Raw genomic sequence first — 55,368 nt, 5'->3', positions numbered from 1 at the left:
CCGGTCGGTGGTGGCCACCAGTTTGCGGGCGAAGGCGATGCGCTCGGATTCATACGTGTCGAGCAGGTTGGCCGTGGCGCCACCACTCAATACTGCTGCCAGTTTCCAGGCCAGGTTGATGGCATCGCCGATTCCGGTGTTCATGCCCTGACCACCCGCCGGGCTATGCACATGCGCGGCGTCCCCCAAAAGAAACGCACGACCGCTGCGAAAGTGATCCGCTACGCGATGATGCACCCGGTAGGTCGAGAACCAGTTCACCTGATCGATCTGCACTTTCATATGTTCGATGGCCCGGCTGCTGACGTCTTCAAACCGCAGGGTTTCAACCCTGTCGGCGCGTTCGTCGCGCACGGTGCCGATCAAGCGGGCGCGACCTTCACCGGCCAACGGAAACACCGCGAGAAAGTCCGCTTCATCGAGGTCTACGTGCAGTTCGCCATTGAACGTTGGTCCACGGGCTTGCACATCGGCGACATAGAAAATCTGCTGGTAGGTACCGCCGGGAAAACCGGTGTCGAGGGTCTTGCGCACGATTGATCGGGCGCCATCACAACCGGCCAGGTAACACGCCTGGCAGACTTCCTGCTGGCCATCGGGCAAGCGCAACCTGACGCTGATGCCATCGCCGGTATCTTCGAAACTCTCAAGTTGAGTGTTGCGCTCCACCTCGATGCCGAATTTTTCAAGGCGTTCGATCAGCAACCGTTCGTGCTCGTCTTGGGGGAATATCTCGAGAAAGGCGTAAGGCGTCAGGCCCTCGCCGATGCGCGTCAGCGGCAAGCGCGCCACGGGCTCGCCCTTGACCCAGAAATTCGCCGCGCCGACGCGATGGCCGTTACCAACCACCGCATCGCTGAGGTCGAGCTGACGGTACAGCTCCAGCGTCCGCGCCTGCACGGCCAGCGCCCGCGACGTGGTGCCCGGCGCTGACGTCTTGTCGAGAATCCGCACCCGAATCCCCAGTTTGCTCAGCCACAGCGCCAGTACCAGCCCGGTCGGGCCGGCACCGACGATCAGTACATCGCTCCGGTTCATGAGCCTGTCCTCTTCGGTGTGAGGTTCAAGTATGGTTCAGCCCGGCGGGTTGGTCAGGTCGCGTATACCCAATGGGAACGGGCAAGAACGGCAGCAGTCATAGCCTGCACCATGCCATTGGTCGTATGGTGAACCCCGCTCGATGGATTTGATGGAGCAACATGCAAACCAATCGATTGATCATGAGTCTCGCGGCGCTGCTGGTGCTGGCCGGCTGTGCCACCCAGCGCCCGCAGGAGCCGCCTGCGCGCAAGCCTGCCGAGGTCAAGGCCGAGATCGTGCGCCTGCTGCCGGCAAAAGCGGTCGATCGTCAGGGCTGGGCCACGGATATCTACGCAGCGTTTGCCGCGCAAAACATCTACCCATCGACACAGAACCTGTGTTCGGTGCTCGCGGTCACCGAGCAGGAGTCTACCTTTCAGGTCGATCCGCCTGTGCCGGGGCTGGGCAAGATCGCTCGCGACGAGATCGACCGCCGTGCCGCCAGCGCGCACATCCCCAGCCTGCTGGTGAGCGGTGCGCTGCAGGTCCGTTCATCCAACGGCAAAAGCTACAGCGAGCGACTGAATGCGGCGCGCAGCGAACAAGAACTCAGCGCGATCTTCGACGACTTCATTGGCATGGTGCCTATGGGGCGGACTCTGTTCGGCGGGTTCAACCCGGTACACACCGCGGGTCCGATGCAGGTCAGCATCGATTTCGCCGAGCAACACGCGAAGGAGTATCCGTACCCGGTGAACAGCACGATCCGTCATGAAGTGTTCACTCGTCGTGGTGGCATGTATTTCGGCATCGCCCATTTGCTTGGGTATCCGGTGAGCTACAAACAGCCGCTGTATCGCTTTGCCGATTTCAACGCCGGCTGGTACGCCAGCCGCAATGCGGCGTTTCAGAACGCGGTGAGTCGCGCTTCTGGCATCCCACTGGAGCTGGATGGCGATCTGGTGCGCTACGACGCGATCATGCCGGGCACCACGGAGTTGGCGGTGCGTACCCTGGGCAAGCAATTGGGCATGCGCAATACGACCATTCGGGATCAATTGGAGGAGGGCAAGAACCTAGGGTTTGAGGACACTCAACTCTATGCGCGGGTTTTCGAGCTCGCCGAGAAGGCTGAAGGTCGACCGTTGCCGCGTGCGGTGTTGCCGGGGATTGAGCTGCAAAGCCCTAAAATCACTCGCAAGCTGACGACGGCGTGGTTTGCCAAGCGGGTCGATGAGCGTTACCAGCGCTGCATGGAGCGTGCGGGCAAGTGACTGACCACTGAAAAACAGGCATAAAAAACCCGGCGGATGAGGCCGGGTTTTCATTGAGTCCTGCAGTGAAACTACGCATTTATGCAGCGCGGCTTTCGATCAGACGATCCGAGCCACCTTCGGCGACGCGGTTCTCGATCAGACGGTCGGAACCGCCTTCGGCAACACGTTTTTCGATCAAGCGGTCTGAACCACCTTCAGCGACGCGATTCTCGATCAGACGATCCGAGCCACCTTCGGCGACGCGTTTTTCGATCAGACGGTCGGAACCACCTTCGGCAACACGATTCTCGATCAGACGATCCGAGCCACCTTCGGCAACACGTTTTTCGATCAGACGGTCGGAACCACCTTCAGCAACGCGGTTTTCGATCAGACGATCCGAACCACCCTCAGCCACACGGCTTTCAATCAGACGATCCGAGCCGCCTTCAGCGACAACCGGGTGAGCCGAAGTAGCGGCGAAAGCGTTAACTGCAAAAACCGAGAAAGCGATGCTGAGGAAGAGTTGGCGTTTCATGGTGGTGTGCTCCAGGGGGTGTATTTGTTGGGTATGGAGCAGATGTTACGCCGCGGATTTTTTATGAGAACTTCATTGAGATGATGGTGACCATCGACGGCAATGATAGGACCAGCGGTGTCCCCTGCGTGGGCGTGATGGTTCAGTCGTCGGGTTGCCTCGGTAGGCGCGAAAGGCGCTTCTACACTGGTTAGCTGGCACATGCCTTTGCCAGACCCAGGGTCAAGGCAGCCAACGCCATGATTAGCTAAAAGGCAGGGAACGAGCCGGCAAACCGTGCCTCTACTGACTGTAACCTTGTCCCGCCAGGAGGCCGCACCATGTACCAGCTCTACGGACACCAGAACTCCGGCGCCGCCGCGATCGAGGCTGCTCTCGAGCTCTGTGAAATTCCTTATCGCTTCATCGACGTCGAGTCGTCACCGGAGGCCGCCAAAGCCCTGGAAAAACTCAATCCGCTCAAGCAGATTCCGACGCTGCAACTGCCTGACGGCAGCATTCTCACCGAAAGCGCGGCGATCCTGATTCACCTGGGGCTGGCGTTTCCCCAGTCGAACCTGTTGTCGAGGGACCCGACCGAACGTGATCAGGCGATCCGTGGCCTGGCGTACATCGTCAGCAATTGCTACGCGGCCATCGGCATCATCGATTACCCCGAGCGCTGGCTGATCGAGGCAGATGCAGCGTCCAGGGAAAATCTCATGGGTGGCGCCCGCCGTCGGTTGCACTGGAGTTGGGAAGTGTTTGCCGATCAGTTTTCCGGCGAGTTGTATCTGGACGACGAGACGCCTGGCGCACTGGATGTGCTGGCGGCGGTGGTGACGCGGTGGGCGGGCAGCCGGGAACATCTACGCCATGCCCGACCGGGCTTCTACGCATGGCTGATGCGAATCGACCGGCACCCGACGTTGGCACCGGTCTTTGCCCGGCATTGGCCGAACTGACGAACACCAATAATCAAACGTGGGAGCGAACAGGTTCGCTCCCACAGCCTGTACGGTGTTTTTTCAATCAGTCGCCGCGAATGTACTGCTCCAGCTGGCGGATCAGTTCAGCCTGTTCGGCAATGGCTTCCTTGACCAGGTCGCCGATCGACAGCAAACCGATTAGCACGCCGTTTTCCACTACCGGCAAGTGCCGCAGGCGTTTGTCGGACATGATGCCCATGCAGGTTTCAACGGTTTGGTGGGTGTCCACGGTGATCACCGGCGACACCATGATGTCTTCGACCGGTGTGCCCACCGAAGAGCGGCCCTTGAGCACGAGTTTGCGCGCATAGTCACGCTCGCTGATGATGCCCACGACTTCGCCATTTTTTACCACAGGCAATGCGCCGACGTTTTTCGCGGCCATGACCATCAGCGCTTCCAGGACCATTTGATGCGGCGCAATGGTGTGGACTTCGTGATTCTGTTCAGCCTTTAACTTCAGCAGTTGGGCGACGGTTTTCATGGCGGTTTCTCAGGTGTTGTCGTTGTCCTTGAAGAATCGTAGACCCAAGCGCTGAGGGCAAGGCAGAAAACGGCAGATAACGCTCAAAAAACGCCATTCAGCGGTTTTTCTTTGGAAAACCGGCAGTGTTCCATCGTTATTCACCCATCCATGGGCTGGACTCAATCCTGTGTTAGCGGACCTGCATCCGCCTCGCAGAGAAGGCTATCAACCGCAATGACGCGTAGAATCGCCTCCTGAATCAAATCTTGAGGTTGCAGTGGTGGATTTACAGCAGGGCTTCGTCCTGACCCGGCATTGGCGCGATACACCGGCCGGTACGCAAGTCGAGTTCTGGCTGGCGACCGATGCCGGCCCCCGGCGAATTCGCCTGCCTCACCAGCCGTCGGTAGCGTTCATTCCGGCGGTCCAGCGCGAGCAGGCTGAAACGGTGTTGCGCGGCGAAAAAAATGTCGAGCTGAAGCCGCTGGCCCTTCTGGATTTCGAGCACCGCCCGGTGCTCGGCCTGTATTGCCAGCAGCACGGTCAGTTGATGCGCCTGGAAACCGCGTTGCGCAAAGCAGGCGTCGAGATGTTCGAAGCCGATGTGCGGCCACCGGAACGCTACATGATGGAGCGTTTCATCACGGCGCCTGTGCTGTTCGGTGGCACGCCAGACGCCGAGGGTCTGCTGCTCGACGCACAAATGAAGCCCGACCCCGGCTACCGACCGACACTCAGGCTGGTGTCCCTCGACATCGAAACCACCGCCCAGGGCGAGTTGTATTCCATCGCCCTGGAAGGCTGCGGCGAGCGTCAGGTCTACATGCTCGGTCCGCCCAACGGCGACGACAGCGAGGTGGATTTCCAGCTTGAATACTGCGACTCGCGAACCCTGCTGCTGAAAAAACTCAACGAATGGTTCGCCCGGCATGATCCCGACGCGATCATCGGCTGGAACGTCGTGCAGTTCGACTTGCGTGTGCTGCACCAACACGCCCGGCAGTTGGGCGTACCGCTGAAACTGGGGCGTGGCGGTGAAGAAATGCAATGGCGCGAACACGGCAGTCGCAACCATTACTTCGCCGCTGCCGCCGGACGGTTGATCATCGACGGCATCGAATCGTTGCGTTCGGCGACCTGGAGCTTCCCCTCGTTCAGTCTGGAAAACGTCGCGCAAACCCTGCTCGGCGAGGGCAAGGCGATCAGCACGCCGTACCAGCGCATGGATGAAATCAACCGCATGTTCGCCGAAGACAAGCCAGCCCTGGCCAAATACAACCTCAAGGACTGCGAACTGGTGACGCGGATTTTCGCCAAGACCGAACTGCTGACCTTTCTGCTGGAGCGTGCCAGCGTCACCGGTTTGCCGGCCGATCGCAGCGGTGGCTCAGTCGCGGCGTTCACTCATTTATACATGCCGCTGATGCACCGTCAGGGCTTCGTCGCGCCCAACCTCGGGACCAAGCCCGCGCAGGCCAGCCCCGGCGGATTCGTCATGGACTCGCAACCGGGCCTGTATGAATCGGTGCTGGTGCTCGACTACAAAAGCCTCTATCCGTCGATCATCCGCACTTTCCTGATCGACCCGGTGGGGCTGATCGAAGGCTTGCAGCACCCTGACGACAGCGAGTCCGTGCCGGGCTTTCGCGGCGCGCGATTTTCCAGAACCCGGCATTGCCTGCCCGCCATCGTCGCGCGGGTAGCCGAAGGTCGCGAGACCGCCAAGCGCGAGCACAATGCGCCGCTGTCGCAAGCCTTGAAAATCATCATGAACGCCTTCTACGGCGTGCTAGGCTCCAGCGGTTGCCGTTTCTTCGACACGCGACTGGCGTCGTCCATCACCTTGCGCGGTCACGAGATCATGCTGCGCACCCGCCAGTTGATCGAAGCCCAGGGCCACACGGTGATCTACGGCGACACCGACTCGACGTTCGTCTGGCTGCGTCGTGCCCACGGCCAGGAAGAGGCTGCGCAGATCGGCCGTGCGCTGGTGGACCATGTCAACCAATGGTGGCGCGAGCATGTGCAGCAGGAATACGGGCTGCAAAGCGCCCTGGAGTTGCAATTCGAGACTCATTACACGCGCTTTTTGATGCCGACCATTCGTGGAGCCGAGGAGGGCAGCAAGAAGCGTTACGCCGGGCTGGTCATCCGTGCCGATGGCACTGACGAAATGGTCTACAAGGGCCTGGAAACCGTACGTACCGACTGGTCACCGCTGGCCCGGCAGTTCCAGCAGGAGTTGTACTCGCGGATCTTCCATCGCCTGCCTTATCAGGATTACGTGCGCGATTATGTGCGCAAGACCCTGTCCGGCGAATTCGACGAGCGCCTGATCTACCGCAAACGCCTGCGTCGCACCCTCGATGACTATGAGCGCAATGTGCCGCCCCACGTCCGTGCGGCGCGCATCGCCGACGACTACAACGACCGGCAGGGGCGTCCCCGGCAATACCAGAACGGCGGCTGGATCAACTACGTGATCACCGTTGCCGGGCCCGAACCGCTGGAGATCCGCAGTGCCCCGATTGACTACGACCATTACGTCACCCGCCAACTGCAACCGGTGGCGGATGCGATCCTGCCCTTTGTCGACGACGACTTCTCAACCCTGGTGGGTGGGCAAATGGGCCTGTTTTAGGTCCAGTAGCGACACCGTCCAGGCATCCGGTACTCCATGAAAGTACTGATCCAGCGCCTGATGGAACACGCTGCCCTTGGGTGAAAACTGGGCAAACAGCGTCATCGAGGAATGGAATTTCAGGTTGTCGGGATGACCGAAAATCTCGGTGATCGAGCGATTTTTAATGTTCAGGACCAATTGTGTACAGGTTCGCAGGCGCGTTCCCAGCTGTGGGTGTTCAAGGTAGGCAAGTGCCTCTTCGCGAGAGCGGATTGCGAAATGCCGCGACATCTCGCTGCCGCCCAGTCCGGCTAACTGCGGGAAGATGAACCACATCCAGTGACGACGTTTTTGACCGTTGCGCAGTTCCTCCTGGACCCGTTCAAACACGGGGTCCTGAGCCTGGACGAACCGTGGCAAATTAAAAGCATCGAGCTGATCGGTGCTTCTCATGCAGAAGTCCTCTGACAACACCGCGATGGCTTAGACCATGGCCAATCGCTGTTTGCGTTTTGGCGCGTGAAACGCTTGGTCCAGCGCCTTCAAATCCTCATCGTCGAGCCGCAGTTGCGCGGCCTGCGCATTCAGTTGCACATGTTCGGTTCTGACCGCTTTGGGGATGGCGATCACATCAGGCGTTCGCAGTATCCATGCCAGTGCAATCTGGGCGGTGCTAACACCGTGACGGGCGGCAATCTGTTTGAGCGCCGGATGGGCCAGCAGTTGTCCGCCCTGGCCGATAGGACAGTACGCCATCACGGGTTGATGATGCTGGTGGCACCAGGGCAGCAGATCAAATTCGATACCGCGCTCTTCCAGGTTGTAGAGCACTTGATTGGTCGCGCAGGCGGGTGAGGCCAGCTCTTGAAGGTCATCCACGTCGAAATTGGACACTCCCCAACGACCGATCTTGCCTTCTTCACGCAGGCGTTCGAAGGCTTCGACGGTTTCCTCAAGCGGATACTGGCCGCGCCAGTGCAGCAGGTACAGATCGATATAGTCGGTATTCAAACGTCGCAAGCTGCGTTCGCAGGCCTGGGGGATGCCTTTGCGGCTGGCGTTGTGCGGGTAGACCTTGCTGACCAGAAAGACCTTGTCGCGCATTCCCTCGATGGCTTCACCCACGACTTTTTCCGCGCCACCTTCGCCGTACATTTCAGCGGTGTCGATCAGGGTCATGCCCAACTCGATGCCCAGGCGCAAAGCGGCGACCTCCCTGGTGTGTTGCGAGGGATCTTCTCCCATGTGCCAAGTGCCTTGGCCGATGACCGGTACGTTGACGCCGGCCAATTCGAGGGTACGCATGAAAATCTCCTTATTTTGAATCGAAGCATACTCTTTGATTGGCAGCAAAATTGCCCGGTGGTTCCGCTCCTGAAATCAAAAGATCGCAGCCTCGTTGTACTCGACACGCCCTACAGAGTGCGCAAAACCCTGTAGGAACTGTCGAGTGCAACGAGGCTGCGATCTCTTGTTGTTTATTTGGCCGAGTTATTTGACCGAAAACTTCAGCACGGTGTTTTGGGTATAGGCCTTGCCCGGGTCGAGTCGTGTGGACGGGAAGTTCGGCTGGTTCGGCGAGTCCGGGTAATGCTGGGTCTCCAGGGTAAACGCGCCCCAATGCGCATAGACCTTGTCGGCCTTGCCCTTGACCGTACCGTCGAGGAAGTTGCTGGTGTAGAACTGCACGCCCGGCTCCGTGGTGTAAAGCTGCAAGCGCCGGCCCGATTGCTGATCGCTGACATCGGCGGCGAGTTGGCTGACGTCGCCCTTGGCGTCCAGCGCCCAGTTGAAATCGAAACCACCCTGTTTCGGTTCGGCGAATTTCAACTGCGGGTGATCAGCCTTGATGTTTTTGCCAATGGCAGTTGGCTGGGTGAAGTCCATCGGCGTGCCACTGACCGGAGCCAGTTCGCCGGTGGGAATCAGCTTGCCGTTGACCGGTGTGTAATGAGCCGCATGCAGCGTCACGAGTTGTTTGAGTACATCACCGTTGCCGGCGCCGGCAAGGTTGAAGTAGCTGTGGTTCGTCAGGTTCAGCACCGTCGGTTTATCGGTCGAGGCTTTGTAATCGATGCGCAGCTCATTGTTCTCGGTGAGGCTGTAAGTGACCTCGGTTTTGAGGGTGCCGGGGAAACCCATTTCTCCGTCGGCCGACACATAGGTCAGGGTCACACCCACCGAATCCTTGCCTTTGCTCGGTTGGGCTTTCCACACATGCTTGTCGAAACCCTGCGGGCCGCCGTGCAGCGAGTTTGAGCCATCGTTGAGTGGCACCTGATAGCGCTTGCCGTCCAGTTCGAAAGCCCCGTTGGCCAGGCGATTGCCAAATCGGCCGATGGTCGCGCCAAAGTACGCCGTACCGCCCTGATAGCCCTGAACGTCATCGAATCCCAGCACCACATCGTCGAACTTGCCGTTTTTGTCCGGCACCTTCAACGACTGCAAAATCCCGCCGTAGGTAATCACCGTGGCCTGCATGCCGTGGCTGTTGCGCAAAATGTATTGCTCGACGGGGCTGCCGTCACGGGTCTTGCCGAAGGCTTTGTGTTCGCTGGACAGGCCGGCGGCCTGGGTGGAGAGGGTGGCGATCATAAGGGACAGTCCGAGGCCGCAGAGTTGGTATCGGGATTTCAACATGGTTTGACCTTCCTTTTTGTTATTTTTGGCAAAGTAGTAATACTAATGTTCGGTTTTCAATGCCGAGCAAGGAAGGATTTATAGCTGATATGCGTGATGTTGCAATTATAAAGTATGACTAATTAGCCGGGGCTTCTTCCGGCAACCAACGTTTACGGACCATCGGCACCGCACTTTTTGCGCATTGACGGCTCTATCCATGGCCAGCCTGCGGCGATTCCCACCGCCGGCCAAAGTCCAAGTCAAAGTGCCCATGGCCTCAGTTTTTGCGCTGTTTACCTCGCTGATCCGCCGTCACTGCCTGTTGCTGGTGGGGCTGTCGATGCTCTGCGCCACCGGTTGCAGCCAGCAGCAGGGCAGCGACATCGTCACTCAGTTTCGCGAAGGCACGCCCCAGGAGTTTCTTCAGACCAGTGTCGACCGCATGGCGACCCTGACCATGCGCGACAACCTCGACAGCCTCTATTTGCTGATGAGCAAGTTGTATCTGCGCAACCCTGACGAGTTGAAAAAGTCCGGCTTTCTCGATGCCCGAACGGCTGGCAAGCAAGTGCGCCTGGCCATTGAACAGCAGCAGCCATTGCCAACCCTGGGCGGCAAGAAAGACCTGGCGGCGCTGAGTTATGCCATGAGCCCGGAGTTTCTCGGTGATCGGGTCGGCGCATTCATCTACGCCATCGGCAGCATGCTGGTCACCGCTCATGGCAATCGTGTCGAGTTCTACATGACCGATGCGATCAACCCGATGTTCGTCAATAACGCCGCACGCAATATCGAGAAAGCCACCTGGATCTTGAGCCATCGACAAAACAAAAACGGCGAACCCGTGCTGTTTTCCAATGAGATTTCCGAAGAGGGCAGCAACCTGAGTTTTGCCGTGGAGTTTGGCAAGATCGTCGCGCGGCTGGACCTGCTGACGCAGATGCTGGACGAGCGCTATCGACGGATCGGCCTGAATTACGCCCAGAGTTTGCTGTTTTTGAATTTCTTGCCGGTGCAGTAGATCAATCCCACCGCACTAACTGACACAACAGATTCCCTTGTGGGAGCGGGTTTGCTCGCGAATGCGGTCGAACACTCAACAAAAATGTTGGCTGACAGTCCGCTTTCGTGAGCAAGCCCGCTCCCACAGGGAATTGAGTAGTGCGCATGACACATGGTGTGTTGTGGAATAACGATAGTTCGCATCGATATAACTGGTTATAAGAAAAATCGCTATGCTGCGGGCCAGATTTTTCATGCGTTTTTTGTGGGCGTGTTAATGGATTTCGTTAACTTCGGGTTGGTAGTTGCAGGATTGGTCGTGGGCTTCATCGTCGGCATGACCGGCGTGGGCGGCGGTTCGTTGATGACCCCGATTCTACTGTGGTTCGGGATCAACCCGGCGACGGCGGTGGGCACTGACCTGCTGTACGCAGCCATCACCAAATCCAGCGGCGTGCTGGTTCATCGCAAGAACAACAACATCGACTGGGCGATCACTGGCTGGCTGACGCTCGGCAGTGTGCCGGCGGTTGCGCTGACCTTGTGGTTCCTGAGCCAATTGCAGACATCGCCCGAGGCGATGAACGCGGTCATCAAACAGGCACTGGGCTTTGTGCTGTTCGCCACGGCGCTGGCAATTCTCTTCAAAAAACGCCTGCTCGACTTCGCCCACAAACGTGCCGGCGGCCAATACAACCCCAGCGGTAAGCGCCTCAATGCGCTGACGGTCGTGACCGGCCTGGTCCTGGGCACCATGGTCGCGCTGACCTCCATCGGCGCCGGCGCCCTGGGCACTGTTGCGCTGTTTATCCTCTACCCGCTGCTGCCGACCCGCCGTCTCGTCGGAACGGAGATCGCTCACGCCGTGCCGTTGACCCTGGTAGCCGGTCTGGGCCATGCCAGCATGGGCAATATGGATTGGCACGTGCTGGGCTTCTTATTGCTCGGTTCGCTGCCGGGGATTTATATCGGTAGTCACCTGACGGGTCGGATCTCCGATGAAATACTGCGCCCTTGCCTGGCCACGATGCTGTTGCTGATCGGCTACAAACTGGCGTTCTAGGATGTCCCCCATCAGCAAATCCTGATGGTCTGAAAGTCTAACGAAAGCTTCCCGGTTTACCCTCACTGCAGAGCCTCTGCTATCGTGTAAAAACCTCTGGTCGCTCATTCGAGCGATTCCCGTAAGCACGCTTTACGGCACCGTCATCACGGTCAGGTTCGCGAGTTAACGGGAAACGAATCATTGGACACGCCGCCAGTAGACCATCCGCCCACCGAGCCTCTGTCTCGCGCTGAGAAGATCGTCGAGTTTCGCCGCCAGAAAACCTTGCTCAAGACCGGCGCCCTTCAAGACGCAATCTTCAATAGTGCCTACTTTTCCAGTATCGCCACCGACGAAAAAGGCGTTATCCAGATCTTCAATGTCGGCGCCGAACGCATGCTCGGTTATCAGTCTGAAGACGTGGTCAACCGGATCACGCCGGCCGATATCTCCGACCCTGCCGAATTGATCACCCGCGCAGCGGCCCTGAGCCTTGAACTGAAGACACCAATCACGCCCGGCTTCGAAGCACTGGTATTCAAGGCCTCCCGCGGCATCGAAGATATTTATGAGTTGACCTACATTCGCAAGGACGGCAGCCGCCTCTCGGCGATGGTGTCGGTCACCTCGTTGCGCGACAGCTCGGAAACCATCATCGGTTACTTGCTGATCGGCACCGATAACACCGCGCGCAAGCAGGAAGAAGCGGCCCAGGCCCTGTTGGATCAGCGTTTGCGCGATCAGCAGTTTTATACGCGCTCGTTGATCGAGTCGAACATCGATGCCCTGATGATGACGGATCCGCAGGGCATCATTTCCGACGTCAACAAACAAATGATGGCGCTCACCGGCCGTACCCGGGACGAGTTGATTGGTGCGCCCTGCAAAAACTTTTTCACTGATCCGGCCCGCGCCGATGCGGCAATCAAACGCGTGCTCAGTGAAAACAAAGTCAGCGATTACGAACTCACAGTGCGCGCTTACAACGGCACCGAAACTGTTGTGTCCTATAACGCGGCGACCTTTCACGACCGTGACCGCAAGCTGCAAGGCGTGTTCGCGGCTGCCCGGGATGTGACTGAGCGCAAGCGCTTCGAGCGTACGCTGGAAGAAAAGAATATCGAGCTCGAACATGCCAGCCACATGAAGTCCGAGTTCCTCGCCACCATGTCCCATGAACTGCGCACGCCGTTGAACGCCGTCATCGGCTTTTCCGAAGCGCTCAGGGACGGCATGGTCGGCGACATGACCGAGACCCAGCGCGAATACATCAGCGATATTTTCAACAGCGGCCAACACTTGCTTTCGCTGATCAATGACATCCTCGACCTGTCCAAGGTCGAAGCCGGGATGATGAAACTGGAGCTGGAGCCCGTCGAGCTGCAAGGTTTGCTGAGCAACAGCTTGCTGATCGTGCGTGAGAAAGCCGCACTGCAACGCATCCAGTTGAAACTCGAAGCCGAGACCGATTTCGGCAGCTTTGAACTTGATTTGCGCAAGACCAAACAGATCATCTACAACCTGCTGGCCAATGCCGTGAAATTCAGTGCGCCTGGAGGCGTGGTGACATTGGCGGTGCGCCAGGTGACGCGTGAACATGTAGGGACGCTTGAAGGCGATTGGCCCGTGCATGGTTTCCCGATCCCGGACAGCGGCTTCGAGTTGTTTCTGGAGTTGAGTGTCAGCGACACCGGCATCGGTATCGCCCAGAGCAATATGGACAAGTTGTTCAAGGCATTCAGCCAAATCGACAGCAGTCTGGCACGTAAATTCGAGGGCACAGGCCTGGGGCTGGCGATGGTCAAGCAATTGACCGAGCTCCATGGCGGCAGTGTCGCGGTTGCCAGTCTTGAAGGAGCAGGCGCCCGATTTGTGGCGTGGCTGCCTATCCGTCGTTCAATCAATGTGGAGGCGCCGTGGCTGAAATCCTGATCGTCGAAGACAACGCCGCCAACATGCGCCTGGCCCGGCTGCTGCTCACCAGTGCCGGCCACAGCGTCATATGCGCGGCGGATGCAGAAACCGGTCTGAAACTGGCACGCGAGCTTCAGCCGTCGCTGATTCTCATGGACATCCAGCTACCGGGAATTGATGGCCTCAAGGCCACTTCATTGCTCAAGAGCGATGCGCTGACAGCGGCGATTCCGGTGATTGCGCTCACCGCGATGGCCATGAAGGAAGATGAAGAAAAAACCCGTCTGGCGGGGTGTAACGCTTACATCATCAAACCTCTGCGCTACAAAGAGCTCTACCGGGTCATCGACACGTTGCTGCAAAACAATCTGCCTCAACAGCCCTCTACTTGAGCTTTCTACATGTCGGACACTTGCGCTACTTTATTGATCGTTGACGATGAACCCCATGTCTGCAAATTGTTGCAGGTGCTATTGCAGCATCAGGGGTACCAGACGTTAACAGCCCACTCAGGTGAAGAGGCTCTTGTGGCGGTCGCGCAACAACCGCCGGACTTGATCCTGCTCGATATCATGATGCCGGGCATGGACGGTTTCGAAGTTGCCCGCCAGCTCAAGACGAACAAGGCCACGTCGAACATCCCGATCATCATGCTGTCCGCTCTCGGTGAGCACAGTGCGCGTATTTCCGGCCTGGAAGCGGGCGCCGAAGATTTCCTCTGTAAACCCGTGGAAAGTGCCGAGTTGTGGCTACGGGTGCGCAACCTCTTGAGGCTCAAGGCCTTTGGCGATTACCTGAAAAACCACAGCCTGATGCTGGAAGAGCAACTGCAACAGCGCACCATCGACCTTGAACGTTTTCGTTCGGCCATGGACGTGTCGGGTGATGCTATTTTCCTGATCAACCGCAGCACCATGCGTCTGATCGAGTTCAACCGACATGCCTGTCAAGTGTTTGGCTACACCCCCGAAGAGCTCTTGTGCAAGACACCGGCCGATCTCAGCGAAGACTCCATCGAACAGCTGGAGGTTTTGTATGATCAGATCATCGCCGGCAGAGGGCCCAGCGAAGCCACGGAAACGCGTATCCGCTGCAAGGACGGCAGTTTCCTTCCGGTAGAAGTCCACCGCCAGGCCTACAAAACCGGGGATGACTGGATCATCGTCGGCATTGCGCGTGACATCACTGCGCGTAAGGAAACCGATCAGCGCATGCTGAAAATGGCCCATTACGATACGTTGACCGGACTGCCCAATCGCAACCTGTTTTTCACCACTTTGCAGATGGGCCTTACCCAGGCGTCGCTCAGTCATTGGCAGCTGGCGGTGGTGACCGTCGACCTCGACGATTTCAGTAGCGTGAACGAAACCTGGGGCCACCTGTTGGGTGATCAAATGCTGGCAGAGCTGGGTCAGCGACTGACCAACTGCCTTAATGTCAGCGACACAGTGGGGCGCATGGACGGTGACGAATTTGCCCTGATCCTGATGATTCGCGAGGGCCAGGCTGATCCCCTGCAAACTGTCGAGCGCATACGCGAGACGCTGCGCGAGCCTTTTCTGCTTGATGGCCATTCGACTGCGATGACCGCCAGTATCGGCATCGCCCTGTACCCAAATGATGGCGACGACGCACACGGCTTGATCAAGCACGCGAACACCGCCATGCACCAGGCGAAGAAGGTCGGCCGGGACACTTTTCGTTTCTACACGGCGCAAATGAATGTGGATGCATCGGCGCGGCAAGAGATGGAAATCGCCTTGCGTGAGGCCGTGCAACAGCAGGCATTTGAGCTGTTTTACCAACCCAAGATTGGCTTGGCCGACGGCCAGGTGTGCGGGCTGGAGGCCTTGTTGCGCTGGCCGCGTCCGGGGCAGGCCAATGTCTCTCCGGCGGTGTTCGTGCCGATGCTGGAAAACCTCGGGCTGATTAGCGAGGTCGGCAATTGGGTGATTACCCGTGTGTGCAAGCAAATCGCCGAATGGCGAAGCGCAGGGAAGGGGCCTTTCCAGATCGCGGTCAACGTCTCAGGTCAGCAGATCATCGAAGGTGATCTGATCGACAGCATCCGCCAAGCGCTGATCGACCATCAGATCGATCCGCACTGGCTTGAAATCGAGCTCACAGAAAGTTCGTTGATGGAAAACACCTCGCACACCATCGCCAGTTTGCAGACCCTGCAAAAACTGGGGGTGAAGGTTTCGATCGACGATTTTGGCACCGGTTATTCGAGCCTTGCCTACCTGCGACGATTCCCGATCGACAAACTGAAGATCGACATCGCCTTCATCCGTGAAGTGACCAGTAACCCCCAGGACGCCGCTATTGCCAGGACGATCATTGAGTTGGCGCACAGTCTCAACCTGCAAGTGATCGCCGAAGGGGTGGAGACCCCTGAGCAACTGGCATTCCTGCGTGCGAACGGTTGCGATCAGGTGCAAGGCTATCTATTCAGCCGGCCACTGCCGATCAAGGAACTGGAGGATTTTCTGCGCGAGCGGCAGGGTTTTACTTGAGCAGTCGTCTTTCCAAAGAACACAACCCGACATCCAGCCTGTTACGAATGGGCAAGCTGGACTTGATCACGACCACTTGATTTAGCGCTGTACATAGCGCTGTCCGCACGCCGAACGAAGGCGTCAAATGATTCCGATGGAATCCACGTCGCAACGCCGAAGCTACAGGTCACCTGTCCTGTCTCATCAAATGGGAGGGTGCTTATCAGAGCTCGAAGCTTCTCTGCCAGCAGTCTTGTATCGTCCAGCTCGCTATCCGGGCAGATCAATGCAAACTCTTCCCCGCCTGTTCGGCATAGCAGGTCGGTTTTGCGTGTTGACGAACGTATTCGTGTGCACAACGACTTCAGAACGTTATCACCACACTGATGCCCCCAGCGGTCGTTGATGTACTTGAAGTGATCGATGTCGAACATGATCAACGATAGAGGCTGGTATCGCACGTTAGCCTCGGTGAGCAGGCGCTCCATCAATTCTTCGAAGTATCGGCGGTTATAAACCCCGGTCAGGTGGTCGGTAATGTTCAGCAAACGCAAATCTTGGGTGCGCTCATCAACAAGCGAGAGTGCGCGTGCACGTTGCGTGATCAGCAAGTAAACCAACAAGGTCATCAGCAGCGTCAACCCTGCTCCGAACACGACAATCATGCTGATATACAGTGGGTGGCTGTTGGCGACCAGAAATGTTGAGCTTGGCCGAAACTGCAGCAAGTAATTTTGGTCAGCTACTTTCAGCAGCCGCTGCGCATAGAGCCTTGAAGGGGTCGCTGGCTCCAGGCTCTGATAAATATTTGTCCCCTGATGCTGCTTGTCGGTCAATGAAAGCGTCACGTTCAATCGTTGCAGGCTTGGTAATGGAATGCCTTGCTCCATCAAAGCAGCCAGACGCACGGTAGAGACTACGAACCCCTGCAAACCGTCATCGTTCAATGGCGCCTCGGAGGACTCGTGGAATACGGGGGCGACAAAGAAAACCCCCGCCTGCCCATTGGTCATTTTCAACGGTTCCGACACGACTATTTGATGTGTTTCTCGTGCCTTGCTCATCAAGGCTTGGCGACCCGGGCGAGCCAGAACATCCATGCCAGGTACGATCTTCACGTCATCGCGCTTCATTAGATAGAGCAATATCCAGTGTTCCGGCCGACTCGCGAGGGGGACTATTTCGCCGGACACGGGATTGATTTCATGATATGAAAAGTCACTGGTGCCGTTGAGGAGCGCCTTGGCGCGAAACGTTTGTAAATCCTTTTCGAGAATCCTCGGCACCCAGCTATAGGCTTCGTTCTCTCCAACCAGTGGCGTGACGAACCCCAGAAATTCCTTTTCAGTGACATCGTCGGCGTTGATAAAAAAACGCCTTACAACGTCCAGTTTCAAGACCTGAGTATTAAAACGTCGTTGAAGGCGACTGAATCGTTCGTCGACCTCCAGTTGGAACGCAACGCTAACGGTGCGCTGCTCTGACCCAACGAAAAGAATCAATACCAATGCCGTGACGGCCACTCCCGCCAGGCATACCAGAGCGCAAAGCGTCACGTCCGATGCCTTGAGGGCGTACTGACGAGAAGACATCATTTTGTGTTCCTTGCTCATCGCCCAAAACAACGTACAGGCACCTGAAGTTATTTTGGATTATCGGCACGCCTACCGATTTCTTTATAAGCCAGGTGCTGGAAGTCATCCTGCCCTCTTCGAGTCTTTCGGGGGGCCTTCAGCCGCATCACTCACGTGTGAAAATCTCCAGCAGATGCCCGTCCGGGTCATCGAAATACACCCGTCTCCCACCGCCGTAGTCATTGATTTCGTTTGGGCGCTGTTTGCCGGGATCTGCCCACCAGGTTTGCTGGCGCGCTTGCAGGCGTGCGAACGCCGCATCGAAATCCTCGTCGCCGATCAAAAAAGCGTAGTGTTGGGACGCAATCGGCGGGTCGTTGTTGTAGAAGTCCAGCGACACGCCATTGTCGAGCTTGACGATCAGCATCGGGCCGAACGGTTGCGCTCGGGGCAGCCCAAGCATTTCTGTCAGATAGTTTGCGGATGTCTGTTTGTCACGACACCAGACGATGGTGTGGTTCAACTGAGCGCTCATGGCGTGATCCTCACGGCGGTTCAGACGGGGCTTCTTGAACCATGAGATTAGTCCAGCCTGTTGCGCAATGACCGGCCTGACCTAAGCTTGGGTCAAGGCGAAACATAATTGCGTTGCGTCACCCGGAACGATCACCGCGATGCGCGATCATTAGAGCGTGGATATCAAAAGGAGATGCGCATGCTCATCAGGTCTTTGGTCCTGACTACACTGCTGGCTTTTGCCGGCCCCTTGCTCGCCGCCGATGATGGCTCACCTTTGGACATCGAAAAGGGCAGGGCCCGGCCACTGATTGTCATTGCTCCCAGCACAGTCGACCCAGTCTGGGTGGGACTGAAAAAGGCGCTCAACGATCCGGCCAACAAGGACGGTGTCGCCCAGCGCAACATCAGGGTGTACACGGTGTTGAACATGTTCGGCCAGGTCGATGGCAAGGATCTCGGCCAACAGGACACCATGGCCCTGATCCGCTCGCTGAAGCTCGGTGCGGGGGCGCTGCCCAAAGTCATCCTGGTGGGCAAGGACGGCGAGAAGAAGTTCGAGAGCTCCGGGGAAGACTCGAAATCAGTCGATCTGAAGAAGATCTTCGACACCATCGACGCGCTGCCGCCAGCCGAGAAAGAGGCGGTAGCGCCGCCGGTCGCAACGCCTGTTGCAGCCGAACCGGCGGCCAAAGGCGCCAAAGGTGCAAAAGCGGGGAAACCGGGCAAACCCGCCAAGCCGCCTGAAATGCCGGATGATTGAACACAATGGCGTCTGGCTTGAGCCGGACGCCTTGCTGAGCGCGTCCACACCGTTGTCGCATTCGCCGACAATCTCACGGCCTTCACTGGCCCAGAATCATCCCGATCGCCACGCGTGCTACCGCGTGATCATCGACCAACAGCACTTTCAGAAGTCAGCCCTCAAACCGTGATTCAGCATAGTCCCGTCGCTGAAAAACGGTGTTCAAGGGCAGATGCGCGAAGGGGTGTGCGAAAAAGGGCGAAGCTACCAAATCGCCGGCGTCCTAGGACGCTATGTATCGGCCTTCGCAGGCTTCGGAGATTTCCTGCAAGACGTGTCGTACTTCATGAACTGGTGCGTAGCGGACCCTGCCGATAACCTTCGTCGGCCGCTGCAAAATCAGCGGTCGGATGTGGAAGTCCGGTGATTACCGAGAGCGCGTGTGAACCTGCAAACACATGTTGGCGTTTTTTTATGCCAACATTGTTGCTTATGGCGGCTATGCGCAGGAGCACTCTTGAGTGCACTGGGTTTCTCTTGGTATCCCGGACTTCCACACCTGCGTACAGCTGCCACCCTCATGTGGAAGTGAGATCGGCAGTTTTTCTTAATTACCGAGGGTCTTCGCACATGAAAAAATTAAGTCCCAATCCCCCCGAATCCCCAGCGGATTCTGATCCACTCGACCCCATCCACCTGTCCGAAGCTACAGAACGTAAGGTCAGCGCCCGTTTACGTAACCCCAGGCGCGTCGATCCTGTCAGCCACATCTTTGCGGTGAATTCCGGCGTCGACACACCAACCCTGCTGAGCCACGCCTGCGAACCCCTGGCTTCCCTGAACGTCCTGATTACCGATCTGGCCTGTAAGCTGGAGGGCTTGAACCGAAACGTGGCGCTGTCGATTCAGCAGTTGGCGGTCATCGCCGAATTGCTGGTGAATCAAGCGCTGGACAATGTTGATCCGCCTGAAGGTGAGCCTGTCATTCAGCCGCCGGTTCAGCATTGAGGGGGGGATTCAGTATGGCCAGATATATGCCGATTACGGGCATTGATTGCTCCATTGCGTCGTTGCTGATCGACACGGACGCCCCGGTAGATGTTTTGCATGACACCGCGGCGTATCGCATTCGCAGCGTGACTCAACTGCTGGAAACCCTATCCGTCGGAGAGGGCGTCGGCCGTGATGCATTGCTATTGCAGGACTTCGCGCGGGTGTTGGCGATTCCGCTGCGTGACGGTTGTGATTTGATGGATGTGATCGGACGACGATTGCAGCCCCAGTAACGACAATGGGCGATCTCAAGGGATCGCCCATTTTTTTTGCACGGCGGGTGACTACAAAAAACCGAGTGTCGCGCGCATGGACGTATTGGTTTCATTGGTCTCGGAAATTTCCTGCAAGTCCTGTCGGAATGCGTGAACTGGATTCTGTCAGAACGCGCCGTTAGCCTTCGTCAGCCACCGCACCCATCGCGGTCGGACGTGGGAGTCCGCAACACTGAGGGATCCAGGGACGAAAACACCAATGGCCAGAAAGGAGCCTCGTCTATGAAGAAGTTCGGCAAAAATGATGCGCAACGCCCCACCGACGTCAGTCACCTCAAGCTCGTCCGGCTTGGCGAAACGAGCGGGCGCGACACCAACATTCGTGTGCGCAAGCCAAGGCGTTCTGTCCCGATCAACCAGATTCTCACGATTGCCCCTGGCGTCGACACGCTCACGCTCTTGCATCAGGCCAGCGAAACGCTCGCTTCGCTGAATGCCGTGCTTGCGAATTTTGCCCACAAGCTGGACGGCTCGAACCGGGCAATGTTGGGGGCGATTCAGCAGTTGGCGGGGATAGCGCAGTTGTTGGTGAATCAGGCGCGGGACAATCTAGATCCGGGAAACGATACGCCTGACGATCATTTGCCGACCCGGCATTGAGCTGACGTCGTTACAAACAATGGGCGACCTTAAAGGGTCGCCCATTTTTATTGTCCGAAAATCGAGCGGTGCGCGTTTGATTACTCAGTGAGGGCACTGATTATTTTGTGCGCCAACCGGATGCGCTCCGGGTTCGGGTAATTCTTGTTCGCCAGAATCACGATACCGATGTCTTTCGACGGCACGAACGCGACATAAGCACCGAAACCACCCGTAGAGCCGGTCTTGTTGAACCATGCCGTGTCTGGCGCAGGTTGCGGCGGGTTCAGCCACTGGACCTTATGTGCCTGCATCGCCATTTCTGTCGAGTTGCCGGTGAGCAAAGTGTCGAGGCTGGCCGGATAGGGGTAGAACTCCCAACCCAAGCCCTGAGTCATCTCGCCCACGGTGTAGTAACCGCTGTGAGTGAGGGCGATTGCCTGCTGCAACGGTTTTTCCAGCGTCGCCGGTTTCAGGTTTGCTTCGACATAACGAAGCAAATCCGCAGCGCTGGTTTTCACCCCATACGCCTGCGAATCCAGCGCCCCCGGGCTGACCCGCACCGGTTTGTCATCCTTGCTGTAACCCTGGGCATAAAGCCCCATTTGATCTTGCGGCACGTTGAGGAAGGTGTGCTTGAGCCCCAGTTGCGGCAGCAAGGTTTTTTCCATCAATTCATCGTACGGCTTGCCCATGCCTTTGGCCGCCAGATAACCGGACAGCCCAAGGCTGGGGTTCGAATACAGGCGGTGGGTGCCCGGGGCATAAACAGGTTTCCATTGTTGGAAGTAGGCGAGCATTTTGTCTGGATGATCGGCCTCGTCAGGGAACTGCAGCGGCAGTCCGCCGGCCGTATAAGTACTGAGTTGCAACACGCTGATGGTGTCGAACGCACTGCCGCGCAATTCGGGCCAGACCTGGCTGGCCCGGTCAGCCAAGGACAGTTTGCCGCTGACCTGGGCGTAGGCAACCAGTGTGGTGGCGAAGGTTTTGCTCACCGAGCCGATTTCGAACAAGGTGTCTTTGCTGACCGGTTTGCCGTCCTCTTTCGAGGCCACGCCGTAGTTAAAGTAATGCTGCTGGCCATTCTGGGTAATCGCGATCGAAACCCCGGGGATATTCTGTTGCTGCATGACCGGCCCGACTGCCGCTTTCACCAAGGCATCGAGTTGAGCATCGGACTGAGACGCGGCGATACAGTGGCTAGCCCCCAGCAATAGCGTGAGAACGCTGCAGGACGCGAGCCTTGGTCGATTGATTTTGAGCATGATGTGAACCACTCTCCATGAGTTGTCATGACGTTAACCGCTGCACTGCGAACGGTTTTGCGACACCGTACCGTTAACGGGCGGGCCAAATCTAGGCAGTCGACCCGCAATCGACAAACGATGATATTTCGGGTTAGCCATTAGAAAAATTTGGGAGTAGGCATGATTCGACCTCATCTGCCGCTGAATGCATTACGCGCCTTCGAGGCCTCCGCGCGCCATTTGAGTTTTACCCGGGCGGCGGTGGAGCTTTACGTCACGCCCGCGGCAGTGAGCCATCAAGTCAAAAGCCTTGAGGCCCAGCTTAACGTGACACTGTTCAAGCGCTTGCCCCGAGGCTTGATGCTGACCAGTGAGGGGGAGACTTTGCTGCCGGTGCTGCGCGACTCTTTCGACAGAATTGCCGACACCCTCGGGTGTTTCGAGGGCGGTCATTTTCGGGAAGTGGTCACCGTGGGCGCCGTTGGGACGTTCGCGGTGGGTTGGCTGTTGCCGCGGCTGGCGGACTTCCAGGCGAAACATCCGTTTATCGATTTGCGCCTGTCGACCCACAACAACCGGGTGGACGTGGCGGCTGAAGGGCTGGATTACGCGATTCGATTTGGCGCCGGAGCGTGGCACGGGATCGAGGCGTCAAAGCTGATGGAAGCGCCATTGTCGGTGCTTTGCGTTGCGCAAATCGCCGAGCAGTTGCGAGAGCCGGCCGACGTACTCAAGCAGACGCTGTTGCGTTCCTATCGCACGGACGAGTGGCCCGAGTGGTTTCTGGCTGCCGGGTTGCCGCCGCATACGCCACCACCCAGGAGCATCGTCTTCGACTCCTCGCTCGCCATGATGGAGGCCGCGCTACAGGGTGCAGGCGTGGCCTTGGCGCCGCCGCTGATGTTTGCCCGGCAATTGGCGACAGGGGCGATCGAGCAACCGTTCGCTATTGGCATCACCACCGGCAGCTACTGGCTGACCCGCTTGCAGTCGCGGGCGGAAACGTCAGCGATGACGGCGTTCAAGGAATGGTTGCAGCAAGCGGCCAGGACGAACTGACGAATACCATTGCCCCTGTAGGAGTGAGCCTGCTCGCGATGGCGGTGTAACAGTCAACGATGATGTTGAATGTTATGGCCTCATCGCGAGCAGGCTCACTCCTACAGGGGATTTTCGGTGCTGCGAGGGTTTAGCGCACCAGGCACGGCTTCTTGTTATCGAACTTCCATCCCGGAATCAGAAACTGCATGGCCACGCTGTCATCGCGCGCGCCCAGGCCCATGCCTTTGTACAACTCATGGGCCTTGGCCAATTGGTCCAGGTCCAGTTCGACCCCCAGCCCCGGTTTTTTCGGTACCTGCACGCAACCGCCGACGATTTGCAGCGGTGCCTTGGTCAGGCGCTGGCCGTCCTGCCAGATCCAGTGTGTGTCGATGGCGGTGATTTCACCCGGCGCGGCGGCCGCGACGTGGGTGAACATCGCCAGGGAAATGTCGAAGTGGTTGTTGGAATGCGAGCCCCAGGTCAGGCCCCATTCGTGGCACATCTGCGCCACGCGGACCGAGCCCTGCATGGTCCAGAAGTGTGGGTCCGCCAACGGGATGTCCACCGATTGCAACTGGATCGCGTGGCCCATTTCCCGCCAGTCGGTGGCGATCATGTTGGTCGCGGTTTTCAGGCCGGTGGCACGGCGGAATTCAGCCATGACTTCGCGCCCCGAATAGCCGTTTTCCGCGCCGCACGGGTCCTCGGCATAAGCGAGCACGCGATGCTGGTCGCGGCACAAGCGAATGGCTTCCTTGAGTGACCAGGCGCCATTCGGATCGAGCGTTATGCGCGCCTCGGGAAAGCGTTCAGCCAGCGCGGTGACGGCTTCGATTTCTTCATCGCCGCTGAGTACGCCGCCCTTGAGTTTGAAGTCCTTGAAGCCGTAGCGAGCGTGCGCGGCTTCGGCCAGGCGCACCACCGCGTCGGCGGTCATGGCTTTCTCATGACGCACGCGGAACCAGTCGTTGTCGGCATCCGGTTCGCTGCGATAAGCCAGGTCGGTCTGGTGGCGATCGCCCACATAAAACAGATACCCGAGCATCTTTACTTCATCGCGCTGCTGGCCTTCGCCGAGCAGGGCGGCGACCGGCACGTCGAGGTGCTGGCCGAGCAAGTCGAGCAGGGCGGCCTCAAGGCCGGTGACCGCGTGGATGGTGATGCGCAGGTCGAAAGTTTGCAGGCCACGCCCGCCGGCATCGCGATCGGCGAAGGTCTGGCGGACCTGATTGAGGATCTTCTGGTACGTACCAATCGGGCTGCCAACCACCAGGGCGCGCGCATCTTCCAGCGTTTGGCGAATACGCTCGCCACCCGGCACTTCCCCGACGCCGGTGTGGCCGGCGTTGTCCTTGAGGATCACGATGTTGCGGGTGAAAAACGGCCCGTGGGCGCCGCTCAGGTTGAGCAGCATGCCGTCATGACCGGCCACCGGCACCACTTGCATGCTGGTGATGATCGGGGCTTTTGCGGTGTCTTGTGCGTTCATTGTCATGTCCTTGTAAGTCGCGATTCAGGCGTGGTTGGGCGTTGGTTTGCCCAGCGCAACGGCGGGCGCCGTTTTCGGTTTATTGCGTGCGGCGAAGACGATGATTGCCGCGATGATCGAAGTGGCTGCCAGGCCGTAGAGTCCGCCCTGAATCGAGCCGGTGTGTTCTTCGAGCAGGCCGAAAGTGGTGGGGGCGACGAAGCCACCGAGGTTGCCCACCGAGTTGATCAGCGCGATCACACCGGCGGCGATCCGCGCATCCAGATAGGCCTGGGGGATCGGCCAGAACAGTGAGGACGCCGATTTGAAACCCAGTGCAGCAAAGCAGATGGCGACAAACGCGAAGATCGGCCCGCCCGTGGTGGACATGAACATCCCGGCGGCGGCGATCAGCAATGCGGTAGCGACCCAGGCTTGCTGGTGCTTCCATTTGGCCGACAGCGAGGCAAAGGCGTACATGCCGACAATCGACAACAACCACGGAATCGAGTTGAACAGCCCGACCTGAATGTCGCTCAGGTCGCCCATTTTCTTGATGATGCTTGGCAGCCAGAAGGTCGCGGCATAAATGGTCAGCTGGATAAAGAAGTAGATCAGGCAGAACAGGATGATCTGACGATCCTTGAGCAGCGTGCCCAGCGACGGTTTAATCGGCGTCGCGGCTTCGCGGGCCAGTTGTTCGTCGTCGATGGCTTTGACCAGCGCGTCTTGTTCGGCGCGGGTCATCCATTTGGCGTCATGGGGTTTTGAGTCGAGCCAGAACCAGACGAACACGCACAGCCCGACCGAAAACATCCCTTCGATGAAATACATCCACTGCCAGCCGTGCAGGCCGAATCCACTGACCTGCAGAAGCAACCCGGACAGCGGGCCGGAGATCAGCGAAGCAATGGCCGAACCGCTGAGGAAGATGGCAATCGCCTTGCCGCGCTCAACGCCTGGCAACCAGCGGGTGAAGTAATAAATCACCCCAGGAAAGAACCCGGCTTCGGCTACGCCGAGCAGGAATCGCAGGATGTAGAAGTGGGTTTCGTTCTGGATGAAGGCCATGCAGGCGGCCACCAGGCCCCAAGTCAGCATGATGCGGGTCAGCCAGATGCGTGCGCCGACTTTTTGCAGAAGCATGTTGGAGGGTACTTCGAACAGTGCGTAACCGATGAAGAACAGGCCGGCACCGAGGCCGTAGGCGGCAGCGCCTATGCCCAGGTCTTGCTCCATGTGGGCGCGGACGAAGCCGATGTTCACGCGGTCAATGTAATTGACGATGAACATGATGACGAAGAGCGGCAGGACATGGCGTTTCACTTTCGAGATGGCGGATTTCAGGACTGAATCGGCGCCGTCGTGCATCCCGGATATGGATGTAGTCACTTGGTTTTTCTCCCACTGATTATTTTTATGCGGGGTGAAGCTGAGGCGTTGCGTGTTGATAGACATCATACAACTAGGTTTTTTCGATGCGCAAGCGCTTAGATCCAACAAAATAGCGCTATAGACGTCGTTATCTATTCTTTTATTCTTTCGGTTGGCCTGTTGTTAGCTCGAAAACGTGGCCTTTCTTGAGTGTTGTCATACAAGTAAGGCAAGCTTTTCTTGAGATTCCAGTGGGGCTCAGTGCTACGATTCCGATAGCCCTGCTACCGGACGATCACCATGCAAGAAGACCTCGACGCGCCTGCCCGCAAGCGCACCCACAACCTGGCCCATGACCTGGTGGCCAAACTGAGCCAGAGCATCCTGCTCGGCCAGATACTTCCGGGGGACAAGCTGCCGTCGGAGAACACGATTGTTCAGGAGCACGGGGTCAGTCGCACCGTGGTGCGTGAGGCGATCTCGAAGTTACAGGCCTCGGGCCTGGTGGAAACCCGTCACGGCATCGGCACCTTTGTGCTGGAGCGTGCACCGGAGCAGGGGCTGCGCCTGAATGTCGACACAGCCCTTGGGGTGCGCAGCATTCTGGAGTTGCGCATGGGCCTGGAAACCCAGGCTGCGGCACTGGCGGCGATGCGTCGCACTGATCAGCAACTGGTGCAAATGCGCGAAGCGCTCGATGACTATCAAAGCCTGCTCGCCAACAACGACAGCTGCGTTGAAGCCGACAAGCGTTTTCACCTGTTGATCGCCGAAGCCACCGGCAACGTGTGCTTCACGGAAATCATGCAGCACTTGGGCAGTGCGATGATTCCGCGAACCCGGGTCAATGCGGCCGAGCGTGGTGCGGCGGATTTGAGTAAGTTGGGGCAGCTCGCGAATCTTGAACATGAGGCGATTCTCAACGCCATCAAGCGTCAGGATCCGGATGCGGCGCGCGCTGCCATGTGGCTGCATCTGACCAACAGTCGCGACCGGTTTTCGGCGGGTGCCTGACATTCGTTTGTCGGCTGGATTGCATCCTGTTTCCTGCGCCTAAGGCTGTTCTCTTTAGAAAGTTTAGGGGTTGGGTACATATCCGTTTCTGCGGTCATGGCGGCTATTGGTTCCGCTTTTACAGCGGGTCACTTGGAGAAGCGCCAAGTAACCAAGCGCTTTTGCCCCTGACGTTCGGTGCCTCGCTAAGGCTCGGCATGCCCTCGCTCCGGTCCTGCTCCGTGGGCCCGCCGCCATCGGCCATCCATGGCCGGGGGCGGCTAACCCGGCATCCATGCCGGGTTGCCCACTGCGCAGAACCTGCGCTCGGCCTCACGAGGGGGCGTGCAGTGCCAAAGCAAAGCGAGGCGGCCTGCGGGCCGACCTGGTTCTTCAACGCTTGCGCGTCGTGATCCTGACCCTGATCGTTCCCACGCTCTGCGTGGGAATGCATCCCGTGACGCTCCGCGTCACCTTGCGCAAGACTCAAGCCTGGTGTCGACAGCGGAACGCAGAGCGTCCCCGGCGGCATTCCCACGCGGAGCATGGGAACGATCAACACAGCAATAGCAACAGCATCGCGAGCAGGCTCACTCCCACATAAAGCAGAGCAGACCGGCGCACAGCCGTTGCTCCTCACCACTCATCAGGTCGAGCGTTAGCTCGCCTTTAGCTTTTGATCTTGATCTTGATCTTGATCTGCCCCATCGGAAGGCCGAACGCAGGTTCTGCGCAGTGGGCAACCCGGCATGGATGCCGGGTTAGCCGCCCCCGGCCATGGATGGCCGATGGCGGCGGGCCCACGGAGCAGGACCGGAATGAGGGAATGCCGAGCCTAGGCGAGGCACCGTACGTCAGGGGCGCAAGCGCTTGGTTACTTGGCGTCGGGCCGCGCAGGCTTTTCCAAGTAACCCGCCGTCAGGGCGGAACCAATAGCCGCCGTTACCCCAAAAACGGATATGTACCCAACCCCAACCCCAACCCCAACCCCACCCCCACCCCCAAAACAACATCACAGCCAATGCCCCCGGTTTTTACGCCGAGCCAATCACTCGACACTAACCAGGGTCGTTCGCACATCAGCGATCCATCCAGAGTGATAGCGCGTCATGAAGAAATACCCATAATCCTGAAGGTAATACATCGTGGCAGCGGCCTTAAGTTCGCCCCCGTGCAGCCTGCAACTCAACTCCTTGGCGCCGCCCTGCAAAGACGAGTTGACCTGCGAAGCATCTATCTGACGTTCAACTACACATTCAAGGGTTTGCGTTTCAACCGAATTGCCTTCGAGCGAGCTGCGCCGTTGTTGGGTGAGTTGATAGCCCAACGACGAACCGACAGCCATCACTCGCCAGTCGCCGATGAATGTCAGCTTGTCGGTATCGACGGCATACGACACTGGCAATCCACGGTCGGTGTACTGACGATCGAGGCACAAGGTCAGCAACCCTCATAGGCATTCCAGGCGATACGCGCCACATACATGTGAGCTGAAGTGGTCGGCATCGCGAAGTGATTCTTTAGCGGGCGGCGCTGCTGTTGACTACATCGCCCCGACATCGCGCATCAACAACCCGAACCGCAGATCGACCGCATCCGGTATCGGCACATACACCGTGTGTCCATCACCGGGCGCCACGTCGATAGGCTCGCCTTTGGCGTTCTGCAACTGGTGCAGATCGAAGTGGAAATTGCCTTGGGGCGTCATCAGTTCCATGTGATCGCCCAGGCCAAACCGGTTCTTCACTGTGACTTGCGCCATCCGGTCTCGCCGCTCGCCTGTCAGCTCGCCCACAAACTGCTGGCGCTCTGAAACCGAGCTGCCGTGCTGATAGTTCTGGTATTCGTCATGCACGTGCCGACGCAGGAAACCTTCGGTGTAGCCGCGTTGGGCCAGGGACTCCAGGTCCGTCATCAAGCCGCGATCGAAGGCGCGACCGGCCACCGCATCGTCGATTGCCCGGCGGTAAACCTGGGTGGTACGTGCGCAATAGAAATGCGATTTGGTCCGGCCTTCGATCTTCAGCGAATGCACGCCCATCTGCGTCAGGCGTTCGACATGCTGCACCGCGCGCAGGTCTTTGGCGTTCATGATGTAGGTGCCGTGTTCGTCTTCGAAGGCCGGCATCAGTTCGTCCGGGCGATTGGCTTCCTGCAACAGGAACACCTGATCCGTCGGCGCACCAATACCCAGGGTCGGCTCGGGCTGGAAGGTCTGGACGATTTCACCGAGATGATTTTCAGTGGCCTGAGTCGCCGTGTATTTCCAGCGGCAGGCGTTGGTACAACTGCCCTGGTTCGCGTCGCGCTTGTTCATGTAGCCCGACAACAGGCAGCGCCCGGAGTAGGCCATGCACAACGCGCCGTGGACGAAAACCTCGAGCTCCATCGCCGGGACGTGCTGGCGGATCTCGGCGATCTCTTCAAGCGACAATTCCCGCGACAGGATGATCCGGCTCAAGCCCTGTTGCTGCCAGAATTCGACACTGGCCCAGTTCACCGTGTTGGCCTGCACCGACAGGTGGATCGGCATCTGCGGGTAATGTCGGCGTACCAGCATGATCAGGCCGGGGTCGGACATGATCAGCGCATCGGGCGCCATGGCAATGATCGGGGCCAGGTCCTTGAGGAAGGTCTTGAGCTTGGCGTTGTGCGGCGCGATGTTCACCACCACGTAAAAGCGTTTGCCCTGAGCCTGGGCTTCGGTGATGCCGAGGGCCAGGTTGGCGTGATCGAATTCATTGTTGCGCACCCGCAGGCTGTAGCGCGGCTGGCCGGCATAGACCGCATCGGCACCGTAGGCAAAGGCGTAACGCATGTTTTTCAAGGTGCCGGCCGGGGCCAGCAATTCGGGAGCGAGCAGAGTCATGGCTGTGTCGACCGCAAAAGCCGGCAAGGGTAATTCACTGGTCCGCGAGCTTTATTGATCTGGATCTATGCTTGATGAACAAACGGATGGCACTCGCGCGAACCGTGGCTGACTAAGCATCAGCACCGCTCTTCAGCACAAGAGCATGCGCCCCCCCTGCGCACTGATATGGATCGGACATGAATCTAGAGACGGTACAAAACAAATCGCTGGTGATCCTGCTAGGGCTGGTCACCATTGCGTTTATCTGGATTTTGCTGCCGTTCTACGGCGCTGTGTTCTGGGCGGTGATCCTCGCGATCCTGTTCGCGCCCTTGCAGCGTCGGATGCAACTGAGGTTCGGCTGGCAGCGCAACGTGACGTCGTTGATTACCCTGAGTATCTGCCTGGTGATTGCGATTCTGCCGGTGATCATCCTCAGTATCCTGCTAGTCCAGGAAGGGGCCATGCTTTACAAGAATATCGAAAGCGGCGAGCTGGACATCGCGGGCTATGTGACGCACTTCAAACACAGCCTGCCGCCGTACTTCCAGCATTTGCTCGATCGAGCCGGGGTCGGCGAGCTGAACGGGTTGCGGGAGAAAATCATCAAAAGTGCGGTGACGGGCAATGAGTTTGTCGCCACCCAGGTCTTCAGCTTCGGTCAGGGCACGTTCGATTTTGTGGTGAGTTTTTTCATCATGCTGTACCTGCTGTTCTTTTTTCTGCGGGATGGCGCTGAACTGGCTCGGAAAGTTCGTTCCGCGGTGCCCCTGGAAGAGCACCAGAAACGCCGTTTGCAGCTCAAGTTCAACCGCGTGGTGCGCGCGACGGTGAAGGGCAATCTACTGGTAGCGATCACGCAGGGCGCGTTGGGCGGTCTGATTTTCTGGTTTCTGGACATCCCGAGCGCGTTGCTCTGGGCGGTATTGATGGCGTTTCTGTCGCTGTTGCCAGCGGTGGGGGCGGGGATTATCTGGGCGCCGGTGGCGGCATTTTTCCTGTTCACCGGAGCCGTCTGGCAGGGGGTGGTGCTGGGGTTGTTCGGGGTGTTTGTGATCGGACTTGTGGATAACGTGCTGCGACCGATCCTGGTGGGCAAGGACACAAAGATGCCGGACTACCTGATCCTCATCTCAACCCTGGGTGGCCTGGCGATTTTCGGCCTGAACGGTTTTGTGATCGGGCCCTTGATCGCGGCGCTGTTCATGTCGAGCTGGGGAATCTTCATCGAAACAAAGCCGCGAGTGCAGCTGCCTTAGGCACTGAACTGGCCTATGCCGATACGTTGGGACAATGCCTGGGCGGCCGGCAGCGAAGTGAGCGGGCCGCTAATCGGCTCGCCGTCCTGTACGAGATACCAGCAGGCGAGCAATCCCAACTCTCTGAGCGGTGCGGGAACGGCGCTGCCGATAACGGACATGATCTGAATCTGGGACATAAGTACCTCCATCAATCGATGGGGCTACCTTACGGATCTGGCGTTTGAACGGACAATCAACACTCTCGATAGTCGACATTGACGCGGATGAGTCTTGGGCTCAGTCGACCACCAGATCGAGCATGTGAACCACTTCCTGCTCGTTGAGCAGGCCTTTTCGCACCAGGTTTTCGGCCAGCAGCGAGAGAAATTTGGCGCTGCGATGGCCTTCCAGGTGCTTGAGTTCGGTCAGTGCGTTGTACACCTTGCTGGATGTGCACAAGCCGACGATGCGGTGCGGGTTTTGCGTTGGCATGAGGTCGTCCTTGTTTTTATCAACCTGTTGTTTACGCATATGTCCAAGCTTGCGGACCGGACATGACATAAATATGACTGTTTTCCCCGGCGAGGGGGAAGGGCGTTCGAGTCAATCTTGCCAACATGAACCGCCAGCGCTGTCCCGACAGCGACCTTGACGCGATTTTTCCAGACGTTTGTCGACGAACGGTCACAAAAAAGCCCTGCTGATTAGGAGTGATGTTGTTCATTTGAGGAGTTTTTGGGGTTGGGGTTGGGGTTGGGGTCGGGGTTGGGGTCGGGGTCGGGGTTGGGGTTGGGGTTGGGGACATATCCGTTTCTGCGGTCACGGCGACTATTGGTTCCGCCCTGACGGCGGGTCACTTTCGAAAAGCGCGAAAGTAACCAAAGCGCTTTGCCCCTGACGTTCGGTGCCTCGCTAAGGCTCGGCATGCCCTCGCTCCGGTCCTGCTCCGTGGGCCCGCCGCCATCGGCCATCCATGGCCGGGGGCGGCTACCGCGGCATCCTTGCCGCGGTGCCCACTGCGCAGAACCTGCGCTCGGCCTCACGAGGGGGCGTGCACCGCCAAAGCAAAAGCGAGGCGGCCTGCGGGCCGACCTGATTCTTCAACGCTTGCGCGTCCTGATGCTGATCGTTCCCACGCTCCGCGTGGGAATGCCGCCGGGGACGCTCTGCGTTCCGCTGTCGCCACCAGGCTTGAGTCTTGCGCCAGGGTGACGCGGAGCGTCACGGGATGCATTCCCACGCGGAGCGTGGGAACGATCAACAGCAACAGCATCGCGAGCAGGCTCACTCCCACAAAAAGCAGATCAGCGCACCGCTGTTGCTTCTCACCACTCATCAGGTCGAGCGTTAGCTCGCCTTGCGCTTTTGATCTTGATCTTGATCTTGATCTTGATCTTGATCTTGATCTTGATCTTGATCTTGATCTTGATCTTGATCTTGATCTGCCCCGTCGGGAGGCCGAACGCAGGTTCTGCGTAGTGGGCAACCCGGCATGGATGCCGGGTTAGCCGCCCCCGGCCATGGATGGCCGATGGCGGCGGGCCCACGGAGCAGGACCGGAGTGAGGGAATGCCGAGCCACAGCGAGGCACCGTACGTCAGGGGCGCAAGCGCTTGGTTACTTGGCGCTTTTCCAAGTAACCCGCCGTCAGGGCGGAACCAATAGCCGCCGTTACCCAAGAAACGGATATGCCCCCAACCTCAAAACTATCTTAAGTGAACACCATTACGCTGATGAGCCTGTTACCAGCGGCCATAACCGTGAGGAGGACCGTAGTAACCGCGTGGTGGGCCGTAATAGCCACGTGGCGGTCCGTAGTAAACCGGCGGAGGTCCGTAGTAGACCGGTTGCTGCACGTAGACCGGTGCCGGCTGGTAGTAAACCGGTGGCGCCGGTTGCACGTAGACAGGTTGCGGCTGCGCGTAAACCGGTTGTTCCACATAAACAGGCCGGTTGCTGTTGATGATGGCCGAACCGACGATGGCCGAGCCAACGATCGCGCCAAATACCGCTGGACCTTGCCAACCGCCACCGCCGCCATGGGCTTGCGCTTGCCCTGCGATAGCGAGTGCGCCAATCAGCAAAGCTACTGTGGGGATTTTACGGATCATGATAATTCCTCGGTTCTTCGACCCGGCGCTTGGGTCTGCAATAGACCCAAGGATTGTCGCGGGGATACATCTAAGACAGCGTTTTTTTCAAAATCAGCACAGCCGATTGGTAAATTTTGTGTAAGGTCTGTACCGGTTTGCTGACTGTCCGGCGCTACCTTGTGCGGACCCGCCGTTATGATCGAATACAGCGGATGGAATGGCTAATCCCGTCCATCTGAAAGTGCTATTGAAGGAGAAGTTTCATGCAGATGAACCCCAACAGAGACACCCGGTTATGCATGTCGCTTTCCGGGCGCCCCGGTAATTTCGGCCTCCGGTTTCACAATCATCTGTATGAACAATTGGGCCTGAATTTTTATTACAAGGCCTTCAGCAGTCAGGATTTGCCGGGTGCGGTCGGCGGTATACGGGCATTGGGGATTCGCGGTTGCGGAGTGTCGATGCCGTTCAAGGAGGCGTGTATCGCATTGGTTGATGAGCTGGACGCGTCCGCCGCGGCCATTCAATCGATTAACACCATCGTCAACACCGACGGCCACCTCAAGGCCTACAACACCGATTACATCGCCATCGCGCAATTGCTCGACACCCACGCAGTGCCCAAGGACTCGACTTTTGCCCTGCGCGGCAGCGGCGGGATGGCCAAGGCCGTGGCCAGCGCGTTGCGCGATGGCGGCTATAAAGATGGCCTGATCGTCGCCCGTAACGAACTCGCCGGGAGTGCGCTGGCGCAGTCATTGGGCTATGAGTGGCAGGCGGAACTGGGTAGCCGGCGCCCGCAAATGCTGATCAATGTCACGCCGATTGGCATGAGCGGTGGCCCGGAGGCCGATCAACTGGCCTTTGATGCTGAAACCATCGCTGCAGCCGAGACGGTCTTCGATGTCGTCGCGATCCCCTCGGAAACACCGCTGATCGTACGCGCACGTGCCGAAGGCAAGCGGGTGATCACCGGGCTGGAAGTGATTGCGATCCAGGCGCTGGAGCAATTTGTGCTGTACACCGGCGTACGTCCGACCGAGGAACAGTTTCAAAAAGCGGTGGAGTTTGCCCGTAGCTGACCCGACTTGCCCGCGAATGCCGCGCTCGTTCGCACGCCTGGATCTTTATCATCGGGTTATTCGAGGCGGGCCAGGCGTTCTTCCAGCGCTGCAATTCGCGCTTCGAGCTCTTCGATTCGCTCAATCGACACGCCACCTGCGCCACGTTCTGACGGGTTTTGCCGCGCGGCGAGGATGGCTTCGATATCCGCCGGATCACCCAGGGCGTGCATATAGCGGTCTTCGCGCTGCCCGGCCTGACGCGGAATCAGCAGGGCCAGGCCACGAGCAATCAAACGCTCCAGTTGATGCACGACCTGTTCGGCGTCCTCGAATTCATGCATGCGCCCGCTGCGGGTCAGTAGCTCATTGACCGTCTGCGGGCCACGCAGGAACAGCAGCCCCGTCAGGATCACCTGCGCCGGCACCAGTTCCAGCGCCTTGTCGACCTTATGCTCCCAGCGGTCGGCGCGACTGCCCATGACCAATTTGGTGAAGCCTCGGCCTTCGAGCGCGCGCAGGCTTTGGCCGACCTGGCCCTGAGTGAGGTTCATTACTGGTTCGCGGCTGGTTTTCTGGTTGCAGGCGATCACCAGAGCATTGAGGGTCAGTGGGTAGGTTTCCGGGCTGGTGGCCTGTTTTTCGATCAGTGACCCCAGAATCCGGATTTCCGTGCTGTTGAGCCGAGGCTCGTCAAACGTCGTCTCTTGCTCGATACTCATGATGCTGCATCCTTACCCGATTCATATTGTTTAATCCGCTGGCGAGCACTTTAGATCGGCGGGCGCCGATGGCAACCAAATTTGTTGCTTCTGCTTGCCTAAAGCCATGAAATCTACATAATTCGTTAACGTTTTTTTTACAATTCTGCGGGCACCGTATGCGGGGTCGCGGGCCTAACCGCACAAGGACGCGGGCCCCGGCATATCGACGATGCCACGGGTCTGTGACTGCACTCTGGAGCAAGGCATGAAATTGACGTTGTCATTGTCCCCCGATAATGCGCTTATCGGCGGGGCCTCGCTATGACCATTCTGGTCACCGGCGCCGCTGGTTTTATTGGGTATCACACGGTTCAGCGTTTGTGCCGGGAAGGTCTTGAAGTCGTCGGTATCGATAATCTCAACGATTACTACAGCGTCGAACTCAAACAGGCTCGGCTCAAGGAGCTGGAGGCATTGCCGGGCTTCCACTTCCAGAGACTGGATATCGTCGACAAGCCCGCCTTGATGGCGCTGTTCGAGGAGCGTTCATTCAGCCATGTCATTCATCTGGCAGCCCAGGCAGGCGTTCGCTACTCGCTGGACAACCCGGATGTGTACGCGCAATCGAACCTGACCGGTTTTCTGAATGTGCTGGAAGCCTGTCGGCATCATCGGCCCGAGCATTTGATTTATGCATCCAGTAGCTCGGTGTATGGCACCAATGGCAAAATGCCGTTCTGCGTTGAAGATGCCGCCGACCATCCGATTTCCCTGTACGCCGCCAGCAAACGCGCCAATGAGTTGATGGCGCACAGCTACTGCCATCTCTATGGGATGAAAGCCAGCGGCCTGCGGTTTTTTACTGTTTATGGTCCTTGGGGGCGTCCCGACATGGCGCTGTTCAAGTTTACCGAAGCGATCCTCAAGGGCAGGCCGATAGACATCTACAACCAGGGTCTGATGTCGCGTGACTTCACCTACATCGATGACATCGTAGAAAGCATCGCCCGTTTGCGTACCCGACCGCCGCTGGCGCAAGGGTCCGCTGAGGGCGCTAACCGGATTTTCAACATCGGTCGCGGTGAGCCGGTCGCGCTGCTGGACTTCATCGATTGTCTGGAGTCCGCACTGGGGGTGAAAGCCGAACGCAATTTCCTGCCAATGCAGGCAGGTGACATGGTCAAGACATGGGCCGATGTTTCGGCCTTGTCCAACTGGGTCGACTACAGTCCACAGGTCGCCGTTGAAACCGGCGTCAAAGAATTCGTGAAGTGGTATCGCCACTTTTATCAGGTGTAATTCGTTCGCCCTTGATAAAAAAACCAAGGAAAAAGAGGGCCTGTATGAGCCATGACATTTTTGTATCCGTGCTGATTCCAGCAAAGAATGAAGCAAACAACCTGGTGCCTTTGATTGAGGAAATTCGTGTTGCCTTGGCCGGTGAACGTTATGAAATCATAGTCGTCGATGATGGCAGCACCGATACCACGTTGCAGGAGCTGGGGCAGATCAGAAATGCTGGCTTGAGCGAATTGCGTATCCTGCATCATGACCGTTCGCTGGGCCAAAGTACCTCGCTCTACCACGCGGCTCAAGCTGCTCGTGGGCAATGGCTGGCCACACTCGATGGTGATGGTCAGAACGATCCGGCGGACATTCCCGGGATGTTGGCGCTGGTGCGCAGCCAGCACGGTGTCGCCGACCTGCAACTGGTCGCCGGGCATCGGGTCAATCGTCGTGATACGGCAAGCAAGCGCTGGGCGTCGCGATTTGCCAACGGCCTGCGTCGCCGCCTGCTCAGGGACGACACGCCCGACACCGGTTGCGGGTTGAAAGTGATCGAGCGTGCGGCGTTTTTGCGCCTGCCGTACTTCGACCATATGCATCGGTTCATTCCTGCGCTGATCCAGCGCCAAAACGGCCGAATGGTCGTCCATCCGGTCAACCACCGGGCCCGTACCGCCGGGGTGTCCAAGTACGGCAACCTCGATCGTGCGTTGGTAGGCATTCTCGATCTGTTCGGCGTCTGGTGGCTGATCAAGCGCACCCGGCTCAATACCGATGCCCAGGAGGTTCAGGAATGAATCTCTCAAGAGAAACGTTGTGGCTGGTGGTCGGGTTTACCGGCCAAATCGCTTTTACCGGTCGTTTTGTCTTGCAGTGGCTGTACAGCGAATACAAGAAACGCAGTGTGATCCCGGTGAGCTTCTGGTACCTGAGCATCGTCGGCAGCACCTTGCTGCTTTTTTATGCGATTTACCGACAAGACCCGGTGTTCATCGCCGGTCAGGCGTTCGGTTCCATCGTCTATTTCCGCAACCTGCAATTGATTGCGAAAAGCAGGCACCCGAAGGAATAAATCATGCGCAGATCCCTTTCCCCCCGGGTTGAATGCCTGGGCTTGATGCTGCTTGCTTTCTTGTTGATCGGTGCGGGACTGGGGCTGCGTCAGCCTCTGAACGTGGACGAGGAACGCTTCCTCGGTGTGGCGCTGGAGATGCTGCATAACGGTTCGTGGCTGATTCCTCACCGTGCCGGGGAGATCTACGGGGACAAACCGCCGATTTTCATGTGGGCGGTGGCGTTCTTCACCTGGCTCACCGGCAAACCTGATATCGCCCTGTACATCCCCGGCCTTTTTTCGGCCGTGACGGTCACCGCCATGGTCTACGACCTGGCCCGCCGGTTATGGAATCAGCGCATCGGTCGCACAGCGGCGCTCTTGTACCTGGCCACCTATCAGACCTACAGCATCCTGCGCACCGGCCAGATCGACAGCTTCCTGATTCTGTTCACGTCCCTGGGCATGTACGGGTTGGCGCGTCACTTGCTGGTCGGCCCGGCCTGGCGCTGGTTTTACGTGGGATGCGCCTCGATGGGCATTGGCGTCATTACCAAAGGGGTTGGCTTCGTTCCGGCGCTGATGCTGATTCCGTATGCCTATGCGGTGCGCAAAGGCTGGTCGGGTGTGGTGGCCATGCCCGGCGAAGCGCGCAAGTGGTCTCTGGGCTTTTTGGTCTTTTTGGGCGCAATCGCCATCTGGTTGCTGCCCTTGGCCTTGTCCATCGTGCTCAATGGCTCGGCTGACGAGGTGGCGTATGCGCGCGAGATCCTGTTGCGCCAGACTGCGGGGCGCTATGCCGCTGCGTGGGATCATCGAGAGCCGTTCTGGTACTTCTTCGTCAACGTAATTCCCCAATACTGGTTGCCGCTGTTCCTGGTCCTGCCGTGGCTGGTACCCGCCTGGCGCAGGCAGCTTGCCAAGCGTGACGGTCGAGTGCTGGTGCTGCTTGGCTGGGTAGCGCTGGTCGTGCTGTTTTTCTGTCTGGCCAGTGGCAAACGCAAGTTGTACATCTACCCGGCACTGCCTGGGTTGGTGCTGGTCTCGGCGCCGCTGATTCCCTGGTTGCTCAAGCGCTGGTTCGCCAAGCGCCCGCGCGGACGGCGGATTTTTCAGGCGGTGGTGGTGAGCTGGTTCGTGCTGTGGTTCGCCCGTGGGTTTATCGAACCGATGAAGGACGGCGCCAACCCTCATAAAGAAATCATGGCGCAGGCGGCGACCATGACGCACGGGGCTGACCTGGTAATGGTCCAGTGGCGCGAAGGTCACTGGTTGTACGCCCGCCAGCCGATCGTGCATTTCGGGATGGCCAGCTCCACCGTCGAGCAGGCCGCGCAGTGGCTGCGTGAACACCCTCAGGCCTACGCATTGGTGCCGGACGAGTTGCTGGAGCAGTGTTTCAACCCCCAAGGCGCACATGAACTCGGCGAGACATCCCGTGCAGAGTGGTCGATCGTTGGCGCCGATGCCGATAACGGCAAATGTCACGCAGTACAACCGGACCACGTGTATCGCTTTACTTGGAATTAAGGAAGAGCATGAGCAAACCCTGGAAGGTAGGAGTGATCGTTCTTGTTGTTGCGTTGGCGCTGCTCTTCGCGGTTTGCCTACGGTTTTCCTGGCACTCGCAGTTGTATGGGCACTGGCACAACAAGTGGTACGGCAATCAGGCCCCGGACAAAAATATCTGGCTGCCGGACTACCGGTCGGTTATCGACGCCAAGCCACTTCCCGGCGTGACCAATTTGTCGGGCATTGCCTATGATTTCGATCGTGGGCGCATGCTCGGTATTACCAACGGCGAGCCCATGGAGATTCTGGCGTTGAGCCGTGACGGTGATGTGCTTGAACACTATCCGCTGATCGGGTTTCAGGACGCCGAGGGCATCGCTTACATCGGCGGCGGACGCGTGGTGATCGCCGACGAAGTGAAGCAGCAACTGGACATCATCACCTTGCCGGACACCCCGGGCCCCCTCCACGTGAAGGACGCCAGGTTTCTCGCCATCGGGGTCAACCTGAGCAACCACAACAAAGGGTTCGAGGGCGTGACCTATGACGTGGCCAATGATCGCGTCCTGGCGGTCAAGGAGCGCGACCCGCGGCAGCTGTATTCGGTCACGGGCATGCTCGCCTCCCTGGGTGGGTCATTGCAGATTCGCATTGATGACCTGACCTCATGGGTGGATCGCAGTGTGTTCAGCCGGGACCTTTCCGAATGCTTTTACGATCCGCGAACAGGGCATTTGCTGATGTTGAGCGAAGAGTCCAACAACGTGACCGAACTGGACGAAAAGGGTAATTTCGTCAGCATTATGTCCCTGCTAAGCCTGGCGGGCGACCTCAAGAAAAATGTGCCGCAAGCCGAAGGCATGACCATGGACGCAGATGGCGAGCTCTATATCGTCAGCGAGCCCAACCTGTTCTATCGGTTCACAAAAGCGAAAGGCACTCTGGGAGTTGGTGCGGAGAAGCTTTGATGAAGTTGGATTACAGTCGATTTTTGACCCGTAATGTCACCTTGCTCGTCGTTATTGCCATCGTGTTGTTGTTTTTCTGGGGCCTTGGCAGTGTGCCGTTCCTCAGCGTCAACGAAGCTCGCCGGGCCGTCACCGTCCGTGAAATGCGCGAGGCAGGGAGCTGGCTGCTGCCATACATGAACGGTGAGCTGTACCTGTCCAAGCCACCGTTCTTCTATTGGGTCGGTCTGTTGTCGACAGGCATGCTGGGCAGTTTGTCCGAGTGGAGCGTGCGCTTGCCATCGGCCCTGGCTGCGACGATGTGCTGCATCGGTATTTACCTGTATGGCACCCGTCTTGCCGGACATCAGGCGGGCTTGCTTGCGGCGGTGTTCCTGGCCGCCAATGGCGCGTTCAGCCTGTTTGCCCGCCGCTCTGAAATCGAGATGTTTTTGACCCTGCTGTGTTTCGGCGCGTTGTTGGCGGCCTGGCAGTATGTCTTCAGTCAGGGCCGAATCGGCTGGAGTCGACTCAGCTACGTACTGTTGGGGTGTGCGCTGCTGACCAAGGGGCCGGTTTGCCTGTTGTGGGTAACGGCACCGATTCTGGCTTATGCCCTGATCTATAAAGATTCCCGCGCCAAGGCCTACCTGTGTGATGGCTGGGGCTGGGTCATTGCCGTAGTGCTGGGCAGCTCCTGGTATGTGGCGGTGTCTTTCAGTCAGGGGTGGGGCATTTGGGCGTCGATCATCAGCGAAGACATCGTGAACAAAATCGACGGGCAGGGTGCCGAGGCCTGGTATGCCTATCTGCTGTACCTGGCCGGTGATTTCTTTCCTTTCTGGTTGATTGTATTTGTGCGGCCTCGAGCGTTCTGGGCGCTGATTCGCTCGCGTCGTGAAGCGGGCATGTTGCTGTGCTGTTGCCTGCTGCCATTGCTGGTTTTTTCCATGTTCACCGAGAAACACGGCAAATACCTGTTGCCGGTTTACCCGGCTATCGCGCTGCTGCTGGCGCTGCGCTGGACCGGGTTGCTTGAAGGCGCGAAAGGGCGTTGGCGGGTGGGCCTGGCCACGGTGCCTTACATCACGCTGGCCGGGTTTCTGGTGTTTTATGTGTTCATTGAAGGGCAGGTGCTGGCGCATCGGTTCGGCGGGCTTGAACAGGTAGCCACTCTGGCGGCCAGGCAACCGGATCAGAAAGCCTACAGTGTTGGTGAGCCGGACATTCGCCTGGTCTATTACATGGGCCGGCCCGTGGAAGCACTCACGGTTGCAGAGGTGAACGAGGTGAAACAATCGGACGCGCGACTATTCGTTCAGGAGCCGCTGCCGCCTGAGCTGCAGGACCTGGCGTCGTGCAAGATCGGCGAGATCGAACCGTATCTCAAGCCGGGTCGTTCGGCGTTACTGCTCCGACTGGGGGCTGATTGCCGTTGATCCTCAATTGGACGCCGGATAAAAGACCCGCCGCAAGCGCGGTGCATCGTTATAATCGACCCACGATTCACTCCTGTCATCACACGAGACTGCCATGACCATTTCCCTGTACGACGCATCGGTTCCGGTTTTCAAACAAATGCTCAATGCCCTGAGCGACGTTCTGAACAAGGCCGAAGCCCACGCCACCGCCAAGAACATTGACCCAAACGCCTTCCTGCAAGCGCGTCTGTACCCGGACATGTTCCCGCTGGTGCGCCAGGTGCAGATCGCCGTTGATTTCGCCAAAGGCGTTTCCGCACGCCTGGCCGAGGTCGAATTGCCGAAGTATGACGACAGCGAAACCACCTTCGCTGAGCTGCAAGCCCTGATCGCCAAGGTTCTGGCCTTCATCGGCGAGATCAAGCCAGAGCAGATCAATGGCAAGGAAGGCATCGAGATCATCACCCGTCAGGGCACGCCGAAAGAGAAGCGCTTCACCGGCCAGGCCTACCTGCTGACCTACGGTCTGCCGCAGTTCTTCTTCCACGTGACCACTGCTTACGCACTGCTGCGTCACAACGGTGTGGAAGTGGGCAAGCGCGATTACATGGGCGCGTTCTAAACCGTCCAGGCATTAAAAAGCCCGCCAAGGTGCAAACCTTGGCGGGCTTTTTTGTTTTTCCCTGTGGACGCGAAGTATCAGGCCAGGCGCTGCGCTTTCTGTTCTTCACCCAGGCACGCGGCAGCCGTGAAGAGCACATCTGTGGAAGAGTTCAGCGCCGTCTCCGCCGAGTCCTGCAATACGCCGATGATGAAACCGACCGCCACCACCTGCATGGCGATTTCACTCGGGATGCCGAAGAGGCTGCACGCCAGTGGAATCAGCAACAGCGAACCGCCGGCCACGCCAGACGCGCCGCAGGCACAGATTGCCGCAACCACGCTCAGCAGGATGGCGGTCGGAATGTCGACGGCGATGCCCAGTGTGTGGACGGCGGCCAGCGTCAGCACGGTAATGGTGATCGCCGCGCCGGCCATGTTGATAGTGGCGCCCAGCGGAATCGAGACCGAATAGGTGTCCTCGTGCAGGCCCAAGCGCTTGCTCAATTCCAGGTTGACCGGGATGTTCGCCGCCGAACTGCGGGTGAAAAATGCGGTGATACCGCTTTCCCGCAAGCAGGTCAGTACCAGCGGATAGGGGTTGCGACGCAGCTTCCAGAACACAATCACCGGGTTCATCACCAGCGCCACGAACAGCATGCAGCCCAGCAACACGGCCAGCAGATGCGCATAGCCGATCAAGGCACCGAAACCCGAGGTGGCGAGCGTCGACGCCACCAGGCCGAAGATCCCCAAAGGCGCGAAACGGATGACCAGGCGCACGATCAAGGTCACGCCATTGGACAGGTCGCCCAGCACTTCGCGAGTCGTGTCACCGGCGTGGCGAATGGCGATGCCCATGCCGATTGCCCAAGCCAGAATGCCAATGAAGTTGGCGTTCATCAGCGCGCTGACCGGATTGTCGACCACACTCAGCAGCAGGCTTTGCAACACTTCGCCGATGCCGCCCGGCGCGCTCACCGCGACGTCATGCGTGGCCAGTACCAGGCTCGACGGGAACACGGTGCTGGCAACGACTGCCACGACGGCGGCGGCAAACGTACCGAGCAGGTACAGAAACAAAATCGGCCGGATATGGGTTTCCTGGCCGTGCTTGTGGTTGGCGATCGAGGCCATGACCAGCACGAACACCAGGATTGGCGCGACGGCTTTGAGTGCCGACACGAACACTTTGCCGATGAACGCGGTGGACTTCGCCACGTCCGGCGCGAACAACGCCAGGGCAATCCCGGCGATCAGGCCGATGACGATTTGCGAGACCAGGCTCAAGCGTTTCAGGCGTTGCAATAGCGAAGGGGATGAAGCAGTCATAAAACGGCATCTCTGATTATTAGGTGCGGGGGTGTCGCGACATCAATGCCACTGAATGGCCGATGAACAGGGTGTACGTATCGCGGGGCGCGGACTTTATCACAGGGTGCGCTTGATCCTTCAGACCTGTGACGATCTGCCGCCCGCGTGATCAACGAGATAGGCAGGTTCGTGCAACCCTGATTGGAAACACTCTGTTAAGATTCGCCATCCTCATTTTCAAGTCATGCCAGTGGGCCCTCGGGTTATCGCTGGTGTCGTCGTTTTCTGGAGTTCTGCATGTTGTTGCCCATTCTTCTGTTGTCCGCTGCGGGTTTTACCGTGCTGACCACGGAATTCATCATCGTCGGCCTGCTGCCGGCGATCGCTCGAGACCTGGACGTCAGCATTCCTCAAGCGGGATTGCTGGTGACCTTGTTCGCTTTCACCGTCGCCGCGTTCGGGCCGTTCCTGACCGCGTACTTCGCCCGTTTCGAGCGGCGCAAACTGTTCATCTCGGTGTTGATCATGTTCGGCCTGGCGAACACCCTCGCCGCATTTGCGCCGAACATCTGGGTGATGGCCATTGCCCGCTTGATCCCGGCGCTGGGGTTGCCGGTGTTCTGGGCGCTGGCCAGTGAAACGGCGGTGGACATCGTCGGGCCTGATTATGCCGGGCGCGCCATCGCCAAGATCGGCTTCGGTATTGTCTGCGCCACGGTGTTCGGCATTCCGGTCGGCACGCTGATTTCCGACGCGTTCGGCTGGCGCAGTGCCTTCGGCATTCTGGCGGTGATCGCGTTTGCCAAGGCGTTGTTGCTGTTCGTTTACCTGCCGAAGACCAACCTGCATCAACATCAGGTGAGCTTTCGTTCGCAATTCAAGATTCTGCGCAGCCCGTTGATGGTGGGGCATGTGTTGCTGTCGATCCTGGTGTTCAGCGGCATGTTCACCGCTTACACCTACCTGGCTGACATCCTTGAACGCCTGGCCGGATTCAACGGTACGGTGGTCGGCTGGTGCCTGATGGGCTTCGGCGCGGTCGGGCTGATCGGCAACTCGCTGGGCGGCCGCGCGGTGGATCGTAATCCGCTGATCGCGTCCATGATGTTCTGCGCATTCATGATCGCCGGCATGGTGGCGTTGGTGCCGAATATTCATTCGCCACTCGGCCTGGCGGCGGCGATGGGCATTTGGGGTGTGACTCAAGCGGCTTTGTTCCTGGTCAGCCATGTGCGCTTGATGAAGGCCGCACCCGAGGCGCCAGCCTTTGCCGCCTCGCTGAACATTGCCGGGGCCAACCTCGGGATCGGCCTGGGCGCGATGGTCGGCGGACGCGTGATCGACAGCGTCGGCCTGGGCGGGCTGGGTTTTGCCGCCGCCGCGTTCATCCTGGTGTCGATTCTGCTGGCGATGGCGCTGATGACCATGAAGCCACGCGAAGTCTGCGCCTGAGGCTTCAATCGTCGGTGAACAGCTCGCGTCGGGCACCTTCGGTAATGGCGACAATGCCAGGGTGCTTGACCTTGCGTTCCACTGAAATGGCGTAGAACGACTCGGTCACCGCGTCGGTCTGGCCAATCAACTCCACGCCGTATTGGCGTTTCACTTCATCGGCAATCACGCTCGGGCCAATGAAAATCCCGCTGCCCGATTGACCGAATGCCTGCATCAGCGCGCTGTCGTCGAACTCACCGACGATGCGCGGCTGGATCTGCTGCTCGGCAAACCAACGCTGCAAGCGACTGCGCACTACGGTTTCCGGCCCGGGAATCAACAACGGTGCGCCGTGCAGGCTGCGCGGGAAGTCCTGGCCATACTGCGCTGCCAGTGCCGGGGTCGCGAAAAAACTGATCCCGCATTCTCCAAGCTTCTGGCTGTAGCCCTTGATGTCGAGGTGCGAGGGCATCGGGCTGTCGGAAATCACCAGGTCCAGGCGCTGAATCGCCAGGTCGGCGAGCAGGCGTTCGAGTTTGTCTTCTCGGCAGGTGATGCGCAGCGGCTCGCTCAATTCCATGGTCGGCGCAATCAGACGATAAACGATGGACTTGGGCACCACGTCGGCCACCCCAACCCGGAACAGAATCTGTTGTTCGTTGGGCTGCGCCCGCAGCATCAACTCCAGTTCGCCACCCAGTTGAAACATTTGCTCGGCGTAAGGCAGCGTCTGGCGTCCGGCCTCGGTGAGTTCCAACTGCCGGCCGACGCGCCTGAACAACTCGATGCCGTAGGTCTGTTCGAGCAAGGAAATCTGTCCGCTGATGGTTTGTGGCGTCAGGTTCAGTTGCTCGCAGGCGCGCACGATGCTGCCGGTTTTGGCGACCACCCAGAAGTAATGCAATTGTCGGTAGTTGAGCATGACGACCTACAGTTCGTAAAAACCGAAGTATAACCGCTGAAAATACGAATTTTCCTGAAGTGTTTGCCTCCCTAGAATGCCTCGCTATCGACGGGCCATTAGTTCGGTCCGGTTTGTACTATCGAGGAAGTCACATGAAGCTTAAAACCACGGCGCTGCTGATCACGTCTTTACTGGTGCTGGCCGGTTGCGAACAGGCCGAGAAAAGCGCTCACCAACTGATGGGTCAGGCTGCCGAAAGTGCAAAACAGGCGATCGATGACACCCACAAGGCTGCCGAGCAAGCGATCAGTGATGCCACGGGTGGCCTGATCAGCAAGAAAGAGCCATCGCGCGAAGACAAGCAGAAAGTCGAATCTTCGTCCCAGGAAATCTAAACCGTCTACAACGAGTCAGGACTGACCCATGGAATACCTTTTAGAACTTGCTGCAAGCCCCACCGCCTGGGTTGCCCTGGCCACGTTGATCGTCATGGAAATCGTGCTCGGCATCGATAATCTGATCTTCATCTCGATTCTGACCAACAAATTGCCGGAGCAGCATCGACAGAAAGCGCGACGTATCGGTATCGGCATGGCGCTGATCCTGCGACTGGGCTTGTTGAGCACCATCGCGTTCATCGTCCAGTTGACTGAGCCAGTGATCGATATCCTCGGCCACGCGTTCTCCTGGAAGGACATGATCCTGATCGCCGGCGGCCTGTTCCTGTTGTGGAAGGCGACCACCGAGATCCATCACAGCATGGACCCGGCGCCGGAAGACTCGAAGTCCGCGACCTCGACTGTGACCCTGGGGTTCGCGGCTGCGATCGGGCAGATTCTGATGCTGGACATGGTGTTCTCGATCGACAGCATCATTACTGCTGTCGGCATGACCGAGCATTTGCCGATCATGATCATCGCGGTGGTGGTGTCGGTGCTGGTGATGTTGCTGGCGGCTGACCCGCTGGCCAGGTTCATCAACGACAACCCGACGGTGGTGATGCTGGCGCTGGGCTTCCTGATCATGATCGGCATGACGCTGATCGCCGAAGGCTTCGGTGCCCACGTACCGAAAGGCTATGTGTATGCAGCCATGGCGTTCTCGGCGACGATCGAGGCTTTGAACATGATGTCGCGGCGCGCCAGGCAGAAGCGCATTGTCGCTGAAGCTTAATCGCCGATAAACGAAACGGCCGCCTGTGCTCGAAAGAGTCCAGGCGGCCGTTTTTTTATCAATTCAAAATACGTCAGTGCACCGGCGCCCGGTGCACAGGCGGTTCATCGGTCTTCGCCACAGGCGCCGATTGAACCGGGTGGTGATGATGGCGACGGGTAACACGCAGGACACCCCACAACATGGCGGTGGCCACTGCCAGCCAGCCAGACACCAGCATCAAGATTGTCATTGTCAGGCTCATCAGTGCCTCCTCTTCGCCCTGCAGCGGGCGCACACTCTTTGCAAATGACAGTCTAGTCGTTGCTGTGTTTCCAGCCATTGACCAAAGGTCAGCAGTCCCCAACCTGTTCGCTCTATCGAATGCACTCAACTGCAGGTAAAGGCTATACCGGCGCCTTGCGGCGTCCTATGATCGACGGCCAAGCCGGGAGCGTGTTGCCCGGCGTCTGAACAAGAGAGTGATAATGGAGCGGGTATTTTCTCGGATTCGAACGGCGTTGCTGGTGGTCGGCTGCGTCGCAGGGTTGGCGGGTTGCGCGGGAAGCGTGGCGCCGGAGATCAAGCGTCTGCCGGAACGTGTCGAGCTCAGCGGCACGTTCTATCGGGGCCAGGACTTTCAAAGCGGTCCCCAGGTATTGGCCAGCATGCTCTCGCAGCAAGGCATCGTGATTACGCCGGGGCTGCTTGAGAAACCGCTGCACTTGCCGGGCGCTGAAGCCCAGTTACAGCAGAACATGCAAAACCTTGCCCGTGAATACGGGATGGTGGTGTATCCCCTCGACAGCCGTTTACCGGCGTTGTTGACCCAGGTCGCCGCCGGTTACCCGGTGATGGTGCGCTTTACCGAAGGCTCGGCAATGTGGGCCGGACCGCGTTACGCCATCCTTGCCGGTTACAACCGCCAGAAGCAAACGGTGTTGCTGCGCGCCGGAATGAATCACCGCAACCTGATGAGCTTCAGCTCCTTTGAGTCATCGTTCAAGGACGCTGGCGGCTGGGCCGTACTGATCCAGAAGCCCAATCAAATCCCGGCCAACGTTGACCCGCAGCGCTGGCTGAAGGCAGCGAGTGATCTCGGTCAGGCAGGGCAGGAGCAGGCGGCCGAACGCGCGAAGAAAGCGTTGAGTACGCAGTAAGCTTCCGTTCGTCATGTGCCTGGCACCGCTGCGCGAACCTGACCTCCAAGTGGAAAGGCCCGCACTTCTGCGGGCCAGCCCCAAGGAGGCGTCCATGGCTCAATCCAATACCCCCTCTGGCCCGCACTCGTCTGAACATTCTTCAGGTGATGAATTGGGTTTTGATCCGGATTCGCCGGACCTGGCCGATCCTCAGGTCGATCCCATTGGCCCTGCCAAGGCGCCCAGAGATATAAAACCGGGCGAGGAGGGCAAGACACCCGCCAAGCCTTATGACCCGCTTGCCGACCTGAAACACTGATCTCAACTGTGGTGAGGTGTGTATGTCTACCGATTCGAGTTTCAACGACAAACGTCCGGACAGTGTTCCCACAACCCCTGAAGAGGGCGTTGATCCGGTGATGGATCCCGATGATCCGTTAAGAGACCCATTGGCGCGTCCGATGGTCGTGCCAACGGAGCATCCCCACGGCACGCGAGACCCGAGTGCAGGGGATGGCATTCCGGATGACGACCAGATGCCGCTGCCCAACGATTAATGCCAGACGAAAAAAAGCCCCGGATTATCGGGGCTTTGTTTTTGCGGTCGCCGGATTATTTCGACGCTTCAACAACGCCGCTCTGACGGTGCTTGAGGTTTTTTTCCGACTTGTATTGCAGGGCTACGGACGGCACGGTCGTGCCCTTGCCGGTTTCGACCCAGTTACGTATACGGGTGGCATCGGCAAAATGCGTGTATTTGCCGAACGCGTCGAGGATCACCAGTGCTACCGGACGATTGCCCATGCTGGTGACCAACACCAGGCAGTGGCCAGCCTGGTTGGTGAAGCCGGTTTTCGTCAGTTTGATGTCCCAGTTCGGCTTGCCGATCAAGTGGTCGGTATTGTGGAAACCCAGGCTGTAGTTTGGCTTGCGAAACGAAACGGTTTTTTCTTTGGTGGTGCTCAGCTCCGTCAAGATCGGGTACTTGTGAGCAGCGATCAGCAATTTGCTCAAGTCACGCGCCGTCGAGACGTTGCGAGGCGAAAGGCCCGTCGGCTCGACATAGTGAGTATTGGTCATGCCCAGAGCCCTGGCCTTGGCGTTCATGGCCGCGATGAATGCGACATAACCGCCCGGATAGTGATGCGCAAGGCTGGCGGCGGCACGGTTCTCAGAGGACATCAGCGCAATCAGCAGCATTTCCCTGCGCGGCATTTCACTGTTGAGTTTGACCCGGGAAAACACCCCTTTCATTTCAGGCGTGTCGCTGATGTTGATGGAGATGTACTCATCCATGTTCTGCTTGGCTTCAACCACGACCAAAGCAGTCATCAGTTTGCTGACCGAGGCAATGGGTACAACCACGTCGGGGTTACTGGCGTAGATGACCTTGTTGGTCTGCAGATCCATCAGCAATGCGCTGCCGGAAGCGATCTTAAGGTGTGATGTATCGCGGGGGGCTGAGGTGGTATCAGCGGCGTTAACCGCTGGCGTGATGAACGTCCCTGTAAATGCAAAAAATAGGCTCAGGATGGAAAGACGGATTTTCACGCTGGCAGACTCTTAATGTGTTGATAAGCCGTTCTGTAACGGGCTGTTTCGTAAAAGCGCGACATTCTGGAGTATGGCTGAATAACTGTCGATGGTTGTTCAAGTAGGAGCTGAAACTCTTTGGAAACATGAAATAAAAGTCATTTTCCGGCGGATGGTCAGTCTTTTACGGGAGGCAAAAAGAACCCCGCTATCAGCGGGGTTCTTTTGATTGTCGCTGGCGTCTTTACACGAACTCAGCTGTGCAGTGTTTCCGCTGCGTACAGAGTGTTTTCCAGCAGGCAGGCGCGTGTCATCGGACCCACTCCGCCTGGCACTGGCGTGATCCATCCGGCGCGGGGCAGGGCTGTTTCGTAGACCACGTCGCCCACCAGTTTGCCGTCTTCCTGACGGTTGATGCCGACGTCGATCACGATCGCGCCTTCCTTGATCCACTCACCTTTGACCAGCCCTGGCTTGCCAGCGGCAACGACCACCAGATCGGCGCGGCCGACATGGCCGGCGAGGTCCTCGGTGAAACGGTGGGTGACAGTCACGGTGCAACCGGCCAGCAGCAATTCCATCGCCATCGGACGACCCACGATATTGGAAGCGCCGACAATAACGGCGTCCATCCCGTACAGGTTTGCACCAGTGCTTTCCAGCAAGGTCATGATGCCTTTGGGCGTGCAGGGGCGCAGCAGCGGAATGCGCTGGGCCAGGCGGCCAACGTTATAGGGATGGAAGCCGTCGACGTCTTTATCCGGACGAATGCGCTCGAGCAATTTGGACGCATCCAGGTGTTCGGGTAACGGAAGCTGAAGCAGGACGCCGTCAATTGCCGGGTCTTCGTTCAGGCGATCGATCAGATCGGTCAAGGCTTCTTGAGTGGTTTCGGAAGGCAGGTCGTAGGCTTGGGAAATGAAGCCTACCTCTTCACAGTCTTTACGCTTGTGCGAGACATAAACCTGAGAGGCAGGATCGCTGCCGACCAGGATCACCGCGAGGCCGGGCGTGCGCAAACCTTGCTCGCGACGCTCGGTGACTCGTTTGGCGATCTGCTGGCGCAGGCTGGCGGCGATCGATTTGCCGTCGATTAGTTGTGCAGTCATTGCGCGTGATTAACCATCGAGAGGGGAAAAAAAGAGAACGTATTCTCGCATGTCATGCGGTGAGGGCAAAGGCGCTTGGTCTGCAAATTCCCCTAACCCCTTTAATTAAATGAATTTTTTATAAAAAGGATTTGACGGCCTTCGGGGCGCTCTATACTATTCGTCGCACTTGTCGGGCACAGCCTAGCACTGGATAAGAAGGTCGAGCGGGATTACGGTTCTGCGAGACTGGAAAGCACTTAGTTTGTAGTCCTCCAAGAGTACAGATTAATAAGGCGCCCGTAGCTCAGCTGGATAGAGCATCCGCCTTCTAAGCGGATGGTCGCAGGTTCGAGTCCTGCCGGGTGCGCCATTAGGCAGCTTTGGCACAAGTAGCGCAATATGGTGGGCGTAGCTCAGTTGGTAGAGCACGGGATTGTGACTCCCGTTGTCGAGGGTTCGATCCCCTTCGTCCACCCCATATTTCGAAAGGCGCCAGATTAACAGTCTGGCGCCTTTGCTTTAACAGCTTCAAACCGCGGATGTGGTGGAATTGGTAGACACACTGGATTTAGGTTCCAGCGCCGCAAGGTGTAAGAGTTCGAGTCTCTTCATCCGCACCAAATAAAGCTTTACCCAGGCCGTTGGCCTGGTTGAGGCGCAGCAAGGTAGTTGTTTGGCTTCCTTGCAAGGCAATATGGTGGGCGTAGCTCAGTTGGTAGAGCACGGGATTGTGACTCCCGTTGTCGAGGGTTCGATCCCCTTCGTCCACCCCATATTTAGAGAGGCGCCAGATTTAATAGTCTGGCGCCTTTTTTGTTTTAGCGGTTCGAGTATTAAGCGGCTGCATGTCCTGGGTCGTCGTAGGGGTGGGGTTTTCATCGTATTTTTGTTTCTCGATGATGCCGATCCGCCCGTCGGTCCCCTCGTGGGGTCGGCTGTCAGGGATGGATTGCCGAATCCTTCTATATATAGAAGGATTGGTGCAAAGCCCTGGCATGACTGGCTGTATTTGCTAACAGGGCGAGGCATAACCGTTTGTCCCCGCCTATAAATTGCCTGCTGCTTTTTTACCCGTTTTCAGTAGGGTGACTTCTTGAGTTTGACCCACTAGAATGCATGCCCTTGATTCTGGGGTCGGAAACGGCCGGCTAACGTCTGTGCAACGAGGAATATCCATGCAAGTTTCTGTTGAAAATACTTCTGCTCTTGAGCGCCGCATGAGCATCACCGTGCCGGCTGAGCGCATCGAGACTCAGGTCAACAAGCGTCTGCAGCAGACTGCCCAAAAGGCCAAGATTGCTGGCTTCCGTCCAGGCAAAGTGCCAATGAGCGAAATCAAGCGCCGTTTCGGTGCTGATGCGCGTCAGGAAGCAGTCGGCGATGTGATCCAGTCTTCTTTCTACGAAGCGGTTGTCGAGCAGAAGCTGAACCCGGCTGGCGCTCCTTCGATCGAGCCTAAATCGATGGAAGCCGGCAAAGATCTGGAATACGTCGCGATCTTCGAAGTGTTCCCTGAGTTCACCGTTGCCGGTTTCGAAGGTATCACCGTAGAGCGCCTGAGCGCTGACGTGGCTGATGCCGATCTGGACAAGATGCTGGACGTGCTGCGCAAGCAGAACACCCGTTTCGAAGTGGCCGATCGCGCTGCCCAGAACGAAGATCAGTTGAACATCGATTTCGTCGGCAAGGTCGACGGTGAAGTGTTCGCCGGTGGTTCCGCCAAAGGCACTCAGCTGGTGCTGGGTTCCGGCCGCATGATCCCTGGTTTCGAAGACGGTCTGGTTGGCGCTAAAGCCGGCGAAGAGCGCGTTCTGAACCTGACCTTCCCAGAGGACTATCAGAACCTCGACCTGGCGGGCAAAGCCGCTGAGTTCACCGTGACCGTGAACACTGTTTCCGAGCCAAAACTGCCAGAGCTGAACGAAGAATTCTTCGCTCAATTCGGCATCAAGGAAACCGGTCTGGAAGGCTTCCGCGCCGAAGTTCGCAAGAACATGGAGCGCGAGCTGCGTCAGGCAATCAAATCCAAGGTCAAGAATCAGGTGATGGACGGTCTGCTGGCCACCAACCCGATCGAAGTGCCTAAGGCTCTGCTGTCCAACGAAGTCGACCGTCTGCGCGTGCAGGCTGTTCAGCAGTTCGGTGGCAACATCAAGCCTGATCAACTGCCGGCCGAGCTGTTCGAAGAACAAGCCAAGCGCCGCGTTGTGCTGGGTTTGATCGTGGCCGAAGTGGTCAAGCAGTTCGACCTCAAGCCTGACGAAACCCGCGTTCGCGAAATGATTCAGGAAATGGCTTCGGCCTACCAGGAGCCTGAGCAGGTTGTGTCCTGGTACTACAAGAACGACCAGCAACTGAACGAAGTTCGTTCTGTTGTGCTGGAAGAGCAAGTTGTGGATACTGTTCTGCAGAAAGCTAGCGTGACCGACAAATCGGTCTCTTACGAAGAAGCAGTCAAGCCGGTAGAAGCTCCACAAGCCGACTGATCGTTTTTGCGGTAAGAAGCACACACCATAAGCCAGCCTTCGTGCTGGCTTATGCGTATTCAAGACATAACTATTTGGGAGTGACTGCAGAGCATGTTCCGTAATTCGTATATTCAGCAGAACTCTGATATCCAGGCCGCAGGCGGCCTGGTCCCGATGGTTGTCGAGCAATCTGCTCGTGGCGAGCGCGCCTATGACATCTACTCGCGCCTTCTCAAGGAGCGAGTGATCTTTCTGGTTGGTCCGGTAGAGGACTACATGGCCAACCTGATCTGTGCGCAACTGCTGTTCCTTGAAGCGGAAAACCCGGACAAGGACATCCATCTCTATATCAACTCCCCGGGCGGTTCGGTGACGGCGGGCATGTCGATCTACGACACCATGCAGTTCATCAAGCCAAACGTGTCGACCACCTGTATCGGTCAGGCGTGCAGCATGGGCGCGTTTCTGTTGACTGCCGGTGCCAAGGGCAAGCGTTACTGCCTGCCGAACTCGCGTGTGATGATTCACCAGCCACTGGGCGGTTTCCAGGGCCAGGCTTCGGATATCGAAATCCATGCCAAGGAAATCCTCTTCATTCGTGAGCGTCTCAACACGCTGATGGCCAAGCATAGCGGGCGCACTCTTGAAGAAATCGAGCGCGACACCAACCGCGACAATTTCATGAGTGCAGAAGCAGCGCGTGAGTACGGGCTGATCGATGAAGTGATCAACCAGCGCCCCGCTTAATTAAGCAGCTCAAAATAAGGTTGGTCGGCGGGTCCGATCACCAGCGGGCTTGAAAAAGCCCGCAATAGCCTTCATCTTGTGTTGCAAGCCTATCGGATTTGGATCGAACGAATGACTGACACCCGCAACGGCGAGGACAACGGCAAGCTGCTCTATTGCTCCTTCTGTGGCAAAAGCCAGCATGAAGTACGCAAGTTGATTGCCGGCCCCTCGGTCTTTATCTGCGACGAGTGCGTCGACCTGTGCAACGACATCATCCGAGAGGAGGTGCAGGAAGCCCAGGCCGAAAGCAGCGCGCATAAATTGCCTTCGCCTAAAGAAATCAGCGGCATCCTTGATCAGTACGTGATTGGTCAGGAGCGTGCGAAAAAGGTTTTGGCAGTAGCGGTGTACAACCACTACAAGCGCCTGAACCAGCGTGACAAAAAGAATGACGACGTCGAACTCGGCAAAAGCAACATTTTGCTGATCGGCCCGACAGGCTCGGGTAAAACCCTGCTTGCCGAAACACTGGCCCGCTTGCTGAACGTTCCGTTCACCATCGCCGATGCAACCACCCTCACCGAGGCGGGTTACGTAGGTGAAGATGTCGAGAACATCATTCAGAAGCTGCTGCAGAAGTGCGATTACGACGTGGAAAAGGCCCAGATGGGCATTGTCTACATCGATGAGATCGACAAGATCTCGCGCAAGTCTGACAACCCGTCGATCACCCGGGACGTTTCCGGTGAAGGCGTGCAGCAGGCCCTGCTCAAGTTGATCGAAGGCACGGTCGCTTCCGTTCCGCCTCAAGGTGGTCGCAAGCATCCGCAGCAGGAATTCCTTCAGGTCGACACCCGTAACATTTTGTTCATCTGCGGTGGTGCGTTCTCCGGTCTGGAAAAGGTTATTCAAAACCGTTCCACCAAGGGCGGCATCGGCTTCAACGCGGAAGTTCGCAGCAAGGAAGAAGGCAAGAAAGTCGGTGAGTCCCTGCGTGAAGTCGAGCCTGACGATCTGGTCAAGTTCGGTCTGATCCCGGAATTCGTCGGTCGTCTGCCGGTACTTGCGACGCTGGACGAGCTTGATGAGGCTGCGCTGATGCAGATTCTCACCGAGCCGAAAAACGCGTTGACCAAGCAGTACGCCAAGTTGTTCGAGATGGAAGGCGTGGACCTGGAATTCCGGGCCGACGCGCTGAAATCGGTCGCAAAACGAGCGCTGGAACGAAAAACCGGTGCCCGTGGCCTGCGTTCGATTCTCGAAGGTGTGTTGCTCGACACGATGTACGAAATCCCCTCGCAGTCCGAGGTGAGTAAAGTCGTGATCGATGAAAGCGTCATAGAAGGCAAGTCCAAGCCACTGTATATCTACGAAAACAGTGAGCCGGCTGCCAAGGCTGCGCCAGACGCCTAAGCGTCACGCTGCTGGAACAAAGAAGGGGCCTTCGGGCCCCTTTTCTTTTAAAGCGTTTTTAACACCCGCTTTGCGCTTGTTTTTTTTCAGGGCAACCCCCATCTTGGTTTCAAGCTTACTTCCATCTGTTTACGGCCTTATGGCCGCCGTAGAGGCGAAATCATGAAGACAACCATCGAATTGCCTCTCCTGCCATTGCGTGATGTTGTGGTTTATCCGCACATGGTTATCCCGCTGTTCGTGGGGCGCGAGAAATCCATCGAAGCCCTCGAGGCCGCGATGACGGGCGACAAGCAGATCCTTCTGCTGGCTCAGAGAAACCCTGCTGACGACGATCCCGGTGAAGATGCACTTTATCGCGTAGGTACGATTGCGACTGTCCTGCAGCTGCTCAAGCTGCCTGACGGCACGGTCAAGGTTCTGGTCGAAGGCGAGCAGCGGGGCGCCGTGGAGCGCTTCAGCGAAGTGGACGGCCACTGCCGTGCCGAAGTCTCACTGATCGACGAAACCGAAGCGCCTGAGCGCGAGTCGGAAGTGTTTGTCCGCAGCCTGCTGGCCCAGTTCGAACAATATGTGCAGTTGGGCAAGAAAGTC

57 protein-coding genes and 4 tRNA genes (2 of these 61 running past the window's edge) are annotated in these 55,368 nt (G+C 58.1%); 38 read left to right on the top strand and 23 right to left on the bottom strand.

Going from position 1 to position 55,368, the window contains the following annotated elements; translation table 11 throughout:
- A protein-coding gene (locus tag K5K95_RS31815; RefSeq protein WP_222587736.1) for an FAD-dependent oxidoreductase crosses the window boundary here: on the bottom strand, window positions 1-1,038 show its 5' portion. Its footprint begins 498 nt before the window's first position; 1,038 of the gene's 1,536 nt are visible here — the first part of the coding sequence; its start codon is at window positions 1,036-1,038; its stop codon lies beyond the left edge, outside the window.
- A 161-nt stretch (window positions 1,039-1,199) separates the two neighbouring features.
- On the opposite strand from K5K95_RS31815, the gene K5K95_RS31810 reads away from it, so the two are divergent.
- The gene (locus K5K95_RS31810) at window positions 1,200-2,294 is read left to right on the top strand and encodes a DUF1615 domain-containing protein (RefSeq protein ID WP_222587735.1); all 1,095 of its coding nucleotides are present in this window, start codon (window positions 1,200-1,202) and stop codon (window positions 2,292-2,294) included.
- Between the two features lie 79 nt (window positions 2,295-2,373).
- Here the strand turns inward: K5K95_RS31810 and K5K95_RS31805 are convergent, their stop codons facing one another.
- Window positions 2,374-2,814: a phage infection protein gene (locus K5K95_RS31805; protein ID WP_222587734.1), complete on the bottom strand. Its 441-nt coding sequence runs from the start codon at window positions 2,812-2,814 to the stop codon at window positions 2,374-2,376.
- 320 nt (window positions 2,815-3,134) lie between these two features.
- Between K5K95_RS31805 and K5K95_RS31800 the strand changes: the two genes are divergently transcribed.
- Complete coding sequence (locus K5K95_RS31800; protein WP_222587733.1) at window positions 3,135-3,758, top strand: glutathione S-transferase; 624 nt, start codon at window positions 3,135-3,137, stop codon at window positions 3,756-3,758.
- A 67-nt stretch (window positions 3,759-3,825) separates the two neighbouring features.
- On the opposite strand, the gene K5K95_RS31795 is transcribed toward K5K95_RS31800, so the two are convergent.
- Window positions 3,826-4,266: a CBS domain-containing protein gene (locus K5K95_RS31795; protein ID WP_090186012.1), complete on the bottom strand. Its 441-nt coding sequence runs from the start codon at window positions 4,264-4,266 to the stop codon at window positions 3,826-3,828.
- A gap of 262 nt (window positions 4,267-4,528) precedes the next feature.
- Between K5K95_RS31795 and K5K95_RS31790 the strand changes: the two genes are divergently transcribed.
- Window positions 4,529-6,889 carry a DNA polymerase II gene (locus K5K95_RS31790; protein ID WP_222587732.1) on the top strand — a complete coding sequence of 787 codons (2,361 nt, stop codon included), beginning with the start codon at window positions 4,529-4,531 and terminating at the stop codon, window positions 6,887-6,889.
- Here K5K95_RS31790 and K5K95_RS31785 read toward each other — a convergent pair.
- The 3 genes from K5K95_RS31785 to K5K95_RS31775 form a co-directional block, all read right to left on the bottom strand.
- Window positions 6,854-7,324 carry a DUF1810 domain-containing protein gene (locus tag K5K95_RS31785; protein WP_222587731.1) on the bottom strand — a complete coding sequence of 157 codons (471 nt, stop codon included), beginning with the start codon at window positions 7,322-7,324 and terminating at the stop codon, window positions 6,854-6,856. The genes K5K95_RS31790 and K5K95_RS31785 overlap by 36 nt on opposite strands.
- 30 nt (window positions 7,325-7,354) lie before the next feature.
- Window positions 7,355-8,176, bottom strand: a complete 822-nt coding sequence (locus K5K95_RS31780) for an aldo/keto reductase (RefSeq protein ID WP_222587730.1) — start codon at window positions 8,174-8,176, stop codon at window positions 7,355-7,357.
- 186 nt (window positions 8,177-8,362) lie between these two features.
- On the bottom strand, window positions 8,363-9,511 hold the full coding sequence (locus tag K5K95_RS31775; protein ID WP_222587729.1) for an aldose epimerase family protein: 1,149 nt from the start codon (window positions 9,509-9,511) through the stop codon (window positions 8,363-8,365).
- Between the two features lie 253 nt (window positions 9,512-9,764).
- Between K5K95_RS31775 and K5K95_RS31770 the strand changes: the two genes are divergently transcribed.
- The 5 genes from K5K95_RS31770 to K5K95_RS31750 all read left to right on the top strand — a co-directional run bounded on the left by K5K95_RS31770 (window position 9,765) and on the right by K5K95_RS31750 (window position 15,970).
- Entirely contained in the window at window positions 9,765-10,514 is a 750-nt protein-coding gene (locus K5K95_RS31770) for a hypothetical protein (RefSeq protein WP_222587728.1), read from the top strand.
- A gap of 258 nt (window positions 10,515-10,772) precedes the next feature.
- Window positions 10,773-11,558, top strand: a complete 786-nt coding sequence (locus K5K95_RS31765; RefSeq protein ID WP_222587727.1) for a sulfite exporter TauE/SafE family protein — start codon at window positions 10,773-10,775, stop codon at window positions 11,556-11,558.
- Window positions 11,559-11,741: 183 nt separating this feature from the next.
- Entirely contained in the window at window positions 11,742-13,472 is a 1,731-nt protein-coding gene (locus tag K5K95_RS31760) for a PAS domain-containing sensor histidine kinase (protein WP_222587726.1), read from the top strand.
- Window positions 13,457-13,846 carry a response regulator gene (locus K5K95_RS31755; RefSeq protein WP_222587725.1) on the top strand — a complete coding sequence of 130 codons (390 nt, stop codon included), beginning with the start codon at window positions 13,457-13,459 and terminating at the stop codon, window positions 13,844-13,846. The genes K5K95_RS31760 and K5K95_RS31755 overlap by 16 nt, the downstream gene beginning before the upstream one ends.
- 9 nt (window positions 13,847-13,855) lie before the next feature.
- On the top strand, window positions 13,856-15,970 hold the full coding sequence (locus tag K5K95_RS31750) for a putative bifunctional diguanylate cyclase/phosphodiesterase (RefSeq protein ID WP_222587724.1): 2,115 nt from the start codon (window positions 13,856-13,858) through the stop codon (window positions 15,968-15,970).
- 41 nt (window positions 15,971-16,011) lie between these two features.
- Here the strand turns inward: K5K95_RS31750 and K5K95_RS31745 are convergent, their stop codons facing one another.
- Both K5K95_RS31745 and K5K95_RS31740 read right to left on the bottom strand, forming a co-directional pair.
- Window positions 16,012-17,547, bottom strand: coding sequence for a diguanylate cyclase (locus tag K5K95_RS31745; RefSeq protein WP_222587723.1), 1,536 nt, complete (start codon window positions 17,545-17,547; stop codon window positions 16,012-16,014).
- 145 nt (window positions 17,548-17,692) lie between these two features.
- Entirely contained in the window at window positions 17,693-18,061 is a 369-nt protein-coding gene (locus tag K5K95_RS31740; protein ID WP_222587722.1) for a VOC family protein, read from the bottom strand.
- 180 nt (window positions 18,062-18,241) lie between these two features.
- Between K5K95_RS31740 and K5K95_RS31735 the strand changes: the two genes are divergently transcribed.
- The 5 genes from K5K95_RS31735 to K5K95_RS31715 all read left to right on the top strand — a co-directional run bounded on the left by K5K95_RS31735 (window position 18,242) and on the right by K5K95_RS31715 (window position 20,715).
- Window positions 18,242-18,805 (top strand): DUF4174 domain-containing protein, encoded by a 564-nt coding sequence (locus K5K95_RS31735; protein ID WP_222587721.1) that lies wholly within the window; start codon window positions 18,242-18,244, stop codon window positions 18,803-18,805.
- Window positions 18,798-18,977, top strand: a complete 180-nt coding sequence (locus K5K95_RS31730) for a hypothetical protein (protein ID WP_222587720.1) — start codon at window positions 18,798-18,800, stop codon at window positions 18,975-18,977. The genes K5K95_RS31735 and K5K95_RS31730 overlap by 8 nt, the downstream gene beginning before the upstream one ends.
- Window positions 18,978-19,417: 440 nt before the next feature.
- Window positions 19,418-19,795, top strand: a complete 378-nt coding sequence (locus K5K95_RS31725; protein ID WP_222587719.1) for a DUF6124 family protein — start codon at window positions 19,418-19,420, stop codon at window positions 19,793-19,795.
- Between the two features lie 14 nt (window positions 19,796-19,809).
- Entirely contained in the window at window positions 19,810-20,073 is a 264-nt protein-coding gene (locus tag K5K95_RS31720; protein WP_222587718.1) for a hypothetical protein, read from the top strand.
- 264 nt (window positions 20,074-20,337) lie between these two features.
- Window positions 20,338-20,715, top strand: a complete 378-nt coding sequence (locus K5K95_RS31715; RefSeq protein WP_222587717.1) for a DUF6124 family protein — start codon at window positions 20,338-20,340, stop codon at window positions 20,713-20,715.
- Between the two features lie 80 nt (window positions 20,716-20,795).
- Here K5K95_RS31715 and ampC read toward each other — a convergent pair whose 3' ends face one another.
- A complete protein-coding gene (gene ampC / locus K5K95_RS31710; protein ID WP_222587716.1) occupies window positions 20,796-21,962 on the bottom strand; it encodes a class C beta-lactamase in 1,167 nt (388 codons plus the stop codon).
- A gap of 162 nt (window positions 21,963-22,124) precedes the next feature.
- Between ampC and K5K95_RS31705 the strand changes: the two genes are divergently transcribed.
- Window positions 22,125-23,003 (top strand): LysR family transcriptional regulator, encoded by an 879-nt coding sequence (locus tag K5K95_RS31705; protein WP_222587715.1) that lies wholly within the window; start codon window positions 22,125-22,127, stop codon window positions 23,001-23,003.
- A gap of 130 nt (window positions 23,004-23,133) precedes the next feature.
- On the opposite strand, the gene gudD is transcribed toward K5K95_RS31705, so the two are convergent.
- Together gudD and K5K95_RS31695 are read right to left on the bottom strand one after the other, a co-directional pair.
- Window positions 23,134-24,477, bottom strand: a complete 1,344-nt coding sequence (gudD, locus tag K5K95_RS31700; protein WP_222587714.1) for a glucarate dehydratase — start codon at window positions 24,475-24,477, stop codon at window positions 23,134-23,136.
- Window positions 24,478-24,501: 24 nt separating this feature from the next.
- Entirely contained in the window at window positions 24,502-25,848 is a 1,347-nt protein-coding gene (locus K5K95_RS31695) for an MFS transporter (RefSeq protein WP_222587713.1), read from the bottom strand.
- Window positions 25,849-26,130: 282 nt separating this feature from the next.
- Between K5K95_RS31695 and K5K95_RS31690 the strand changes: the two genes are divergently transcribed.
- On the top strand, window positions 26,131-26,844 hold the full coding sequence (locus tag K5K95_RS31690; protein WP_222587712.1) for a FadR/GntR family transcriptional regulator: 714 nt from the start codon (window positions 26,131-26,133) through the stop codon (window positions 26,842-26,844).
- Between the two features lie 1,027 nt (window positions 26,845-27,871).
- On the opposite strand, the gene K5K95_RS31685 is transcribed toward K5K95_RS31690, so the two are convergent.
- Window positions 27,872-28,222, bottom strand: a complete 351-nt coding sequence (locus tag K5K95_RS31685) for a hypothetical protein (RefSeq protein ID WP_222587711.1) — start codon at window positions 28,220-28,222, stop codon at window positions 27,872-27,874.
- A gap of 144 nt (window positions 28,223-28,366) precedes the next feature.
- Window positions 28,367-29,692, bottom strand: a complete 1,326-nt coding sequence (gene yegQ, locus K5K95_RS31680) for a tRNA 5-hydroxyuridine modification protein YegQ (protein ID WP_222587710.1) — start codon at window positions 29,690-29,692, stop codon at window positions 28,367-28,369.
- A 179-nt stretch (window positions 29,693-29,871) separates the two neighbouring features.
- Here yegQ and K5K95_RS31675 point away from each other — a divergent pair, with 179 nt between their 5' ends.
- Window positions 29,872-30,933 (top strand): AI-2E family transporter, encoded by a 1,062-nt coding sequence (locus K5K95_RS31675; protein WP_222587709.1) that lies wholly within the window; start codon window positions 29,872-29,874, stop codon window positions 30,931-30,933.
- Here K5K95_RS31675 and K5K95_RS31670 read toward each other — a convergent pair.
- From K5K95_RS31670 to K5K95_RS31655, 4 genes are all read right to left on the bottom strand, one after another.
- Window positions 30,930-31,112: a hypothetical protein gene (locus tag K5K95_RS31670; protein WP_222587708.1), complete on the bottom strand. Its 183-nt coding sequence runs from the start codon at window positions 31,110-31,112 to the stop codon at window positions 30,930-30,932. The genes K5K95_RS31675 and K5K95_RS31670 overlap by 4 nt on opposite strands.
- A 100-nt stretch (window positions 31,113-31,212) precedes the next feature.
- Window positions 31,213-31,407, bottom strand: a complete 195-nt coding sequence (locus K5K95_RS31665; RefSeq protein WP_003179723.1) for a hypothetical protein — start codon at window positions 31,405-31,407, stop codon at window positions 31,213-31,215.
- Window positions 31,408-32,240: 833 nt separating this feature from the next.
- Complete coding sequence (locus K5K95_RS31660; RefSeq protein ID WP_222587707.1) at window positions 32,241-32,462, bottom strand: hypothetical protein; 222 nt, start codon at window positions 32,460-32,462, stop codon at window positions 32,241-32,243.
- A gap of 195 nt (window positions 32,463-32,657) precedes the next feature.
- Window positions 32,658-33,026 (bottom strand): hypothetical protein, encoded by a 369-nt coding sequence (locus K5K95_RS31655; protein ID WP_222587706.1) that lies wholly within the window; start codon window positions 33,024-33,026, stop codon window positions 32,658-32,660.
- A 245-nt stretch (window positions 33,027-33,271) separates the two neighbouring features.
- Here K5K95_RS31655 and K5K95_RS31650 point away from each other — a divergent pair, with 245 nt between their 5' ends.
- Window positions 33,272-34,090: a shikimate 5-dehydrogenase gene (locus tag K5K95_RS31650; RefSeq protein ID WP_222587705.1), complete on the top strand. Its 819-nt coding sequence runs from the start codon at window positions 33,272-33,274 to the stop codon at window positions 34,088-34,090.
- Between the two features lie 56 nt (window positions 34,091-34,146).
- Here K5K95_RS31650 and K5K95_RS31645 read toward each other — a convergent pair whose 3' ends face one another.
- Window positions 34,147-34,791, bottom strand: a complete 645-nt coding sequence (locus K5K95_RS31645) for a YceH family protein (RefSeq protein ID WP_222587704.1) — start codon at window positions 34,789-34,791, stop codon at window positions 34,147-34,149.
- 303 nt (window positions 34,792-35,094) lie between these two features.
- Between K5K95_RS31645 and K5K95_RS31640 the strand changes: the two genes are divergently transcribed.
- The 7 genes from K5K95_RS31640 to K5K95_RS31610 all read left to right on the top strand — a co-directional run bounded on the left by K5K95_RS31640 (window position 35,095) and on the right by K5K95_RS31610 (window position 41,616).
- A complete protein-coding gene (locus K5K95_RS31640) occupies window positions 35,095-36,072 on the top strand; it encodes an NAD-dependent epimerase (protein WP_222587703.1) in 978 nt (325 codons plus the stop codon).
- 44 nt (window positions 36,073-36,116) lie between these two features.
- Window positions 36,117-36,857, top strand: coding sequence for a glycosyltransferase (locus K5K95_RS31635; RefSeq protein WP_222587702.1), 741 nt, complete (start codon window positions 36,117-36,119; stop codon window positions 36,855-36,857).
- A complete protein-coding gene (locus K5K95_RS31630) occupies window positions 36,854-37,132 on the top strand; it encodes a lipid-A-disaccharide synthase N-terminal domain-containing protein (RefSeq protein WP_222587701.1) in 279 nt (92 codons plus the stop codon). Before K5K95_RS31635 ends, K5K95_RS31630 begins: the two co-directional genes overlap by 4 nt.
- Before the next feature lie 3 nt (window positions 37,133-37,135).
- Window positions 37,136-38,644 (top strand): ArnT family glycosyltransferase, encoded by a 1,509-nt coding sequence (locus tag K5K95_RS31625; RefSeq protein ID WP_222587700.1) that lies wholly within the window; start codon window positions 37,136-37,138, stop codon window positions 38,642-38,644.
- Between the two features lie 8 nt (window positions 38,645-38,652).
- Window positions 38,653-39,594 (top strand): SdiA-regulated domain-containing protein, encoded by a 942-nt coding sequence (locus K5K95_RS31620; protein WP_222587699.1) that lies wholly within the window; start codon window positions 38,653-38,655, stop codon window positions 39,592-39,594.
- On the top strand, window positions 39,594-41,012 hold the full coding sequence (locus tag K5K95_RS31615) for an ArnT family glycosyltransferase (RefSeq protein ID WP_222587698.1): 1,419 nt from the start codon (window positions 39,594-39,596) through the stop codon (window positions 41,010-41,012). Before K5K95_RS31620 ends, K5K95_RS31615 begins: the two co-directional genes overlap by 1 nt.
- Before the next feature lie 94 nt (window positions 41,013-41,106).
- Entirely contained in the window at window positions 41,107-41,616 is a 510-nt protein-coding gene (locus tag K5K95_RS31610; protein WP_090185926.1) for a DUF1993 family protein, read from the top strand.
- Between the two features lie 77 nt (window positions 41,617-41,693).
- Here K5K95_RS31610 and sstT read toward each other — a convergent pair whose 3' ends face one another.
- Window positions 41,694-42,926, bottom strand: coding sequence for a serine/threonine transporter SstT (sstT, locus tag K5K95_RS31605; RefSeq protein WP_222587697.1), 1,233 nt, complete (start codon window positions 42,924-42,926; stop codon window positions 41,694-41,696).
- Between the two features lie 279 nt (window positions 42,927-43,205).
- On the opposite strand from sstT, the gene K5K95_RS31600 reads away from it, so the two are divergent.
- The gene (locus tag K5K95_RS31600) at window positions 43,206-44,360 is read left to right on the top strand and encodes an MFS transporter (RefSeq protein ID WP_222587696.1); all 1,155 of its coding nucleotides are present in this window, start codon (window positions 43,206-43,208) and stop codon (window positions 44,358-44,360) included.
- A gap of 4 nt (window positions 44,361-44,364) precedes the next feature.
- On the opposite strand, the gene nhaR is transcribed toward K5K95_RS31600, so the two are convergent.
- Window positions 44,365-45,264, bottom strand: a complete 900-nt coding sequence (gene nhaR / locus K5K95_RS31595; protein ID WP_208669109.1) for a transcriptional activator NhaR — start codon at window positions 45,262-45,264, stop codon at window positions 44,365-44,367.
- 134 nt (window positions 45,265-45,398) lie between these two features.
- On the opposite strand from nhaR, the gene K5K95_RS31590 reads away from it, so the two are divergent.
- Together K5K95_RS31590 and K5K95_RS31585 are read left to right on the top strand one after the other, a co-directional pair.
- The gene (locus K5K95_RS31590) at window positions 45,399-45,641 is read left to right on the top strand and encodes a hypothetical protein (protein ID WP_222587695.1); all 243 of its coding nucleotides are present in this window, start codon (window positions 45,399-45,401) and stop codon (window positions 45,639-45,641) included.
- A gap of 28 nt (window positions 45,642-45,669) precedes the next feature.
- Entirely contained in the window at window positions 45,670-46,419 is a 750-nt protein-coding gene (locus K5K95_RS31585; RefSeq protein ID WP_222587694.1) for a TerC family protein, read from the top strand.
- 73 nt (window positions 46,420-46,492) lie between these two features.
- Here K5K95_RS31585 and K5K95_RS31580 read toward each other — a convergent pair whose 3' ends face one another.
- Entirely contained in the window at window positions 46,493-46,663 is a 171-nt protein-coding gene (locus tag K5K95_RS31580) for a hypothetical protein (protein ID WP_222587693.1), read from the bottom strand.
- Between the two features lie 223 nt (window positions 46,664-46,886).
- Between K5K95_RS31580 and K5K95_RS31575 the strand changes: the two genes are divergently transcribed.
- The 3 genes from K5K95_RS31575 to K5K95_RS31565 all read left to right on the top strand — a co-directional run bounded on the left by K5K95_RS31575 (window position 46,887) and on the right by K5K95_RS31565 (window position 48,097).
- Entirely contained in the window at window positions 46,887-47,558 is a 672-nt protein-coding gene (locus K5K95_RS31575) for a peptidase C39 family protein (protein WP_222587692.1), read from the top strand.
- A gap of 94 nt (window positions 47,559-47,652) precedes the next feature.
- Entirely contained in the window at window positions 47,653-47,859 is a 207-nt protein-coding gene (locus K5K95_RS31570) for a DUF6021 family protein (protein WP_222587691.1), read from the top strand.
- A 22-nt stretch (window positions 47,860-47,881) separates the two neighbouring features.
- Entirely contained in the window at window positions 47,882-48,097 is a 216-nt protein-coding gene (locus K5K95_RS31565; RefSeq protein WP_222587690.1) for a hypothetical protein, read from the top strand.
- A 55-nt stretch (window positions 48,098-48,152) separates the two neighbouring features.
- On the opposite strand, the gene pbpG is transcribed toward K5K95_RS31565, so the two are convergent.
- Both pbpG and folD read right to left on the bottom strand, forming a co-directional pair.
- The gene (gene pbpG, locus K5K95_RS31560; RefSeq protein WP_222587689.1) at window positions 48,153-49,091 is read right to left on the bottom strand and encodes a D-alanyl-D-alanine endopeptidase; all 939 of its coding nucleotides are present in this window, start codon (window positions 49,089-49,091) and stop codon (window positions 48,153-48,155) included.
- A gap of 236 nt (window positions 49,092-49,327) precedes the next feature.
- A complete protein-coding gene (gene folD / locus K5K95_RS31555) occupies window positions 49,328-50,182 on the bottom strand; it encodes a bifunctional methylenetetrahydrofolate dehydrogenase/methenyltetrahydrofolate cyclohydrolase FolD (RefSeq protein WP_222587688.1) in 855 nt (284 codons plus the stop codon).
- A gap of 275 nt (window positions 50,183-50,457) precedes the next feature.
- On the opposite strand from folD, the gene K5K95_RS31550 reads away from it, so the two are divergent.
- The 8 genes from K5K95_RS31550 to lon all read left to right on the top strand — a co-directional run.
- Window positions 50,458-50,534 (top strand) — tRNA-Arg (locus K5K95_RS31550).
- A gap of 32 nt (window positions 50,535-50,566) precedes the next feature.
- Window positions 50,567-50,642: transfer RNA gene (locus tag K5K95_RS31545), tRNA-His, on the top strand.
- A gap of 57 nt (window positions 50,643-50,699) precedes the next feature.
- Window positions 50,700-50,784, top strand: a tRNA-Leu gene (locus K5K95_RS31540).
- Between the two features lie 77 nt (window positions 50,785-50,861).
- Window positions 50,862-50,937 (top strand) — tRNA-His (locus tag K5K95_RS31535).
- Between the two features lie 402 nt (window positions 50,938-51,339).
- Window positions 51,340-52,650 carry a trigger factor gene (gene tig / locus K5K95_RS31530; protein WP_222587687.1) on the top strand — a complete coding sequence of 437 codons (1,311 nt, stop codon included), beginning with the start codon at window positions 51,340-51,342 and terminating at the stop codon, window positions 52,648-52,650.
- Between the two features lie 93 nt (window positions 52,651-52,743).
- On the top strand, window positions 52,744-53,379 hold the full coding sequence (gene clpP, locus K5K95_RS31525; protein ID WP_008062468.1) for an ATP-dependent Clp endopeptidase proteolytic subunit ClpP: 636 nt from the start codon (window positions 52,744-52,746) through the stop codon (window positions 53,377-53,379).
- A 111-nt stretch (window positions 53,380-53,490) separates the two neighbouring features.
- Window positions 53,491-54,774: an ATP-dependent Clp protease ATP-binding subunit ClpX gene (gene clpX / locus K5K95_RS31520; protein WP_007946893.1), complete on the top strand. Its 1,284-nt coding sequence runs from the start codon at window positions 53,491-53,493 to the stop codon at window positions 54,772-54,774.
- Window positions 54,775-54,936: 162 nt separating this feature from the next.
- Window positions 54,937-55,368, top strand: the start of a protein-coding gene (gene lon, locus K5K95_RS31515; RefSeq protein ID WP_090185891.1) for an endopeptidase La. Its footprint extends 1,965 nt past the window's final position; the window shows 432 of its 2,397 coding nt (coding positions 1-432); it begins with the start codon at window positions 54,937-54,939; its stop codon lies beyond the right edge, outside the window.

It is taken from the genome of Pseudomonas sp. DR48, from assembly GCF_019823085.1.
Lineage (GTDB): Bacteria > Pseudomonadota > Gammaproteobacteria > Pseudomonadales > Pseudomonadaceae > Aquipseudomonas.
The sequence above is the reverse complement of the archived record's forward strand: the minus strand, read 5'-3'. Positions and strand labels throughout refer to the sequence as shown.

Bases quoted from the DNA above. Each gene is read 5' to 3' on its own strand.
- K5K95_RS31810 (WP_222587735.1), top strand. From the start codon at position 1,200: ATGCAAACCAATCGATTGATCATGAGTCTCGCGGCGCTGCTGGTGCTG.
- K5K95_RS31805 (WP_222587734.1), bottom strand. From the start codon at position 2,814: ATGAAACGCCAACTCTTCCTCAGCATCGCTTTCTCGGTTTTTGCAGTT.
- K5K95_RS31800 (WP_222587733.1), top strand. From the start codon at position 3,135: ATGTACCAGCTCTACGGACACCAGAACTCCGGCGCCGCCGCGATCGAG.
- K5K95_RS31795 (WP_090186012.1), bottom strand. From the start codon at position 4,266: ATGAAAACCGTCGCCCAACTGCTGAAGTTAAAGGCTGAACAGAATCAC.
- K5K95_RS31785 (WP_222587731.1), bottom strand. From the start codon at position 7,324: ATGAGAAGCACCGATCAGCTCGATGCTTTTAATTTGCCACGGTTCGTC.
- K5K95_RS31780 (WP_222587730.1), bottom strand. From the start codon at position 8,176: ATGCGTACCCTCGAATTGGCCGGCGTCAACGTACCGGTCATCGGCCAA.
- K5K95_RS31775 (WP_222587729.1), bottom strand. From the start codon at position 9,511: ATGTTGAAATCCCGATACCAACTCTGCGGCCTCGGACTGTCCCTTATG.
- K5K95_RS31770 (WP_222587728.1), top strand. From the start codon at position 9,765: ATGGCCTCAGTTTTTGCGCTGTTTACCTCGCTGATCCGCCGTCACTGC.
- K5K95_RS31765 (WP_222587727.1), top strand. From the start codon at position 10,773: ATGGATTTCGTTAACTTCGGGTTGGTAGTTGCAGGATTGGTCGTGGGC.
- K5K95_RS31750 (WP_222587724.1), top strand. From the start codon at position 13,856: ATGTCGGACACTTGCGCTACTTTATTGATCGTTGACGATGAACCCCAT.
- K5K95_RS31745 (WP_222587723.1), bottom strand. From the start codon at position 17,547: ATGATGTCTTCTCGTCAGTACGCCCTCAAGGCATCGGACGTGACGCTT.
- K5K95_RS31740 (WP_222587722.1), bottom strand. From the start codon at position 18,061: ATGAGCGCTCAGTTGAACCACACCATCGTCTGGTGTCGTGACAAACAG.
- K5K95_RS31735 (WP_222587721.1), top strand. From the start codon at position 18,242: ATGCTCATCAGGTCTTTGGTCCTGACTACACTGCTGGCTTTTGCCGGC.
- K5K95_RS31730 (WP_222587720.1), top strand. From the start codon at position 18,798: ATGATTGAACACAATGGCGTCTGGCTTGAGCCGGACGCCTTGCTGAGC.
- K5K95_RS31725 (WP_222587719.1), top strand. From the start codon at position 19,418: ATGAAAAAATTAAGTCCCAATCCCCCCGAATCCCCAGCGGATTCTGAT.
- K5K95_RS31720 (WP_222587718.1), top strand. From the start codon at position 19,810: ATGGCCAGATATATGCCGATTACGGGCATTGATTGCTCCATTGCGTCG.
- K5K95_RS31715 (WP_222587717.1), top strand. From the start codon at position 20,338: ATGAAGAAGTTCGGCAAAAATGATGCGCAACGCCCCACCGACGTCAGT.
- ampC (WP_222587716.1), bottom strand. From the start codon at position 21,962: ATGCTCAAAATCAATCGACCAAGGCTCGCGTCCTGCAGCGTTCTCACG.
- K5K95_RS31705 (WP_222587715.1), top strand. From the start codon at position 22,125: ATGATTCGACCTCATCTGCCGCTGAATGCATTACGCGCCTTCGAGGCC.
- gudD (WP_222587714.1), bottom strand. From the start codon at position 24,477: ATGAACGCACAAGACACCGCAAAAGCCCCGATCATCACCAGCATGCAA.
- K5K95_RS31690 (WP_222587712.1), top strand. From the start codon at position 26,131: ATGCAAGAAGACCTCGACGCGCCTGCCCGCAAGCGCACCCACAACCTG.
- yegQ (WP_222587710.1), bottom strand. From the start codon at position 29,692: ATGACTCTGCTCGCTCCCGAATTGCTGGCCCCGGCCGGCACCTTGAAA.
- K5K95_RS31675 (WP_222587709.1), top strand. From the start codon at position 29,872: ATGAATCTAGAGACGGTACAAAACAAATCGCTGGTGATCCTGCTAGGG.
- K5K95_RS31670 (WP_222587708.1), bottom strand. From the start codon at position 31,112: ATGTCCCAGATTCAGATCATGTCCGTTATCGGCAGCGCCGTTCCCGCA.
- K5K95_RS31665 (WP_003179723.1), bottom strand. From the start codon at position 31,407: ATGCCAACGCAAAACCCGCACCGCATCGTCGGCTTGTGCACATCCAGC.
- K5K95_RS31655 (WP_222587706.1), bottom strand. From the start codon at position 33,026: ATGATCCGTAAAATCCCCACAGTAGCTTTGCTGATTGGCGCACTCGCT.
- K5K95_RS31650 (WP_222587705.1), top strand. From the start codon at position 33,272: ATGCAGATGAACCCCAACAGAGACACCCGGTTATGCATGTCGCTTTCC.
- K5K95_RS31645 (WP_222587704.1), bottom strand. From the start codon at position 34,791: ATGAGTATCGAGCAAGAGACGACGTTTGACGAGCCTCGGCTCAACAGC.
- K5K95_RS31640 (WP_222587703.1), top strand. From the start codon at position 35,095: ATGACCATTCTGGTCACCGGCGCCGCTGGTTTTATTGGGTATCACACG.
- K5K95_RS31635 (WP_222587702.1), top strand. From the start codon at position 36,117: ATGAGCCATGACATTTTTGTATCCGTGCTGATTCCAGCAAAGAATGAA.
- K5K95_RS31630 (WP_222587701.1), top strand. From the start codon at position 36,854: ATGAATCTCTCAAGAGAAACGTTGTGGCTGGTGGTCGGGTTTACCGGC.
- K5K95_RS31625 (WP_222587700.1), top strand. From the start codon at position 37,136: ATGCGCAGATCCCTTTCCCCCCGGGTTGAATGCCTGGGCTTGATGCTG.
- K5K95_RS31620 (WP_222587699.1), top strand. From the start codon at position 38,653: ATGAGCAAACCCTGGAAGGTAGGAGTGATCGTTCTTGTTGTTGCGTTG.
- K5K95_RS31615 (WP_222587698.1), top strand. From the start codon at position 39,594: ATGAAGTTGGATTACAGTCGATTTTTGACCCGTAATGTCACCTTGCTC.
- K5K95_RS31610 (WP_090185926.1), top strand. From the start codon at position 41,107: ATGACCATTTCCCTGTACGACGCATCGGTTCCGGTTTTCAAACAAATG.
- sstT (WP_222587697.1), bottom strand. From the start codon at position 42,926: ATGACTGCTTCATCCCCTTCGCTATTGCAACGCCTGAAACGCTTGAGC.
- K5K95_RS31600 (WP_222587696.1), top strand. From the start codon at position 43,206: ATGTTGTTGCCCATTCTTCTGTTGTCCGCTGCGGGTTTTACCGTGCTG.
- nhaR (WP_208669109.1), bottom strand. From the start codon at position 45,264: ATGCTCAACTACCGACAATTGCATTACTTCTGGGTGGTCGCCAAAACC.
- K5K95_RS31590 (WP_222587695.1), top strand. From the start codon at position 45,399: ATGAAGCTTAAAACCACGGCGCTGCTGATCACGTCTTTACTGGTGCTG.
- K5K95_RS31585 (WP_222587694.1), top strand. From the start codon at position 45,670: ATGGAATACCTTTTAGAACTTGCTGCAAGCCCCACCGCCTGGGTTGCC.
- K5K95_RS31580 (WP_222587693.1), bottom strand. From the start codon at position 46,663: ATGAGCCTGACAATGACAATCTTGATGCTGGTGTCTGGCTGGCTGGCA.
- K5K95_RS31575 (WP_222587692.1), top strand. From the start codon at position 46,887: ATGGAGCGGGTATTTTCTCGGATTCGAACGGCGTTGCTGGTGGTCGGC.
- K5K95_RS31570 (WP_222587691.1), top strand. From the start codon at position 47,653: ATGGCTCAATCCAATACCCCCTCTGGCCCGCACTCGTCTGAACATTCT.
- K5K95_RS31565 (WP_222587690.1), top strand. From the start codon at position 47,882: ATGTCTACCGATTCGAGTTTCAACGACAAACGTCCGGACAGTGTTCCC.
- folD (WP_222587688.1), bottom strand. From the start codon at position 50,182: ATGACTGCACAACTAATCGACGGCAAATCGATCGCCGCCAGCCTGCGC.
- tig (WP_222587687.1), top strand. From the start codon at position 51,340: ATGCAAGTTTCTGTTGAAAATACTTCTGCTCTTGAGCGCCGCATGAGC.
- clpP (WP_008062468.1), top strand. From the start codon at position 52,744: ATGTTCCGTAATTCGTATATTCAGCAGAACTCTGATATCCAGGCCGCA.
- clpX (WP_007946893.1), top strand. From the start codon at position 53,491: ATGACTGACACCCGCAACGGCGAGGACAACGGCAAGCTGCTCTATTGC.